Consider the following 55,506-nt stretch of genomic DNA (forward strand, 5'->3'; position numbering starts at 1 on the left):
GCACCTAGGTAGCTCAAGGCACGATTGCCTTCGATCTGACCATCCCACGCTTCATCGACCTCTCTCGCTCCAGAGAAAAGAGACAACGCCAGGTTTCATGTCTTCCCCGCCCTCCATCGTTCCTGACCTTGCACTGGCCACCCTGGGCGGACAGACCATGGGCACGACCTGGTCGGTCAAGCTCAGCACCGCACCGCAAACGGACCTGCATCGGCTGCACGCCGGCATCCAGGCACAGCTGGATGAGGTGGTCGCGCAGATGAGCACCTGGCGGGAGGATTCGCATCTCTCGCGCTACAACGAGGCCGCCGCCGGCAGCTGGCATGCGCTACCGGCGCAGTTTCAGACCGTGCTGGGATGCGCGCTGGAGATCGCGCAGGCCAGCGATGGCGCCTTCGACCCCACGCTGGGCGGGCTGGTGGCCGCATGGGGGTTTGGCGCGCACGGCCGCGGCTTTGCCGTGCCTGGCCAGGACACCCTCACCCAGGCACTGCAGCGCGCGGGCTGGCGGCGGCTGCAGTGGCGGGGCCAGGCGCCACGTGAACTGCTGCAACCCGGTGGCGTGCAGCTGGATCTGTCGGCCATCGCCAAGGGCTTCGGCGTGGATCAGGTCGCGCGCTGGCTACGCTCGCGCGGCGTGCTGGGCGGCCTGGTGGAAGTGGGCGGGGAACTGTTCGGCTGGGGCCTGCGCCCCGATGGCGCGCGCTGGCGCGTGCTGGTGGAAACCGCCAGCGAACTCGACGCCGACACCGCGCCGTGCGTGCTGGCGCTGGACGGTGACGCGGTGGCGACCTCGGGCGACCGCTGGCATCGCTTCGAGGCGGGCGGCACGCGCTACGCGCACACGCTGGATGCGCGCAGCGGCCAGCCAGTCACCCAGGCCGCGGCGGCGGTGACCGTACTGGCGCACAGCGCGATGGAAGCCGATGCCTGGGCCACGGCGCTCACGGTCATGGGGCCCACCCAAGGCCTGGCATTTGCCGAGCAGCGTGGCATGGCGGCGCGTTTCGTCGCCCACGGCGCGCAGGGCCCCGTCATCCAAGCGACCCGCGCATTCCAGGCGAGGACGGTCGCATGCGGGTGACGGCCGCGCCGGCCTGGCGCGCACGGCTGGGCAACGCCCTTGCGCTGGTCGGGCTGCTGGCCTGCGTGCTGGCACTCGCCAGCCTGCATCGCTTCGAGCCGCCCGATGCGCGGCCGCTGCGGGCCTGGACAGCGGCCCTGCTTGCAACTGGCTACCTCGCCTGGATCGCGATGATCTGCTGGCGCGGACGGGCGCCATCGGGCCAGGTCGACCCGGACGGCTCGACATGGATCGTGGCCTATGCAAGCCAGACCGGATACGCCCTGGCATTGGCCGAGCGCAGCTGCGATGCCTTGAGGCAGGGCGGTGCGCAGGCCCAGCTGCTACCGGTGGAGGCCCTGACGGTGAGTCAACTACGGCAGGCGCGCGTGCTGTTCGTGGTCAGCACCACCGGCGAAGGCGATGCACCGGACCACGCCCTGGGCATGTTGCCGATGCTCGCCGGCGACGGGCTGGACCTGGCCTGCCTGCGTTACGCGGTGCTGGCCTTGGGCGATCGCGCCTACTCGCAGTTCTGCGCTTTCGGCCGCGCGCTGGATGCGCGTCTGCAGCAGCTGAGGGCCAAGCCGCTGTTCGATCGGGTGGAGGTGGACAACGCCGACGATGCCGCCCTGCGCCACTGGCAGCATCACCTGAGCGTGTTGACCGGCGACACCGCGCAGGCGGACTGGAGCTCGCCCGATTACCAGGCCTGGCCGCTGCTGGCCCGCCGACAGCTCAACCCCGGCAGCCCCGGGGCCGGGGCGTGGCTGATCGAGTTGGCGCCATCGCCGCAGGCGCACTGGCAGGCCGGCGATATCGCCGAGATCGGCCCACGCCATGACCCGACGCAGGTCGAGGCCTGGCTGGCGCGGCACCGCCTGTCGGAGCAGGCCACGCCCGCGCTGCGCCAAGCCCTGGCCGGCAAGCAACTGCCCGAGGCCTGCGAGGACGGCCACCTGGCATCGCTCACCGACAGCCTGCCGCCCCTGCCGCATCGCGAGTACTCCATCGCCTCGCTTCCCGCCGACGGCTGCCTGCAGCTGCTGGTGCGCCGCATGCAGCAGGCCGATGGCCGGCTGGGGCTAGGCAGCGGCTGGCTGACCGCGCACGCGGCGATCGGACAGGACATCGCCGTGCGCCTGCGTCGCAACCCGGGCTTCCATGTGCCTGACGATGCACGCCCCCTGATCCTGATCGGCAACGGCACCGGCATGGCCGGCCTGCGCGCCCTGCTGCGCGAGCGCGAGGCACGCCGCGCCCATCGCAACTGGCTGCTGTTTGGCGAACGCACCCGCCAGTTCGACTGCTTCTTCGAAGACGAGCTGCTGCGCTGGCAACACGGCGGACACCTGGCGCGGCTGGACCTGGCGTTCTCGCGCGATCCGCCGCAGCGGGTCTACGTGCAGGACAAGCTGCGCCAGGCGGCCGATGAGCTGCGGAACTGGGTGGACGAGGGCGCGGCCATCTACGTCTGCGGCAGCCTGGCCGGCATGGCCCCGGCCGTGGATGCCGAACTACGGGCCATCCTGGGCGATGCTGGCCTGCAGCAGCTGCGCGCGCAGGGCCGGTACCGGCGCGACGTCTACTGAAGCCCCTCCTGGGCCGGGGCCAGCGGCGTCAGGCGCATGGCCAGCAGTTGCCCGCCACCGTCCAGCATGTACCGCGAGCGCGTCTGCCCGCCGACCAGCAGCGCAGTATCGCCCTGCCACAGCGGCGGCAGGCCGGTGCTCCTGTCGAACTGCGCCTGTCCGGACATCAGATGCAGCGCCCAGGTTTCTCCCGGCGCGGTGAAGAACAGCATCGACCCCACCAGCGGACGCACCAGCAACTCGGCGCCGATGCGGTCGCGGCGCCACATCAGGTTGAAGTCGTGGGTCGGCCCATCGATGAGTTCCCCGCGCAGGGCGCGCTCGCCGGCAAAGCGATGGCGCTCGCCGGGCAGGGTCAGCAGCGCCGCTTCCCCGTCATCGAAGGCCAGCCGCACGCCCTGCCCCTGCAGCAGCACCAGTTCGCGGTCCACGCCGTCGAACGTGGAGAACGCGGCGCTGTGTTCGATCTCGGCAATGGACAGGCGCCAGTCCCAGTCCTCGGACGGATGCGAGCGGGCGATCTCGCGGGTCCAGCCCAGGCCGTTCTTCCAGCGCTCGCGGCGGTAGTCGTTGGCGGGAATGACGCGTGAGTCGGACATGGCGGGCATCGACGATGGCAGCGCCACAGTCTAGGGCGCATCGGCCCTGACAGCCGCGCGAGGCGTTGCCGGCGCCAAAAAAGACATCGCCCGCGGCGCATCCTGCGTCGCGGGCGATGGCACGTCCCTGTTGGCGTCCTGCCGGACGATTCCGGCTTCCTGCCCGAGATCCGCCAGTCCAAAGCGGTTCGTACATCCGTGTCGGCGCTCCGTGCCTGTCCCCTGGGCTTCCTGCCCTCTTACGATGCGGCCAGTTCCTGTGGCACGCCTCGTGGGTCCCTGCAACCCTCAGCGGCGAACGACCGGCTTCGCTGCCTGGGCCGACGCGGCCGCCTTCTTGGGCGTGGCCACGCTGCGACCCACTTCGATGCGGTCGCGGTTCTTCTCGATGGTCTTCAGTCCGATCCCCTTGACCATCGCCAGTTCTTCGGCGCTCTTGAACGGGCCGTTGGCCTTGCGGTAGGCCACGATGGCCTGCGCCTTGCTCGGCCCGATGTTGACCAGCACGGCATCCAGGGTGCTGGCATCGGCGGTATTGATGTTGACCTTGTCGGCGGCGTAGGCGCTGGTGGCCAGCAGCAGCGACAGAATCAGCGACTTCAGAACAATGGCGAACGATTTCATTGCGACACTCCTTGTGCGATGAGGATGGTTGCTGCCGGTGTCCGGGGTTTCCCTTTGTGCCGGTGAGTCCAGTGTGCGTTCGACGATGGGGCCAAGATATCGCCCGCCTTCCCGCCGGTCTGCAGGATTTGCACCCGGCCGCGCGTAGGAAATTTCCTACCCAGCCGCTAGCGGGCCGCCGGCGGTTCGCCTCCCCCTGTTCAAGGCCCCGCGCCGGCACGCGGTAAAATGGCGGTTTGGCCGGATTGGAGTTGACCTTGGACAGCGCACGCCTAGACCGTTACGTGGCCCGGAAGTGGGATGAGGAAATCGTCCCGCAGCTGGTCGAGTACATCCGCATCCCCAACAAGTCGCCGATGTTCGACGCCGACTGGGTGGCCAACGGCTACATGGCGCAGGCAGTGAAGCTGATGGAGTCCTGGGCCCGCGCCCAGGCCATCGCCGGGATGCAGGTCGAGGTGATCGAGCTGGAAGGCCGCACCCCGCTGATCTTCGTGGAAATCCCCGCCTCGGGCCAGGGCACGGGCGATGACACCATCCTGCTGTACGGCCACCTGGACAAGCAGCCGGAAATGACCGGCTGGGACGAGGACCTGGGCCCGTGGAAGCCGATGCTGAAGGACGACCGCCTGTACGGCCGCGGCGGCGCCGACGATGGCTATGCGATCTACGGTTCGCTGACCGCGGTCATGGCCTTGCAGGAGCAGGGCCTGCCGCATGCGCGCTGCGTGATCCTGATCGAGGCCTGCGAGGAATCGGGCAGCTACGACCTGCCGGCCTACGTGGACCACCTGGCCGCGCGGATCGGCCAGCCCTCGCTGGTGGTGTGCCTGGACTCGGGCTGCGCCAACTACGACCAGCTGTGGTGCACGACCTCGCTGCGCGGCCTGACCGGCGGCAACTTCTCCGTCAAGGTGCTCGAAGAGGGCGTGCATTCCGGCGATGCCTCCGGCGTGGTGCCGTCCAGCTTCCGCCTGCTGCGCCAGCTGCTCTCGCGCATCGAGGACGAGAACACCGGCCGCATCCTGCTGGAAGGCCTGCACGTGGAGATCCCGGCCGAGCGCCTGCAGCAGGCCCAGCGCGCGGCCGAGGTGGTCGATACCGCCATCTACGACAAGTTTCCGCTGGTCGATGGCCTGAAGCCGATGAACCAGGACCTCACCGAGCTGGTGCTCAACCGCACCTGGCGCCCGGCGCTGTCGGTCACCGGCGTGGACGGCATGCCGCCGCTGGCCTCGGCCGGCAACGTGCTGCGCCCGCATACGGCGGTGAAGCTGTCGCTGCGACTGCCGCCCACGGCCGATGGCAAGCGCTGCGGCGAACTGCTCAAGGACGCCTTGCTGCGCGATCCGCCCAATGGCGCGCAGGTCACGCTGGACCTGGAGAAGGCGTCCAGCGGCTGGAATGCGCCGGCCCTGGCGCCGTGGCTGGAAAGCGCCATCGACCAGGCCAGCCAGGCGTTCTTCGGCAAGCCGGCGATGTACATGGGCGAAGGCGGCTCGATCCCCTTCATGGGCATGCTGGGCGAAAAATTCCCCGGCGCGCAGTTCATGATCACCGGCGTGCTGGGGCCTCACTCCAATGCCCATGGCCCCAACGAGTTCCTGCACATCCCCATGGGCAAGCGCGTGACTGCCTGCGTGTCCAAGGTCATCTCCGAGCACCACGCTGCCAGCGTGCGCGGGGAGACCAGCGGCTCGCCGGTGGCCGCAGACAGCGGCACCCGCCATGGCGACCACGGCTGCTGTTGAGCGCGCAGCGCCCGTTCCATCGAGGTGAAGCGAAACGGCCGCACCCGCGGCCGTTTTCACGTCTGCACGTCGGCGGCTTTGCCAGGCTTGCGATCCAATCGCCCCTCGATGTTCCGCAATGGATAATCTGTTCGGTAGCCACAGCTGGCTCTACATCATCCTGGTCGGGTTCGTGGTCGGCCTGCTGGCCCGCTTCATCACCCCGCACAACGCGCGCATCGGCTGCCTGCTGACCATCGTGCTGGGCATCGCCGGTGCCGTGCTGGCCGGCTGGTTTGGGCGCTACATGGGTTGGTACGCGGCTGGCGAGCCGGCCGGCTTCATCGGCGCCCTGATCGGCGCGGTGGTCATCCTGGGGCTGACCAGCCTGTTCTCCCGGCCGCGGCGCTGACGCCTGCGCGGAGATCCATCAGGCCACCATCAGCTGACCAAGCAGATGCGCCGTGCTCGATCGGCAAGCGCCCATCACCCCGCGGCAGCGGCCTGGCACGCCTGACTCCGGGCGAAAGCTTCTTCGCTGAAGTATCGGAAGATGAAGCTTTACCGGTGAAATGTGGCGGGTCGCGCAAAGCAGACTCCGCCAACCAGCCTGGCCCGGGGCCAGCACGCGACCTGATGGACCTGACGTCCTTCGATCCAACGCCAGAAAAGCTGAGGGGAGCGGCAGCATGCCGTAGGGTGGATGACGCTCCTCCATCCACCACGCCGGGAACGCCGAGGAACCGGGCACCTGCAGCAGCGGTACAGCGACCAATCGTCGCGGCCAGCGAGGCAGGAAGCCAAGCGCCTCAAGGCAGCGCAGGAGGCCCTGACCGAGGCAAGACCAGCTACCGGCCAAACAAGCGCTGTCCTCCTGAGGTGGTGAATGCACCGGCGTTGCACCACGCCATTCAAGTCGAGATGGCATCAAGAAAAAGGCCCGCATCGCTGCGGGCCTTGGCTCATCTCGGGCTTGGATCAACGGATGGCGGCGATGACGCGCCGCACCCGGCTACTCAGTTGCTGCGGCCGTAAACGTCCTCGAAGCGCACGATGTCGTCTTCGCCCAGATAGCTGCCGGACTGCACTTCGATCAGCTCCAGCGGCACCTTGCCCGGGTTCTCCAGGCGGTGGGTCACGCCCAGCGGGATGTAGGTGCTCTGGTTCTCCGACAGCAGCAAGGTGTCATCGCCGCGGGTGACCTTGGCCGTGCCGCTGACCACGATCCAGTGCTCGGCACGATGGTGGTGCATCTGCAGGCTCAGCGACGCGCCGGGGTTGACGGTGATGCGCTTGACCTGGAAGCGCGCGCCCATGTCGATGGAGTCGTAGGCACCCCAGGGGCGATACACCTTACGGTGCAGGGCCGCCTGCGAGCGCTGGTCGTGCTTGAGCTGGGCCACGACTTTCTTGACCTCCTGCACGCGGTCCTTCTTGGCGACCAGGATGGCGTCGTCGGTCTCCACAACCACCACGTCCTCCACGCCCACCAGGGCCACCAGGCCTTCGGCGTGGACGTAGTTGTTGCGGCTCTCCACCGAGATCACATCGCCCACGCAGACATTGCCGTTGGCGTCGTGGTCGGCCACGTCGTACAGCGCCGACCAGGAGCCGACATCGTTCCAGCCCACGTCGATCGGCAGCACCTTGGCATCGGCGGTCTTTTCCATCACCGCGTAGTCGATCGAATCGGACGGCGAGGCGGCAAACGCCGCCTTGTCCAGGCGGATGAAATCGCCATCGCGCGTGCCTGCGGACAGCGCCTGCTTGACCGCCTCGACCATCGCCGGCTGGAACTTCTGCAGTTCCTCGATATAGCGGCTGGCCTTGAACAGGAACATGCCGCTGTTCCAGTAATAGCCGCCTTCGGCCAGGTACTGGGCCGCGGTCTGCGCGTCGGGCTTCTCGACGAAGCGCTGCACCGGCACCACGCCATGGCCGGCGCCGGCCTGGATGTAACCGAAGCCGGTTTCCGGGGCGTCGGGCACCACGCCGAAGGTCACCAGCGCGCCCGCCTCGGCGGCGGCGCTGGCCGACTCCACCGCGTTGCGGAAGGCTTCGGCATTGGCGATGACGTGATCCGACGGCAGCACCAGCAGCAGCGGATCGGTGCCGCCTTCCAGCGCGCACAGGGCCGCGGCGGCGATGGCCGGCGCGGTGTTCTTGGCCACCGGCTCCAGCAGGATCTTCGGCGTCGGCGCCTTGATCTGGCGCAGCTGCTCGGCCACCAGGAAACGGTGGTCTTCGTTGGCCACCACGATCGGCGCCAGCGAGGTCAGCGGCTCGACCCGCTTCCAGGTGGTCTGCACCATGGTGTCGTCGCTTCCCAGGGGCAGGAACTGCTTGGGATAGGCCTCGCGCGACAGCGGCCACAGGCGGGTGCCGGAACCACCGGAAAGCAGAACGGGCTGCAGCTCGGACATAGGGGCTCGATCCTGAAATGGGGGCCACGGAGTGTACCCTTAACATTTGCAGCGCCAGATGAAAGCAGTCCTGATGACCGTACCTGTTCATGATCTCCTCGCGCGCCAGAGGCAGCGCCTGGCCTGGGCCCGCGCGGCGCTGCAGGATCCCGACGCCGCACTGACCTCGATCACCCCCGATGCGGGCGCGCGCAGCTATTGGCGCACCCAGGGCCATGGCCCGGACCACATCGTCATGGATGCCCCGCCCGGCCTGGAGGACCTGCTGCCCTGGCTGAAGGTGCGCGACCTGCTGCACGCCCACGGCGTGCGCGTCCCCGAGGTGCGCGCCCGGGACATCGTCCAGGGCTTCCTGCTGCTGGAGGACCTGGGTGCACCGACCCTGGCGCAGACCGCGACCGAGGACAACGCCGATGCCTGGTTCGAGGCGGCGATCGATCAGTTGATCCGCCTGCAGGCGATCCCGGTGCCCGAGGGCTACGGGCAGTTCGGCCAAGCGCTCCTGCAGCGCGATGCCGGCCTGTTCGAGGAATGGTTCCTCGTCCGCCACCTGGGCCTGACCCTGGATTGCGCGCAGGCCGAGGGCCTGCAGCTGGTGCAGCGACGGCTGATGGACAACGTGCTGGCGCAGCCGCAGGTGCTGACCCACCGCGACTACATGCCGCGCAACCTGATGCCGGTGCTGCCTGGGCCGGCGGTGCTGGATTTCCAGGACTGCGTGCGCGGCCCGGTGGCCTACGACCCGGTCAGCATGTTCAAGGACGCCTTTTTGAGCTGGCCGCTGGCGCGGGTCGATGGCTGGCTGGCGGTCTATCACCAGCGCGCCCTGGCCGCCGGCGTCCCGGTGCCGCCCTGGCCCGTGTTCTGGCGCGATGCGGACTGGATGGGGGTGCAGCGCCACCTGAAGATCCTGGGCATCTTCTGCCGCCTGCATTACCGCGATGGCAAGTCGCATTACCTGCCGGACCTGCCGCGTTTCATCGGCTATCTGGATGAGGTGGTGCCGCGCCATCCGGAGCTGGCCCCGTTGGGTGCGCTGCTGGACCAGGTGATCCGCCCGGTCATGGCGGGCAAGGATCCGCTGTGAAAGCGCTGATCTTCGCCGCCGGCCTGGGCGAGCGCATGCGCCCGCTCACCGACCACACCCCCAAGCCCTTGCTCGAGGTGGGCGGCAAACCGCTGATCGCGTGGCACCTGGAGAAGCTGGCGGCCCTGGGCGTGCGCGAGGTGGTGGTCAACACCAGCTGGCTGGCCGAGCGCTTCGAACCGGCGCTGGGCGACGGTGCGCGCTGGGGCCTGCGCCTGCAGTTCCGTTACGAAGGCCCCACCCCGCTGGAAACCGGCGGCGGCATGTTGAACGCCCTGTCCTTGCTGGGCGACGCGCCGTTCCTGGCGATCAACGGCGACATCTGGAGCGACTACGATCTTGCCCGGCTGCCACAGGCACCGGCCGGGCTGGCGCACCTGGTGCTGGTGGACAACCCGGAGCACCACCCGGCAGGCGACTTCCACTTGCGCGCCGATGGCCGCCTCGACACCGCAGGTCAGCCACGCCTGACCTTCGCCGGCATCGGCGTGTACTCGCCGGATCTGCTGCGGGACTGGCAGACCGTGGAAGCCGAGTACCCCGGCGCCCGCCACGACCCGCCGCGCTTCCGCCTGGCGCCCCTGCTGCGGGCGGCGATGCAACATGGCCAGGTCACCGGCGAGCATCACCCGGGCCACTGGACCGATGTCGGCACCCCGCAGCGTCTGCAATCCCTGGACCAGCAGCTCCGCGCCGGCGCCTGAGCGCCATCGCGCGGTCAGGCTTCAGCGTGGCCCCAGCACCTGCCGCAGGAACGGCACCGTGACCCGGCGCTGGGCCGCCAGCGAGGCCCGGTCCAGCTGATCCAGCAGCCGGACCAGGTGCTCCAGCTCGCGCCCGGTGCGGCTGAGCAACCAGTCGATCGCCGCCGGCTCCAGCACCAGCCCGCGACGCTGGGCGCGGTCGCGCAGGACCTCGGCACGGCCGGCATCGTCCAGCACCGGCAGCGCGGCGCGCGCGCACTGCTGCAGGCGCGAGCGCAGGTCCGGCAACACCAGGCCGATCTCGTGCGGCAGGTCCACGGCCGTGTACAGCACGCCGATGCCCGCGGCACGCGCGCGGTTGTGGAAATCGAACAGCGCGATCTCATCGGCGCGCTCGCCGGCAATGGCTTCCAGCCCGTCCAGTGCGACCAGGTCGAAAGACTCCTGCCCTTCCAGCAGCTGCGCCAGGTGTCCCCGCGCGGCCATCAGCGGCACGTAGCTGGCCGCACGCCCGGCCTGCTGCGCGACCGCGCAGGTGGCCAGGGCCAGGTGGGTCTTGCCGGTGCCGTGCGCACCGGCCAGGTACAGCCAGTCGGCCTCCGCCGCCAAGGCCAGGGCGCGCAGCTGCGCCAGCAGCCCTTCCGGCGGCGCGATAAAGGTCTCCAGGCGCTGGTCCGGCGTGGAGCGCAGGGCCAGCGGCAACTGCGGGATGCTCACGCCTGCGGCGGCTCCTGGCCGGGAACGGGCGCCTGCGCGGCTGCGTCCTTGTCCAGATATGGGTCCAGCAGGATGGTCGGATGTCCGCCCGAGTACAGTTGGCTGGCGGTGTAGCGCTGGTGCGCGTAGCGCAGCAGCACGTTCACCACCGCCGCCATCGGCAGCGCCAGCAACATGCCCAGGAAGCCGAACAGCTGGCCGCCGGCAAGCACCGCGAAGATCACCGCCACCGGATGCAGGCCGATGCGGTCGCCCACCAGCTTGGGCGTCAGCCAGTAGCTCTCGATTACCTGGCCGATGCCGAACACCACCAGCACCAGCGCCACGTGCTTGAAATCGCCGTACTGCATCAGCGCGGCCACCACGCCCATCAGCACGCCACTGGCCGGCCCCAGGTACGGCACGAAGGTCAGCAGGCCGGCGATCAGTCCGATCAGGATGCCCAGGTCCAGGCCCACGCCCCACAGGCCCACGCCATACATCACGCCCAGGATCACCATGACCAGGAACTGGCCGCGCAGGAACCCGCCCAGCACATAGCTGGACTCGCTGGCCAGCTGGGTGACCGTGGCCACGTAGGCGCGCGGGATGGCCAGGGACACCCGCCCCACCATCAGGTCCCAGTCGCGCAGGAAGAAGAAGGTGATCACCGGGATCAGCACGATGTTGGCCACCCAGCCGAACAGGGCGAAGCCCGAGCGCGAGATGTAGGCCAGCACCGTGGTCGCCATGCCGCCGGCGCGCTCCCAGTTGCTGCGCACCAGCTCCATGATGTGCGGCAGGTCCAGGTAGTCGGAGATCTTCACCCCGACCCGGCGCTCCACCCAGGGAATGGCCGTGCCCAGCAACCAGTCGCGGTAGCGCGGGGTCTGCTCGACCAGGGTGCGGATCTGCTCCTCGATGGCCGGCACCAGGATCAGCATCAGCACCACCACCAGCACCACCATCAGGATGAACACCAGGATCACGCCGGTATTGCGCGACAGGCCGCGTTCTTCCAGCCGATCGACCAGCGGGTCGCCCATCCAGCCCAGCAGCAGCGACACCGCAAACGGGGTGAGCACCGGCGACAGCAGCCAGACCAGCCACAGCACGCCCAGCGCAATGGCGACCCACTGCAGGCGGCGCAGGAACAGGGCAATTTCCAGCTGCGGATTTTCGATCATGGGGGTCTTCAGTGGAGGGGGTCAGGATCAGCGCAGGTAGAACACCGGAGGCTGGCCCAGCACCGGTTCACCGCCCTCGGCCACGATCGGCCCGTCGCCCAGCAGGCGCTGGAAGCCGGTCAGGCCGCTGAGCAGGTCCAGGTCGGCCTCCAGGGTATCGGGCGTGGCCCGGGCCGGCGCAATGCGGCGGACCACGGTCATGCCCTGCAGCGCGGCCGACAGGCGCAGATAGTCCTGGTTGCTGCGGATGCCGCGGAAGACCACCCGGTACGTGCCGGGGGTGCCGGTCTGGCTGGCCTTGGCGTAACGCTTGACCAGGGCGTCGGCGGCGCCATCGGCACCACTGGCGATGGCCCGGCGCGCGTCCGGGTTCTCCACCGACCACTTGGCCAGCTCACGACCGCTGTCCACGAAGATCCAGTCGGCCTTCCAGCCGCCGGCATTGCGGTAGATCTTGCCCACCAGCTGCATCGGCGGGCTGTAGCGCGAGGACGCCTGCGCCACGGCGGCGCTGTCCTGGCGCCAGATCGCCCCGGCCAGGGCCTGCTCGGCGGCCGTGCCGGTCGGCAGGCCCAGGCGATAGCCGCGCTGGATCGCCTGGTCCAGCAGCGGGCGCACCGCGTTGGACTGCTGCAGGCCGACCAGGCGCGGGCCGCTGCCGTCGTCGATAGCCACCCACACTACCGGCTTGGGCCGCGGGTCGGGCCAGACCGGAAGGCCCAGCACGCCGGCCAGCATATCCACGTCGGAGGGACGGAAGCGCACGATCAAGGTGGTGCGGAAGGTCGGCGCGCCCATCGCCGAAGTGCCCTGATCCTGGCGGTAGTCGTAGCTCTCCACGTACTCGGCGGCCTTGCGCAGTTCGGCGCCCACGCCGGGCCGGCCGGTCACGCTGCGATCGCCGCTGAGCTTGGACAGCACCGCCGCCAGGGCCCGGGCGAAGCCGGTCTGACGCTGGTCATCGCCCTGGCCGCTGACTGCGACCTCGGCCTGGTAGAGCCCCTGCGCACCGGCGCGGTCGCCCTCGGTCCTGGGCTCGTCCTGCGCCCATACCGGCGCGGCGATCAGCAGCAAGAAGGCGGCAGCGATACTGAAAAGGCGATGCATCAGGCAGTCCTGGTCCCATGAACCGGTGGGATTGTCGTCGGGATTGTCCACGGCTGCCAGTTTTCGCCATTCAGGCAAGCGCCCGGCCGGCCGCTTCCCTTAAAATGCGCGGCTTCCCGTTTCTCCGGCGAGCCCTCGTGACCCAGCCTACTTCCCTCACCTACCGTGATGCCGGTGTCGACATCGACGCAGGCAATGCCCTCGTCGAACGCATCAAGCCGCTGGTCAAGCGCAGCTTCCGTCCCGAGGTGATGGGCGGCCTGGGCGGGTTCGGTGCGTTGTTCAACCTGTCGGGCAAGTATCGCGAGCCGGTGCTCGTCTCCGGCACCGACGGCGTGGGCACCAAGCTCAAGCTGGCCCAGCAGCTGGGCCGCCACGACACCATCGGCATCGACCTGGTCGCCATGTGCGTCAACGATGTCCTGGTGCAGGGCGCCGAGCCGCTGTTCTTCCTGGACTACTTCGCCACCGGCAAGCTGGACATCGACATCGCCGCGGCGGTGGTCGGCGGCATCGCCCGCGGCTGCGAGGAGTCGGGCTGCGCGCTGATCGGCGGCGAGACCGCCGAGATGCCGGACATGTATCCGCCGGGTGAGTACGACCTGGCCGGGTTCTGCGTGGCGGGCGTGGAGAAGTCCGAGCTGCTGGACGGCTCGGCCGTGGCCGAGGGCGATGTGCTGATCGGCATCGCCTCCAGCGGCCCGCATTCCAACGGCTACTCGCTGATCCGCAAGATCTATGAGCGCGCCGGCAGCCCGGCCGACCACGAGCTGGGGGGCGGGGTGAAGCTGGTCGACGCGCTGATGGCGCCCACCGCGCTGTACGTCAAGCCGGTGCTGGAGCTGCTGGGCAAGCACCGCCAGGCGATCCACGGCATGGCCCACATCACCGGCGGCGGCCTGACCGAGAACATCATCCGCGTGGTCCCCGAAGGCCTGGGCCTGACCCTGCGCGCCGGCGCCTGGCCGCAGCCGCCGGTGTTCGCCTGGCTGCAGCAGCAGGGCCAGGTGGCCGATGCGGAGATGTGGCGCACCTTCAACTGCGGCATCGGCTTCGTGCTGGTGATCCCGGCCGATGCGGTGCACGCCATCGGCCAGAGCCTGGACGGCCTGGGCCTGGCGCACTGGCAGATCGGTGAGGTGGTCGCCGCCTCCGGCGACGAACGCGTCCACATCGACTGAGTCGGAAAGATCACCCGTGGACGTGATCCCCGCCCCGCCGGCCAGCGCCGAGGACCTGCAGCAGCTGCGGCTGCTGTCGATCTTCCACTACATCCTGGCCGCCATCACCGGTCTGTTCTCGCTGTTTCCGGTGATCCATCTGGTGATCGGCCTGGCCATGGTCAACGGGCACATGCCCGTGCCGCCGGACCAGCCCGGTGCGCCTTCGCCCGAACTGTTTGGCTGGTTTTTCGTGGCCTTCGCCGGGGTCTTCATCGTCTGCGGGCTGACGCTGGCCGGCTTCATCGCCTACGCCGGCCGCTGCCTGGCCCGGCATCGCCGCCATACCCTGTGCCTGGTGGTGGCCGGACTGTCCTGCATGATGATGCCCTTCGGCACGGTGCTGGGGGTGTTCACGCTGATCGTGCTGCTGCGCCCGCAGGTCAGGCAGCTGTTCACCGCCACCCCCGCGGCCGCGGCGTGATCGCCGCCTCCCTGTCACCGAACGGGGCCGACGCATGAGCCTGCGCATCGCCGTGCTGGCCTCCGGACGGGGTAGCAACCTGCGCGCGATCCTCGATGCCATCGCCGATGGCCGCCTGGATGCGCAGGTCGTCGGGGTCTTCAGCGACAAGCCGGCGGCAGCGGCCCTGGAGATGGTCGATGCCGGGCGGCGCTGGGCGATGGACGCCAGGGCGCTGGGCGACCGGGCGGCCTTCGATGCGGCCATGGGCGATGCCGTTGCGGCCAGTGCCCCGGACTGGATCGTCTGCGCCGGCTACATGCGGATCCTCGGGCCGGCCTTCGTCGCGCGCTTCCGTGGCCGGCTGATCAACATCCACCCCTCACTGCTGCCGCGCCACCGCGGCCTGCACACCCATGCCCGCGCGTTGCAGGCCGGCGATGCCGAGCACGGCGCCAGCGTGCATTTCGTCATCCCGGAACTGGATGCCGGCACCGTCATCGCCCAGGTGCGCCTACCGGTCCGCCAGGACGACACCCCGGACACCCTGGCCGAGCGGCTGCTGCCGCTGGAGCACCGCCTGCTCTGCGCGGTGCTGGCGCTGGCCGCTCACGCCGCCTTGTCTGAACAGGATGGTACGGTCCTGCTGGATGGTCAGGCGGTATTTAAGCCGCTGCTCCTAGATTCCTCCTCGGACACCGACTGCCTGCTCACCCAATGAACCGCACCCTCTCCGGCCTGCTGGCGTTCGCAGCCCTGGCAATGCCGGGCGGCGCGGCTTGGGCGCTGGAGCCGTTCAGTGCCACCTACGAGGCCTACTACAAGGGCAGGCTGGCCGGCGATGCCAGCATGCGCGTGAGCGATGCCAACCCGCAGTACTGGCAGATCAACCTGGATCTGCACGGCAATCGCGGGGTGGCGGGCCTGCTGGCGCTGAACATCGACCAGAGCACCGCGTTCTCGGTGGAAGGCGACGGCCATTTCCGGCCGTTGAGCCAGGCCACCACCCAGCGCGCGGTGTTTCGCAGCAAGCGCGCCGTCGGCATGTACGACTGGCGTACCCGCAAGGCGACCTGGACCGGCGACCTGGACGAAAAGCGCCTGGCGCCCATCGACCTGGAGCCGCGCGACCAGAGCGCCCTGCTGATGAACCTGGCGGTGATCCGCGATGCCGAGCCTGGCAAATCGCTCAGCTACCGTGTGGTCGACTTGGGCCGCGTGCGCCAGTACGACTACACCGTGGCCACCGAGCGCGAAATCGTCGAGGTCGACGGCCTGAGCTACAACGCCATGCGCGTGTCGCGCACCAACGGCGGCGACAAGCAAACGGTGTTCTGGATCGCAGAAGGCGTTCCCACCCCCATCCGGATCCTCCAACGCAAGGACGGCCAGGACGACGTCGACCTGCGCCTGATCCAGTACCAAGGAGTGCAATGATGAAATCCAAGCTTTCCCGGCTGTGTACCCCGCTGGCCGCCACCGCGCTGTCGCTGACGCTGGCCGCCCCGGCCATGGCGCTGGAGCCGTTCAACGCCGCCTACCAGGCCTCGGCCATGGGCATGACCGGCGACGGCCAGATGAGCCTGAGCAAGCAGGACGGCGGCCAGTGGCAGTACAAGCTGACCATCCGCAATCAGCTGGTGGATCTGAGCCAGAGCACGGTGTTCGACGAGCAGGGCGGCAGGCTGCGCCCCCTGTCCAGCGATGACAGCTCGCGCATGCTGGTCAAGCAGAAGACGGTCAAGACCAACTTCGACTGGGCCAAGAAGCAGGCGACCTGGAGCGGCGACGTCAAGCCCGACCGCGCCGGACCGGTGCCGCTGCAGGCAGGCGACATGGACGCGCTGCTGGTCAACCTGGCGATCGCCCGCGACGTCAAGGACGGCAAGCCGCTGAACTACCGCATGGTCGAGGGTGGCAAGGTCCGGCCGATGACCTACAAGGTCCTGGGCAAGGAAGAAGTCACCGTCAACGGCAAGGCGCTGCAGGCGACCAAGGTCAGCCGGGTCGATGGCAAGAAGGAGATGGTCGTGTGGGTGGTGCCCAACATGCCGGTGCCGGTGCGCATGCTGCAGCGTGAGAACGGCGCCGATTCGATCGACCTGCGCATCAAGTCGGTGAACTAAGCCAACACATGCGAGATCAAGGTCCGGCAGGCGCCGGACCTCGTTTGACCGGGCGCGCTTTCAGCTCGGATTTCCTTCCGCGATGCGGCCCTCACGGGCTGCATCGCCTTTGTGGGGGTGACTTGAGCCGCGAGGAGGACTTGCCGGTAAAGCCCCTTCGCCGATGAATCGGCTCCCACAAAAAAAGCACAGCGACCGGTCGCTTCATCGTGCGCTGTGGGGGCGGCTTCAGTCGCAAAAGGGATTTACCGGTAAAGCCCCTTAGCCGATGGAATCCACTCCCACAACTGCGGTCGGCAGCCATTCGCTGAACATCTCCAAGCGCAGCCGCCGATGCCGCGAGCGAGCCCCCACCCGATGCGGCCTTACTTGGCCTTGGACTGACCCTCCTCGGGCTTGTCCACCGGCTTGGTCTCAAACGAGGTGCGGCAATCCACGCGGATCTCCTTGCCGTCCTTGCGCCAATAGAAGGTCGAGCACTCGCGCGGCCCTTCCTGGCTCTTGCGCACGCTGACCGCGTAATAGGACTGCAGGATCTCCTCCTGCGTCACCGCGCCGTCGCCGTTCCAGTCCATGTCCTTGGATTCGATGCCGCTCAGGCCCGCGGCCTTGATCCAGGCCATCCAGCCCACCGCGAGCAGGACCAGCACGACGACCACCAACAGGCCGCGGCGGCGGCGCGAGAAGCTGCCCTTCTTCGAGGAGATCAACATCAGGACACCCTGCGGATGACGGCACCCAGGCCGGAGAGCTTTTCTTCGATGTTCTCGTAGCCGCGGTCCAGGTGGTAGATGCGGTCGATGGTGGTCTCACCCTGGGCCACCAGCCCGGCCAGGATCAGCGAAGCCGAGGCGCGCAGGTCGGTGGCCATCACCGGCGCGCCGCTCAGGCCCTGGCTGCCTCGCACGATGGCGGTGTGCCCTTCCACGCGGATGTCCGCGCCCAGGCGCAGCAGCTCGTTGACGTGCATGAAGCGGTTTTCGAAGATCGTCTCGTTGATCACGCCCACGCCATCGGCCACGCAGTTGAGCGCCATGAACTGCGCCTGCATGTCGGTCGGAAACGCCGGGTATGGCGCGGTGGTCAGATCCACCGCCTTGGGCCGCCTGCCCTGCATGTCCAGGGTGATGCTGTCGTCCGTGGTCTCGATGCTGGCGCCGGCTTCCTTGAGCTTTTCCAGCACCGCTTCCAGGGTGTCAGGACGCGCGCGACGCGCAGTGATCTTGCCGCCGGTCATGGCCGCGGCCACCAGGAAGGTGCCGGTCTCGATGCGGTCGGGGACCACGGCGTGGCGGCCGCCGCCCAGGCGCTCCACGCCATGGATGACGATGCGCGAGGTGCCCGCCCCCTCGATGCGCGCACCCAGGGCGTTGAGGCATTCGGCCAGGTCGGTGACTTCCGGCTCCATCGCCGCGTTCTCCAGCACCGTGGTGCCTTCGGCCAGCACGGCGGCGGCCATCACGTTCTCGGTGCCGGTGACGGTGACCATGTCGAACACGAAGCGTGCGCCCTTCAGGCGCGCGGCGCGGGCCTTGATGTAGCCGTTCTCCACCGTGATGTGCGCGCCCAGGGCCTGCAGGCCCTTGATGTGCTGGTCCACCGGACGCGAGCCGATGGCGCAGCCGCCGGGCAGGGACACCACCGCCGCGCCGTGGCGGGCCACCAGCGGGCCCAGCACCAGGATCGAGGCGCGCATGGTGCGCACCAGCTCGTAAGGGGCGACGAAGCGATCCACCGTGGTCGGGTCGATGGTGATGCTGCGGCCCTGGGCCAGGGTGCCCTCGTCGATGCTGACCCCTGCGCCGATCTCGCCCAGCAGCTTCACCGTGGTCGCCACGTCGTGCAGGTTGGGGACGTTGGTGATTTCCACCGGCGCATCGGCCAGCAATGTGGCACACAGGATCGGCAGCACGGCGTTCTTGGCGCCGGAGATGGAGACCTCGCCCTGGAGGGTCTTTCCGCCGGTGACGATGATTTTCTGCATGGGAAGCAAAGGTCCTGGATGGCTTGGATGTTTCGAAAGAAGGACGCGGATCGACCTGGAGGCTGGCGCCGTGTCAGGGCCGCGTGTCGTATTGCGGGGCGTCGTCGTGGATCTCGAACCACGGCGCCTTGGACCCGGTGAAGATGTGCATCATCGCGGCGCCGGCCGGCACCGTGTCCAGCGTGCCGATCCGCACGCGGACCTGATCCGGCTGCGACGGGCGACGGCTGTACAGCGGCGATCCGCAGGTGCGGCAGGACACGCGGAACACGCCGGGAGAGGATTCGAACTCGGACAGCAATGCCTGCCCGGCCTGGAGATGGAACTGTTCGCTCGGCACCGGCGCCACCGCCGCGAACGCCGAGCCGGTGGCCTTGCGGCAGCGCGCGCAGTGGCACAACACGATCTGCGGGATCTCGCCATCGATCCGGTACTGCACGCCGCCGCACAGGCAGCTGCCGCGGTGCGGGTGGCTCATTCGTCGGGGGTGACCGTTTTCAGCTGGAGGGCGTGGATCGCCCCGCCCATCAGCTCGCCCAGGGTGGCGTAGACCATGCGGTGGCGGGCCAGCGGCAGCTTGCCGCGGAAGGCCTCGCTGACCACCGTGGCCTCGAAATGCACCCCGTCATCGCCCTGGACCTGCGCCTTGGCGCCCGGCAGGCCGGCTTCGATGAGTTCACGGATGGTTTCGGCGTCCACGGCGGGTTTCCTCATAAAATACCCGGCCATTCTAAGCCCAGGCGCCGCCGCGCATGACTGCATCCCCAGCCTTGAGGCCTTCCGCGTTCACCGATGCCGAACTGATCGGCAGCGGCCGCCGCGTGGCCGAGATCGAGGCCCAGGCGCTGCAATCGCTGGCCCGGCGCGTGGACGGCAGCTTCGCCGCGGCCTGCCGCCTGATCCTGGCCAGCCACGGCCGCGTGGTCTGCACCGGCATGGGCAAGTCCGGGCACGTGGCGCGCAAGATCGCCGCCACCCTGGCCTCCACCGGCACCCCGGCCTTCTACGTGCACCCGGGCGAAGCCGGCCACGGCGACCTGGGCATGATCACCGACAAGGACGTGGTGCTGGCGCTGTCCTACTCGGGCGAGTCGGACGAGGTGCTGATGCTGCTGCCGGTGTTCAAGCGCCAGGGCAATGCCATCGTCGCCGTGACCGGCCGGGCGCAGTCCACCCTGGCCCGCGAGGCAGACGTGCACCTGGACGTCAGCGTGGAGGTCGAAGCCTGCCCGCTGGATCTGGCGCCCACCAGCAGCACCACCGCCAGCCTGGCCATGGGCGATGCGCTGGCCGTGGCCCTGCTGGAGGCCCGCGGCTTCACCGCCGACGATTTCGCCCGCTCGCACCCGGCCGGCAGCCTGGGCCGGCGCCTGCTGCTGCACATCACCGATGTGATGCATGCCGGCGAGGATGTCCCGCAGGTCTCGGAAGAGGCCACCGTCAGCGAGGCGCTGGTGGAGATGAGCCGCAAGCGGCTGGGCATGACCGCCGTGGTGGATGCGCAAGGGCGGCTCAGCGGTTTGTTCACCGATGGCGACCTGCGCCGCATGCTGGATGACACCGTCCTGGACCTGCGCAATACGCGGATCGGCACGCTGATGACCCGCAACCCCAAGACCATCGACGCGCGCCAGCTGGCCACCGAGGCGGCGCGGTTGATGGAGACGCACAAGATCAGCGGCCTGATCGTGGTGGACGAGGAACGGCGCCCGGTAGGCGCGTTGAACATTCACGACCTGTTGCGCGCACGCGTGGTCTAAGCATCGTCACATGGAATTTCTTTCGTCCCCGCCCGTCTCCCAGGCTCTGCTCGATCGCGCCGCCCGCATCAGGCTGGCCTGTTTCGACGTGGACGGCACTCTGACCGACGGCCGCCTGTACCTGGACGGCCATGGCGTGGAAGCCAAGTCCTTCCATGTGCTCGATGGCCAGGGCCTGGTGCTCCTGCGCCGCCATGGCATCGAGGTGGCGCTGATCACCGCGCGCCAGGGCAAGGTGGTGGAGCACCGCGCCGGCGAGCTGGGCATCGGTGCCTACCAGGGCGTGAAGGACAAGCTCGGCCAGCTGCATCAGCTCTGCCAGGCCCGCGGCATCGGCCTGGACGAGGTGTCCTTCATGGGCGATGACCTGCCGGACCTGGCCTGCCTGCGCAGCGTGGGCCTGGCGGTCGTGCCGGCCAATGCCCATCCCTGGACCGCCGCCGCCGCGCACTGGACCACCACGCTGTCCGGCGGGATGGGCGCGGCGCGCGAGGTCTGCGACCTGCTGCTGCATGCGCAGGGCAAGGTGGCGGCGGTGATCGAGGGTTTTGCCCCGTGAGCTGGCGTGGCATCGCCGCGATCGTGCTGGTGGCCGCCGCGCTCTTCAGCGGCTGGTCGGCCTGGAACAACCGCGACCGCCGCAGCCAGGAGACCGTCGACCCGGACCGCTCCAGCTATGTGCTGCGCGATTTCCAGATGACCGCGCTGGACAAGGACGGCAAGGAGTCGGTGACGCTGCAGGCGCCGTACATGCAGAGCAGCGCCCAGGACAAGAGCTATACGGTGCAGACGCCGCTGTTTCTTGTGCCGGACGAAAACGGCGGCCACTGGGAAACCCGCAGCAAGACCGCCTGGATCAGCGCCGATGGCGACAAGGCCATCCTGCAGGATGACGTGGTGGCCAATAGCGCCCCGGGCGCGCCGGACCGGACCGACTTCAAGACCTCGCGCCTGGACCTGCTGCCCAACGAGAACCGCGCGGTCACCGACCAGCAGGTCACCCTCACCCAGCCCGGTTCTATACTCACCGGCCGCGGTTTCGAGATGAATCTCGACACCCGCCAGTACAAATTCCAATCCCGAGTGAAATCCCGCTATGTCCCGAAATCCGCCCGCTAACCTCGCCCGCCTGGCGCTGGTCGTGCTGCTCTCGGGCCTGTGCGCGGTCCAGGCATCGGCCAAGACCTCCGACCGCAACCAGGCGCTCGAACTGGAGTCGGACAGCCAGGAGGGCTCCATCGACGGCAACGGCACCTCGGTGTGGAGCGGCAACGTGCACCTGGTGCAGGGCACGCTGGACATCCAGGCCGCGCGCGCCGAGGTGATCCGCAAGGATGGCGAGGTGGTCAAGGCGATCTTCACCGGCAACCAGGTGAAGATGCACCAGATCAACGACGACAACACGCCGGTCGATGCGGTTGCCAATCGCATCGAGTACGACATGCAGACGGACATCATCACCCTGACCGGCAACTACACGGTCAAGTCGCCGCGCGGCACCAACAGCGGCGAGAAGATGGTCTACGACACCAAGACCGGCAACATGCAGAGCGGCGGTGGCGGCGGACGCGTCAAGAGCGTGATCCAGCCAAAGGCCAAGACCTCCACGCCGCCGGCCACGCAGGGCAAGCGCTGATGCTCAACGCCCAGGGTCTTCGCAAGAAGTACAAGCAGCGCGAGGTCGTGCGCGAGTTCGGCCTGACCCTGCAGCCTGGCGAGGTGGTGGGCCTGCTCGGCCCCAATGGCGCCGGCAAGACCACCTGCTTCTACATGATCGTCGGCCTGGTCTCGGCCGATGCCGGGCGCATCGAGCTGGACGGCCAGGACATCAGTGCCGAGCCCATGTACCGGCGCGCCAAGCTGGGCGTGGGCTACCTGCCACAGGAGGCCTCGATCTTCCGCAAGCTCACCGTGGCCGACAACGTGCGCCTGGTGCTGGAACTGCGCGACGACCTGGATGGCGAGGACGCACGCGAAGCGGAAATGCGCTCCCTGCTGGACGAACTGCAGCTTTCGCACGTGGCCGAGCAGCTGGGCGCCAGCCTTTCCGGCGGTGAGCGCCGCCGTTGCGAGATCGCCCGCGCCCTGGCCGGCAAGCCGCGGCTGATGCTGCTGGATGAACCCTTCGCCGGCGTCGACCCGATCTCGGTGGGCGAGATCCAGCGCATCGTGACCCACCTGAAGGATCGCGGGATCGGCGTGCTGATCACCGACCACAACGTCCGCGAAACCTTGGGAATCTGTGACCGGGCGTATATCCTGAATGAAGGCAGGGTACTGGCGCAGGGGGCTCCGGACGAACTGCTGGCCAATCCGGACGTGCGCCGTGTCTATCTCGGGGAAACGTTCCGGCTGTGATCCATGCGGATCAGCCCGGCCACGGGCTGCCCGCAGCTTGCGGGTAACGGATGAAGCCACGCCTCCAGACATCGCTGGGCCAGCAACTGGTCATGACGCCGCAGCTGCGTCAGGCGATCCGTCTGTTGCAGATGTCCACGGCCGAGCTGGAGGTGGAGATCGCCGAGGCGATTGAGACCAACCCCCTGCTGGACTGGGCCGAGGAAGGCGCTGGCCAGGATCCCAGCGGCGATGGCCCCGAGGACGGACCGCCCGAGCCGCGCGAGGAACTCCAGGCGGCCGAGCGCGAGCGCGGCGAGGACTGGTCGCCCGAGGACGAGGGCCCCTGGCGCGAGGCGGGCGGCGGCGGTTCCTTCGACGATGACGACCTGGGCAGCGCGGCCGAACGCGTGGCCGAGGGCGAATCGCTGCAGGACCACCTGCTCTGGCAGCTGCACCTGTCCCACCTGTCGCCCCGCGACCGCCTCATCGGCGCGGCCCTGATCGACGCGCTGGACGATGACGGCTACCTGCGCACGCCGCTGGACGACATCGCCCAGACGCTGGCCCCGGACGTGCGCATCTCCCCTGAGGAAATCACCACCGTCCTGCTGCAGCTGCAGCGGTTCGACCCGGTGGGGGTGGCGGCGCGCCACCTCGGGGAGTGTCTGAAGCTGCAGCTGGACGGCTATGCCGCCGATACGCCCGGGCGCGAGGCGGCCCTGCTGATCGCCGCCGGCCCCCTGCTGGAGAAGCTGCCGCGTGCCGGGGTGGCGGGCCTGGCCTCCGAACTGCGCCGCCCGCAGGCCGAGATTGAGCAGGCCATCGCCCTGCTGCGTTCCCTGGACCCCAAGCCGGGCGCTCAGATCGGCGACCTGAGCCAGGACACCTATGTGGTGCCGGACTGCGTGATCTGGCGACAGAACGGCGTCTGGCGCGTGGCCCTGGCGCGCAACCACCTGCCGCGCATCACCATCCACCGTGGCTACGAGCAGATGATCCGCCAGTGCGGCGAGAGCGATGCCGGCTATATGCGTGGCCAGCTGCAGGAGGCGCGCTGGCTGCTCAAGAGCCTGGAAGCCCGCGGCGACACCCTGCTCAAGGTCGCCCGCTGCCTCATCCGCGAGCAGGCCGGTTTCCTGGAATTCGGTGAACAGGCGCTGCGCCCGCTGACCCTGCGCGAGGTCGCCGCCGAGGTCGGCCTGCACGAATCGACCGTCTCGCGCGCGATCGCCCGCAAGTACGTGCGCACGCCGCGCGGCACCTTGCCGCTGCGGGCCTTCTTCGCCTCCGGGGTGAGCACCGATACCGGTGGCGAGGCCTCCAGCACCGCCATCCAGGCCATGATCCGCCGCCTGATCGACGCGGAGAACCCGCGCAAGCCGCTGTCCGACGCCAAGCTGGCCGACCTGCTCAAGGCCTCGGGCGTGCCCGTGGCCCGGCGCACCGTGGCCAAGTATCGCGAGGCGATGGACATCCTGTCCTCGCATGAACGCGTGCGGATGGGCTAGCAGCGCCTCCGATCCCCACCAGCGTCTCCTGACGGGCGCCTGACCTCGCGCTCACGGTGTCCTGCCAGCGCCGGGTGATCCCACCTTTATCGGCCTTTTTCCCTCGCGCTTCAATGGCTTTCGGGCCCCTTAACGCTGAATTCGGACGCGGCTCCCAAACACGAGATTGGGGCTTGCAAGTGCGCACGGACAGGTCTAGCGTCGAACTCAACCCATCACAACGGAGCACGGAACCGGATCGATCTTCAGGTTGTCCCAGACAACGCTGTAACCCGCCACGCAAGTGGCTCTCAACTCGTCAGGAGATATGCGATGCGAATCGAAACCTACGGTCAGCAGCTGGAAGTCACCCCCGCCATGCGGGAGTACGTCGAAACCAAGCTCCAGCGTCTGGAACGACATTTCGACAGGCCGCTCGAGGTTCGAACCCAGCTGTGCGTTCGCAAGCCTGACTACGTTGCCGAAGCCACGGTCATGATGGCGGGGAAGACGGTCCATGCCGATGCGGGCGCGCCCACCATGTACGCCGCCATCGACGTGCTGGCCGACAAGCTCGACCGGTTGGTGATGAAGGTCAAGCGCAAGCGCGCCTCCGGACGCCGCATTGCCACGCGCAGTGTCGCGGCCCTGCTGGCGGAGTAAGCACCAGGTCGCTGCCGAATGGTTCGTTCGGCATCACGATGAAATCCAGAGGAGCCGCGCAAGCGGCTCCTTTTCTTCGTCTGGGGCTGGAATCGCGACAGGTGCCGATGTCGCGGAGCGCGTTACCCACGCTGGGGGGCAGCAGTCCGGCGGGCGGCGGCCGCGCTTCCCTCGGTCAGGGCATCCTGCCCTGCCTTAAGGCGCTCGGCCTCCCGCCTCGCTTGCCGCGGCCACCGCCCGCCGGACCGCTGCTGCACGCGTCGTTTTCTCCGCCTTTGGATGAAGAACTCAGATCCATCAGGTGCCGGGCCTGGTCCTGAGTCGGGCATGGCGGAAAGCGGGCCAGGGATGGCCCGCGGCGGCGAGTCAGCCATGGATGGCTGACCGAGCCGAGGAGCCATGCCCGGCTCAGGGCCAGGCTGCTTGGCGAAGTCTGCTTTTTGCGGCCATGCGGATCTCAGCTCCGGATTAACGCACCCGCGACGAACCCGCCATGCATCCTCGCGCTGTCACGCGCCGGTGCCATGCTGGACATGCCGGCGCGCGATGCGACAATCCGGTGCTTCCGTGAGCGACGCGACCAGGCATGATGAATACCCGCATCACCGCACGTGAGCTGTTCGAGCAGCAGAAGGACAAGCTGGGCCTGCGCTGGGTCGCCGGCCAGGAAGGCGGCAAGCGCGAACTGGAGGCCGGCCACACGCAGTCGCGGCGCCCTTCGCTGTGCGGCTACCTCAACATCATTTATCCCAACAAGGTGCAGATTTTGGGCACCGAGGAACTGGGCTGGCTGGACTCGCTGGATTCGCGCCAGCGCTGGGAGACCATCCAGAAGATGATCCACATGCGCCCGCTGGCGCTGGTGGTCAGCAAGAACCAGCCGGTCCCGGAAGATCTGCGCGAGGCTGCCGAGGAAACGCAGACACCGCTGTGGTCCTCGCCCAAGCGCGGGCACGAGTTGCTCAACCACCTGTCCTACCACCTGGCGCGCACGCTGGCGCCGCGGGTGACGCTGCACGGCGTCTTCATGGAGATCTATTCCATCGGCGTGCTGATCACCGGCGAGGCCGGCTCGGGCAAGAGCGAGCTGGCGCTGGAGCTGCTCACGCGCGGGCACCGGCTGGTGGCCGACGACGCTCCCGAGTTCACCCAGATCGCCCCCGACGTGCTGGATGGCACCTGTCCGGAGCTGCTGCAGGATCTGCTGGAAGTGCGCGGGCTGGGCGTGCTCAACGTGCGCGACATGCTGGGCGACACGGCCGTGAAGCGAAACAAATACCTGCGCCTGATCGTGCACCTGACCCGCCCGATGAGCGAGCCGGCCGCGCATGGCTACGAGCGCCTGACCGGCGATTCGGGCACGCGGCATGTGCTGGACCTGGACGTGCCGTTGATCACCCTGCCGGTGATGCCCGGCCGCAACCTGGCGGTGCTGACCGAAGTGGCCACGCGCCTGCACATCCTGCGCACCAAGGGCATCGATCCTGCCGCGATGTTCATCGCCCGCCACAGCAGCATGCTCGAACGCAGCAGCCCATGACCCTCGCCCGCACGCCCTCCCCCTGCGCCGATTCCGCCCCATGACCACGCAAGAAGACGCCGCGCCCCCACGCGCGCATCCGCCCACCGTCCTGATCGTCAGCGGCCTGTCCGGCTCGGGCAAGTCGGTGGCGCTGAAGACGCTGGAGGATCTGGACTACTACTGCGTGGACAACCTGCCCATCGAGCTGCTGCCGGCCTTCGTGCGCAGCCTGATGCGCGAGGACACGCTGCCGCAGAAGGTGGCGGTGGGCATCGACGTGCGCAACCGCCACAGCGACCTGAGCCGCTTGCCGCAATGGCGTGCGGCGGTGGTGGAACTGGGGCTGGACGCGCGGCTGCTGTTCTTCGACTCGGTCGACGACGTGCTGCTGCGGCGCTTCGCCGACACCCGGCGCCGCCATCCGCTCAGCCATGGCGGACTGTCCCTGCCCGAGGCCATCGCCCAGGAGCGCGAGAAGACCCTGCCGCTGCGCGCCGAGGCCGATGTGCTGATCGACACCAGCCAGCTCAACGTGCACCAGCTGCGGCACCGCATCGTGGCCGAGTTCGCTTTCGGGCGCGGCGGGCTGACGCTGCTGTTCGAATCCTTCGCCTACCGCCGCGGGGTGCCGACCGAGGCCGACTTCGTGTTCGACGCGCGCGTGCTGCCCAATCCGCACTGGAACCCGGAACTGCGGCCCTTCACCGGCCGCGACCAGCCGGTGCGCGAGTACCTGGAAGCGCAGCCGCTGGTGATGAAGTACGTCGAGCAGGTCAGCACTTTCCTGGATACCTGGCTGCCGGGCCTGCGCGGGGAGACCCGCAGCTACGTCACCATCGCCTTCGGCTGCACCGGCGGCAAGCACCGCTCGGTGTTCCTGGCCGAGCGCATCGCGCTGCACGCCCGACAGCAGGGCTGGGAGGAAGTGGCGGTGTTTCACCGCGAGCAGGATTGAGGCAGGAACGCGTGGAGAGGAACGAGTGAAGGCGCCGACGCGGCGTCCTCTCAGGCGGGCACAGCCGCCTCCCAGCCATCGGCGCGTGTAACCGGCGAAACTGCAGTCGCTTTTGACCCCACTCGTTCCTCGTTCCTCTCCACTCGTTCCTCTGAAGCCGTTCCTCGATTACCCTGCCCCGATGGCCTGTGGCATTCTCCTGATCACTCATCCCGGCATCGGCACCTCGATCCTGGCGGCGGCGGCCGGCATGTTGCGGCCGATGCCGCTGAAGGCCGAAGCGTTCGAAGTGCCCTTCGATGCGGACCTGGCGGCCCTGCTGCCGCAGGCCTCGGCCGCGATGCGGCGGGTGGACAGTGGCGAGGGCGTGCTGGTGCTGACCGATCTCTATGGGTCCAGCCCCAGCAACCTGGCCGGGCAACTGTCGCGGCTGGGCACGCCGGTGCGGCGCGTGTCGGCGCTGAGCCTGCCCATGCTGCTGCGGGTCATGAACTATCCAGAACAACTACTGTCCGAGCTGCCGGCCACCGCCGCGGCCGGCACCCGAAACGGAGCGATTGTCGACGATGCTTGAGCGCGAACTGGTGGTGTCCAACAAGCTGGGCCTGCATGCGCGTGCCACTGCCAAGCTCGTGCAGATCCTCGCGCCGTTCCGCTGCAACGTGACCATCGCCGCCAAGGGCCGCGAGGTGAACGCCAAGAGCATCATGGGCGTGATGCTGCTGGCCGCCGCCCAGGGCACGCCGGTCACCGTGCGCATCCACGGCGAGGACGAAGTGGCGGCGATGGAGGCCGTGGCCGGGCTGTTCGAGCGACGTTTCGACGAGGAAAGCTGATGCGGCGCCGGCTGCTGGGCCATGCGGCGTCCCGCGGCAGTGCGATGGGCCGTGCGCGGGTGCGCCTGCCGCACATCCTGGACGTGGAGGAGCAGCGCATCACCGCGGCCGAGGTCGACGCCGAGTTGGACCGCCTGCACGACGCCATCCACGCCACCCGCAAGGAGATGCAGGACCTGCGCCAGCGCCTGCATGGCGCACTGTCGCAGGAAGTGGGCGAATTCCTGGACCTGCACGCGCTGCTGCTGGACGACCCGGAGTTGCTGCAGGGCCTGGACGAGCTGATCCGGGTCAAGCGCTACGCCGCCGGCTTCGCCCTGCGCAAGCAGCGCGACCGCCTGGCCAAGGTGTTCCAGGCCATGGACGATCCCTACCTGCGGGCGCGCATGGACGACCTGGACCATGTGATCGGCCGCATCCATGCCCACCTCAACGACAAGGTGGCCGATCCGGAAGGGCTGGCGGGCGAGATCCTGGTCAGCGACAACGTCGCGCCCTCCGAGCTGGCCCAGCTGCAGACGCAGGGCGTGGTGGCCATCGTCACTGCCGCCGGCAGCCCGCTCTCGCACAGCGCCATCCTGGCCCGCAGCCTGCACATGCCGCTGGTGGTGGGCGCCGCGCACGTGCTGCAGAAGATCAACGATGGCGATGCGCTGATCGTCGATGGCGACAGCGGCCAGGTCGTGATCGACCCGGACGCCAAGGACCTGCTGGAGTTTCGCCAGCGCCTGAAGGATGCCGCGCGCGAGCAGCGCGAGCTGGGCCGCCTGCGCAGCAAGCCCAGCCGCACCGTCGATGGCGTGGACATCACCCTGTACGCCAACGCCGAGTCGCGCGAGGACATCGCCCGCGCCCATGCGCTGGGCGCGGCCGGCGTGGGCCTGTACCGCACCGAGTTCCTGTTCCTGCGCAGCGATGGCCTGCCGGACGAGGAGACACAGTTCCGCGTCTACCGCGATGCGGTGCTGGGCATGAGCGGCCGCGCGGTCACTTTCCGCACGCTCGACCTGGGCGCGGACAAGGCCGACCGCGCCGGCCTGGCGGTGGCCAACGAGGACAACCCGGCGCTGGGCGTGCGCGGCGTGCGCCTGACCCTGGCCCATGCCGGCGTGTTCGACACCCAGCTGCGCGCGATCCTGCGGGCCTCCGGCTACGGGCCGGTGCGCATCCTGGTGCCGATGGTCAGCAGTCGCGAGGAGCTGATCAGCGTGCGCCGGCGCATCCGCAACGCCACCGTGGCCCTGCGCAAGGCCGGGCACGTGGTCGCTGAGAACATCCCGCTGGGCGCGATGATCGAGGTGCCCGCCGCGGCCATCGCCGTGGCCAGCTTCGCCGACACCGTGGATTTCCTGTCGGTGGGCACCAACGACCTGGTGCAGTACCTGCTGGCGGCCGATCGCAACAACGAGGCGCTGAGCACGCTGTACTCGCCGCTGCATCCGGGCGTGCTGCGTCTGCTGCGGCACGTGGTGCGCAGCGCGGCCGAGGCCGACACGCCGGTCGCGGTCTGCGGGGAGATCGCCGGCGATCCGCTGATGACGCCGCTGCTGCTGGCCCTGGGCATCACCGAGCTGAGCCTGCATCCGGCCACGCTGCTGGAGGTGCGGCGCTGCATCCGCGAGAGCGATCTCTCCGTCCTGGGCGCGCGCCTGGACACGTTGCTCAAGGCCCGGGACCGCGCCGGCATCGAGCGCTGGTTGACCGGGCGCGGCAAAGCCTGAAGGCCGGCTGCGTGGCGCCCTGAAACCCGCCTTCCAGCGTGGCGCGCACGCACGCGGGGGTGGGCAGATGCAGACGGGCGACGGATAATGCGCGCCTGATCTGTCGCAACCCTGGAGCCTGGCGCTCCGCCCGGTGGCGGCGCCCCGCAGCCCGTATCCGGAGCCCGCGCATGGCCGAAGCCGTCCGACTCGACAAGACCGCACGCCAGCTGCGCATGTTGTCCGACGCGCTGGACAGCGGGCGCCTGGGCCCGGTGCGACGCCTGGTCAACACCCTGTCCCCGGCCGAGATCGGAAACCTGCTCGAGTCGCTGCCGCCGGGCAAGCGCGAGGTGGTCTGGGGCCTGGTGGACCCGGAGGACGACGGCGAAGTGCTGGTGCACGTCGGCGAGGAAGTGCGCGAAAGCCTGCTGGCGGACATGGACCCGGACGAGATCGTCGCGGCGGTCGAAGACCTGGACATCGACGACCTGGCCGACCTGGTGGAAGACCTGCCGGCCACGGTGATCGACGAAGTGCTCAAGTCGATGGACCGCGAGAACCGCGAGCGCCTGGAGCAGGTGCTGTCCTATCCGGAAGACAGCGCTGGCCGCCTGATGAACCCCGACGTGGTCACCGTGCGCGGCGACGTCAACGTCGACGTGGTGCTGCGCTACCTGCGCCTGCGCGGCGAGCTGCCCGACCACACCGACTACCTGTTCGTGGTGACCAAGCGCCATCAGTACCTGGGCCGGGTCTCGCTGGCCTCGCTGGTCACGCACGAGGATTCCACGCCAATCAACCGGCTGATCGACGACGAGCAGCCGGCCATCGACGTGGGCGAAGGCGCGCAGGAAGTGGCGCGGCAGTTCTCAGACCACGACTGGATCTCCGCGCCGGTGGTGGACGACAACAACATTCTGCTTGGGCGCATCACCATCGATGACGTGGTGGACATCATCCGCGACCAGGCCGAGCACCAGGCCATGAGTGCGGCCGGCCTGGATGAGGACGAGGACCTGTTCTCGCCGATCCGCCGCGCTTTCCGCCGGCGCATGCTGTGGCTGGGCGTGAACCTGTGCACGGCATTCATCGCCTCCTCGGTGGTCAGCCAGTTCGAAGGCACCATCGCCAAGCTGGTGGCGCTGGCCGCGCTGATGCCCATCGTCGCCGGCATGGGCGGCAACGCCGGCACCCAGGTCCTGGCGCTGATGGTGCGCGGCCTGGCCCTGGGGCAGATCGGCGCGTCCAACGTCTACGTCCTGCTGCGCAAGGAGCTGGGCGTGGCCCTGATCAACGGCCTGGTGCTGGGCACGCTGCTGGGCATCATCGTGCTGGTGTGGTTCCGCCAGCCGGGGCTGTCGCTGGTGATCGGCACGGCGCTGACGCTCAACATGCTCACCGCGGCCGCTGGCGGCGTGGCCGTGCCGCTGGCGCTCAAGCGCATGGGCTTCGACCCGGCCCTGGCCGGCAGCGTGATCCTGACCACGCTGACCGACGTGATGGGCTTCATGAGCTTCCTGGGCCTTGCGACCCTGATCCTGCTGTAGGCAACCAACGAAAGAACGCGGCTGTGACGAACGTGCTCGGCAAAGTGGTGCAGTGGAAGGACGGCAAGGGCTACGGCTTCATCCAGCCGCATGACGGCTCGGCGCGCCTGTTCTTCCATGCGCGCGATTACGACGATGGCGACAACGGCCGCCCGCGCGTGGGCGACTGGGTGCGCTTTGCGCCCGGACAGGATGCCAAGGGCCGCGCCAGCGCGGTGGCGGTGCGGCCAGCGGTGGCCCGGCGCGGGCATACCGCCATGCGCACACGCCGCTCCCGCCGCCTGGTCCACCGCCTGCCGCTGATCGGCTGGGTGGCGCTGCTGGGCTGGCTGGCCGGCTTTGCCTGGCTGCTGCACAGCGGGCGGCTGCCGCAGGCCGCGCTGGCCGTCGTCGTCATCACCAGCCTGCTGGCCTGGATCGTCTATGCGCTGGACAAGCGCGCGGCCGGGCGCCGGCGCCGGCGCGTGCCGGAGAACACCTTGCACCTGCTGGAACTGCTCGGCGGCTGGCCCGGCGCGTTCCTGGCCCAGCGCATGCTGCATCACAAGAGCAGCAAGCGCGGCTACCAGTGGGTGTTCTGGGCGATCGGCGTGCTGCAGGCGGTTTTCGGATGGGTGTGGGCGCAGGGCGCGCTACCCCTTTCCTGAAGCGCCCTTTCGACTTGCGGGCACGGGCTGCGCGCCGCCCCGCCGCGACCGGTCCAGTCCGAAGCGCGCGCCGCGCGCGGGGGCCTGGCCCTGGCGGAGGACACGACGCCTGCGTGGTCTATGCCAACGAAGGCACTGAACCGATCACGCTGCGCCGCGCAGGTCCTGCACGATCTCACCGGTCGCCGCCGCTTCCTGCTCGTGTTCCGGATCGCGCCAGGGCTCCCGCAGCGATGCCGCCTGCCACGCCTGCATGGCCGCAAGCCCCAGCAGGCGCTCCTGATAGGCCTGCGAGGCGGGCGACAGGCTGGTGCCATAGGTCTGGAAGCGGAAGGCCACCGGGCAGAAGAACGCATCCACCGCGCTGAAAGCCTCACCTGCCAGGAACGGACCACCGAAGGCCTCCAGGCCCTGCTGCCAGAGCGCATCGATCCGCGCGATGTCCCGGACCAGCGAAGACGAAGCGGCATGCGGGCGGATGCGCAGGCCCACGTTCATGGGATGCAGGCTGCGCAGCGCCTGGAAGCCGGAATGCATCTCCGCGCTTGCCGAACGCGACCACGCCCGTGCCTTCGCCTCCCCGGACCAGACACCGCTGTGGCGCTCGGCCAGGTATTCGGTGATGGCCAGCGTGTCCCAGACGGTGATGTCGCCATCGACCAGGCACGGCACCTTGCCGGTGGGGGAAAACCGCGCGAAGTCATTGGCCGGGTCGGGGTCGTTGAAGGGGACCAGCGCTTCTTCGAACGCGATGTCCAGGGTCCGCATCAGCACCCAGGGGCGAAGCGACCAGGACGAGTAGTTCTTGTTGGCCAGATACAGGGTGTACATCGTGCGCTCCTTGAAGGTTCGACCATGGCGGCAGCCGCCTCGCAGGGCGTGACGCGGGGGCTGAACCAGTAGTGCACGAGCGCGGGCACCGGTAAAGCCCTGCGCCACGATCGCTGCCGATAAGCCACTAGAATCGCCGCACGTTTTCGTGGACCGCCCCATGCGCCTTTGGATCTTGAGCCTGCCCTTCCTGCTGTTGTTGGCCGGCTGCGCCAGCCAGCGGCTGCCGCCGGGCGCGGGGCATTTCATCGCGCGCAGCGTCAATGTCGGCGGCCAGCCGGTGCGCTATCGGGTGTTCGTGCCGGCCACCGCGGTGCTGGCCGCGGGGCCGCCGCCGATGGTGCTGTTCCTGCACGGTTCGGGCGAACGCGGCAGCAACAACCGCTCGCAGACGCGCGCCGGCCTGGGGCCTTATCTGCGCGAGCATGCGATGACCTTCCCGGCGCTGGTGGTGTTTCCGCAGGTGCCCGACGATGAGGCCTGGACCGGCCGCAACATCGAGGTCGCCCTGGCGGCGCTGGACGCGGCCACCGCCGAGTTCGGCGGCGACCGCACCCGCACCTACGCCACCGGCATGTCCATGGGCGGCTACGGGACCTGGGAAGTGGCGCTGACCCAGCCGCATCGCTTCGCCGCCCTCGTGCCGGTCTGCGGCGCGGTGTACCCGCCTCCGGAAGAATCCCGCGACCTGCGCGTGACCCTGGTCGATGGCCAGGCCGACCCTTACACCAGCATCGCTCAGCGCCTGCGCCATGTGCCGGTGTGGATGTTCCATGGCGCCGAGGACGACGTGGTGCCCCCGCGGGACGACCAGCGCCTGTTCGCCGCCTTCCGCGCCAACGCCGGCACCGCGCGCTACACCGAGTACCCGGACGGCAACCACAACGCCTGGGACGACGCCTACGCCGACCCGCGGCTGTGGAGCTGGCTGTTCCGGCAGCACACGCCCTGAGGCTGTGGCGGGAAGCCAGGAACGAGTGATGAGGAACGAGAAACGAGTGACGGCAGGGCAAGGCGGGTTGCGCCCGCTCTTGAACTGACTCGTTCCTCGTTCCTCTTCACTCGTTCCTGCTCCACCGCCCCGCACAGGGGTGCAAGCCAGGCCGCACTCGCGCACAATCCGCCCAGCGAGGCGGCCCGGGGAACGCCGCCCCGCTCGGACGGCAGGCGCCTTTCGGCGCACACGGATGACGCTGGACACGACACAAGCGTCCTGTAACGGGGAACAACGACATCACCATGCGGCGGATCCTCGCGATGTGGGGCCTGCTCTGCTTCGCCGTCTGTGGCGTTGCCGGCGGCAGGCCCGGGCCTGCACCTGCGGCCATCGATCTGTCCGACCTGGGGGCGCCGAGCTTCACCAGCTTCGGCCCTCGCGATGGGCTGCCGCATGCGGTGCTGCTGGATGTGCTCACCGATCGGGAAGGCTTCGTCTGGGCGGCATCGCCCAACGGCCTGTACCGCTACGACGGCCGCCTGTGGAGCGCGCCCGAGGATCCGGTCATGCGCCGGGCGGTGGACAGCCTGTGGCTGGACCGCGATGGCGTGCTGTGGGCGGCGCTGCGCGATGCCGGCGTGGCCCATCTGCAGGCGGGCCGCTGGCAGGTGGAAGACCTGTCCACGGGGATGCCATCGCAGCAGGTCAGGCGTTTACAGGAGACCCTTGACGCGCAGGGACGCTGGCAGCTGCATGCGCTGACCTGGGACCGGGGCGTGATGACCCGCCGCCAGGGCCGCTGGCAGGCCGACGCGGACAACGCCAGCCTGCCGCCGGGCCCGGTGTTGTCCATGGCGCAGACCCGCCAGCTGGGCGCGCCACTGCGGCAATGGTTGGGCACCGGCAGCGAAGGCCTGTGGTATCGCGACGCCGGCACCACGGGCTGGCAGCGGATGCACATCGAAGGCATCGATGTGGCGCAGATCGAGTTCCTGCATGTGACCGGTGAGGGCGAGCACGAAGCCCTGTGGATCTCGGCCTTCGGCGTGGGCCTGCTGAAGCTGGATGCGCGCGGCCTCCAGCGCTGGCAGGCAGGCCCCGGCGCCCTCCCCACCAACGACCTGTACGACCTGGCCAGCACGCCCTCTACCGACGCCGATCCGGTGTTGTGGGTCTCCACCCGCGCCGGCCTGGTGCGGCTGCACGGCGAGCATCTGGAGGTCTTCGACCGACGCCACGGACTGCCGGCCAATGCCGTGCGCGGGCTGCAGATGTGGACCAGCCCTGCGGGGAATCCGGTGCTGTGGCTGGCGACCGAATCGGGGATCGCCCGCACCGTGCTGGACGCCAGTGCCTGGTCCACCGCCTCGCTGATGGGCGCGCGCTCCACCGGCGTGTTCGCCGCGCTGGTCGAGCCCGATGACCATGGCGGGGAGCGGCTATGGGTCGGGGCCAGCGAGGACGGCCTGGCGCTCTACCAGGGGCACCGCTGGCAGCGCTTCACCGCGCAATCCGGCGCCCTGCCCTTTCCGTCGGTCAGCCTGCTCAAGTTCACCCAGGACGGCGCTGGCCACCGCCAGCGCTGGCTTGGGCTGGGCAACGGCGACCTGCTGCGCATCCACGACGGCCCGCGCCTGGCGCGCGAGGCCACGCCGTGGCCGCGGGTGCCGGGCAACTCGGTCCTGGACGTCCTGGTGAGACAGGCCGAGGGTCAGGAGGAGCGCTGGGTCGGCACCCGCCAGAGCGGGCTGTATCGCTGGCGCAACGGACAGTGGACGCAGATCCAGCTGGAAGGCATCCAGGGGCAGTGGCGCATCGACCAACTGGTGAACCAGCGCGATGCCCAGGGGCACGACTGGCTCTGGGTCACCACCAACCAGGGCCTGTTGCGGTTCGACGGCCAGCACTGGCAGGTGCTGGGTCGCGAATCCGGCCTGCCCGACAGCAACCTGCTCGGCGCCACCCTGCTGGACGATGCCGCCGGCAGGCCGGTGCTGTGGCTGGGCAGCACCAGCGTCGGCGCGATCCGCATGGACGTCACCGATCCGGCCCATCCGCACGTCCTGGGCGACCGCCTGCCGCCCGCGCCGGATTCGACCGTCTACAGCGCGCTGCGCGACAGTCGTGGCCGCATCTACCTGTGCACCAACAACGGCGTGCAGCGCCTGACGCCGCAGGGCGCCGGCTACCGCAGCCAGGTGTTCACCCGCCGCGAGGGCATGCTGCACGATGAGTGCAACACCCACGGCCAGAGCATCGATGCACAGGACCGCTACTGGGTGGGCACGCTGGGCGGCCTGACCGTGTACGACCCGCGCCATGAGACCCTGCCCACCGAGCCCAAGCCGCTGCGCCTGACCGCGCGATGGATCGATGGCCAGCGTGTTCCCGGCACCAGCCTGCAGGTGCCGGCCGGCGCGCGCGAGGTGGACGTTGACTACGCGTTGCTGTCCTGGGACCGGGAATCGGAAAGCCGCTTCCGCAGCCAGCTGATCGGCGCGGAAGACCAGCCCGGCCCCTGGACGGCGCAGTCCCGGCGCAGCTTCTCCAACCTGCCGGCCGGCCGCTACCGGCTGCGCGTGGAAGCGCGCGACCACGCCGGCACGCCGAGCACGCCGCTGGAGGTGGACATCCACGTGCAAGGGCACTGGTGGCAGCACCCCTGGGTATGGGGCATGGCGGCCGTGGGCCTGGTGCTGGCCGGCTACGGGCTCTCCCTGCTGCGCACGCGACATCTGCGCGCGCGCCAGGCCGAGCTGGAGGCGCATGTGATCGAGCGCACCACCGCCCTGGCCGCGGCCAACCAACGCCTGGTGGAACTGTCCTACGTCGATTCGCTGACCGGCCTGGCCAATCGCCGCCAGCTCATGGAGCTGCTGGAAGCTCAGTCACGCCAGTCCTCGCCGCGGTCGCTGGCGCTGATCCTGATGGATGTGGATCACTTCAAGGCGCTCAACGACGCGCACGGCCACCTTGCCGGCGACCAGGCGCTGCGCCGCCTGGCTGCCACCCTGCGCCACTGCGCCGACGATCAGGCCCTGGTGGCGCGCTACGGTGGCGAGGAGTTCGCCTGCGTGCTGCAGGACGCCAACCTCGGGCAGGCCCTGGCGATGGCCGAACGCATCCGTGCCGGGGTCGCCGCCAGTCGTGTCGCGATCCCGGGCGAAACCCCGCCGGTTTGCGTGACCATCAGCGCGGGCGTGGCCGTCGCCGTGCTCGCGCGACAGGAGGACGTGGACGCCCTGCTGCGCTGCGCCGATGAGGCGCTGTACCGGGCCAAGCACGAGGGCCGCAACCGGGTGCGCGCGCAGGTCATGCCCGCAGCGGCAGCGGCAGCGAGCCCCGGGCCCGTCGCCACAGCGCCTGAGCCGGATGGCCGATAAACGGCGCCCTCCCCCGGGTCAACCCGCTCCCGCCCCAGCCGATACCCCCTGCATGTCAGGGACGTTGCGCGCATGAGCCAGCTCATCCAGACCCGGGTCGCGGAAGTCAGCGGCCGCATCAGCGCGGCCTGGCAGGCCGAGGCCGCCTGGACGCCGCGGTTCAACCAGGTCCTGGCCGCCGCCGCGCGCGAGGCGTGTCGCGACCTGCATGCGATCGATGCGGAAGAAGTCAGCCATCGCCTTGGGCTGGTGCTGCTGGACCTGGGCGCCATCACCCGCGCGCAGCTGCCACGCGTCGGCGCGTTTCTCGGCTGAGCTTGCCGCAACGTGCGCTGCTTCACGGTCAGCTGACACCTGCCATGTCATCACTGCAGGACCAACGCACGAGATGCACATGACGACCCTGCGCAATACCAAAGCCGTGCCGCCCACCACGTTCTACACCAAGCCCCGCGAAGACAAGCGCAGCGCCCAGCAGCAGCTGCAGGACCAGATCGAAGCCTTCGAAGCCTCCGGCGGGCGCATCGAGAAACTCGGCAACACCCCCCTTCGCAAGAACCACTGAAGCACCCGCGCAGCCACCGGCCGGACCCGTCCCCGTTGATCCGACGCCGACGACCTTGTCGGCCCTTTGGCCTTGATCAGTGCCGTCAGCGCGTCCTGACCGACGCGATGCGACGCGGCGTCTGATCGGTGGACGAGGCAGTGGCACGTGCGCGCGCCGTGGCGCCCTTGGACGTGGCCAGGCCGTGCTGCTGGATCATCGCCTCCAGCAGGTGCTCGCGGATCGGCCGACTCAGCAGGAACCCCTGCACCTCCGCGCATTCGTCTTCCACCAGGATGCGCAGCTGGCCGGCGGTCTCCACGCCCTCGGCCGTCACCGACAGGCCCAGCGCCTTGCCCATGGCCAGGATCGCCTTGACGATGTCGCGGCTGCCTTCGCGGTGTTCGATGTCGCTGATGAACTGGCGATCGATCTTGATCACATCGAAAGGGAACTGGCGCAGGTAGCTGAGCGAGGAGTAGCCGGTGCCGAAGTCATCGATGGCCAGCTTGATCCCCAGCGCCTTGAGTTCGGCCAGCGCCTTGGCCGCGCGCGTGGCGTCCTCCATCAGCACGCCTTCGGTAATTTCCACCTCCAGCTGCGCGGGCGAGGCGCCGGTGCGCCGTAGCACCTGGCGGATGCGCTCGATCAGCTTGCCGTCGCGAAACTGCACCGGCGAGACGTTGACCGACACGCCCATGTCCGGCCACCGCGCCGCGGCGCGGCAGGCCTCTTCCAGCACCCAGTCGCCCAGCGCGACGATCATGCCGTTGCGCTCGGCCAGCGGAATGAAGCGGTCCGGCCCCACCCGCCCCAGCTCCGGGTGCTGCCAGCGCACCAGCGCCTCGGCGCAACGGATGGCCTGCGAACTGGCGTCGAAGCGCGGCTGGAACTCCAGGTAGAACTCACCGGCGGCGATGCCGCGACGCATGTCCTGCGTCAGCTGGCGGTTGGCGTGGATGCGCTCGTTGATCTCCGCGCCGAAGAAACGGTAGCCGGCGCCGCCATGGCGCTTGACCTGGTACAGCGCGCTGTCCGCGGCACGCAGCAGGTCATCGGGTGTGGTGCCGTCGGACGGGGACAGCGCCACGCCGATGGACACCCCCACCACCAGGTCTCCCCCATCGTGGTGGATGGGCAGGGCCATCGCCTCCAGCACCTGGATGCAGTGCGCTTCGACCGCTTCCTCTCCCAGGTTCGGCGCGGCGATCACGAACTCATCGCCACTCACGCGCGCGACCATCTGGTCGGCCTTGAGCGTGCGGCGCAGGCGGTCGGCCACCTCGCCCAGCACACGGTCGCCGACATGATGGCCGTAGGTGTCGTTGATCGGCTTGAAGCCGTCCAGGTCCAGGTACATCACCGCCAGGCGCGCGCCAGGGCCCTGCAGCGAGCTGGTCATGAACGAGGCCAGGCGGGTGCGGTTGGGCAGCGAGGTGGCCGAATCGTGCTGGGTCTGGCGCTGGGCATCCTCGAAGGCCTCGGCCATGGCCACATCGGCGGTCACGTCGGTGGCGAACTTGACGATCTTCCACAGCTTGCCCTTGAGGTCGAAGATCGGGTTGTAGGAGGCCTGCAGCCAGACCACGCGCCCGTCCTTGCCGACCCGGCGGTAGCGTCCGGCCAGGAAGTGCCCGGAACGCAAGGTGTCCCAGAATGCGGCGTACGTACCGGACTCGCTCTCGCTGACATCCAGCAGCATGCGGTGATGCCGCCCCTGCAGTTCCTCCTGCGTGTAGCTCACTGCCTTGAGAAAGTTCGTATTGGCATCGAGGATGCGACCGTCGGTGGAGAAGGTCACCACGCACTGCGACTTGTGGATGGCCTCGACCTGGCTTTGCAGGTCGGCCTGTCGCAGCCGCTGTTCGGTGACATCGGTGGCGTGCTTCACCACCCCCGTCGCTCGGCCCGTGGCGTCCAGGATCGGGCTGTAGGTGGCGCGCAGCCAGACCTCGCGCCCATCGCGGCCCAGGCGCCTGTACTCGCCGCTCTGGTGCTCGCAATGCGCCAGGGCTTCCCAGAACGCGGCGTACTCCGGGCTCAGCGCGGTGGGCGGGTCGATGAACATGCTGTGGTGCTTGCCGCGCACATCCGGCAGGCGATAGCCCATCGCGTCGAGAAAGTTGTCGTTGGCGTCGAGGATCGTGCCGTCCAGCGTAAAGGAGATCACGCACTGCGTGGCATGGATCGCCGCCAACCGCCCCTGCTGCTCGGCCTGGCGCCGCTTTTCAGCGGTGACCACAGAGGCGTACTCGACCACCTTGGCCAGGCCACCGGCCAGATCGAAGATGGGGCTGTAGCTGGCCTGCAGCCAGACCTCCCGACCTTGCTTGTCGATGCAGCGGTACTGCCCGGACTGGTCGTGTCCGGCCTCCAGGGCACGCCAGAAGGCGGCGTACTCGGCACTGTGCGCATGGGCGGGCTCGACGAACAGGCGGTGGTGGCGGCCCACCGTCTCCTCCCGCGTATACCCCAGCGCGTCCAGCATCGCTTGGTTGGCATCGAGCACCACGCCGTGGCGGTCGAAGCTCATCACGCAGTGCGAGCGGTGCAGGGCCGCGACATGCCAGTGGTATTCGGCCTGCTGCAGCCGCTCGGCGGTGACATCCATCGCATAGACCACGACCCGCTGCACCTTGCCATCCGCGCCAGCCAGCGGCACATGCAGCGCGCGCAGCCAGACCTCGCGCCCATGCTTGCCGACGCGACGCACTTCACCGCCCAGGCACTGGCCGCTGGCGAGCTGTTGCCAGAAGCTGTCCTGCTCCGGGGCCTGTCTGGCCACTGCATCCAACAGCAGATCGTGATGGCGCCCCCGCAGTTCTTCGGCGGTGTAGCCGAACAGGTCCTGCGCACGAGCGTTGGCGCGCAGCAACGTGCCATCCAGCGCGAACTCGAGCACCACATTGGCTTTGCCAATGGCCTGCAGCTGACGGTGCGCATCGCTGGATCGCAACACGCGGTCGGTGATGTCCAGCGACATCTCCACGACCTGGTGCACCTGGTTGTGCCTGTTGAGCACCGGCGTATAGACGGCGTGGTACCAGCGCCGCTCGCCGGCGGCGTTGCCGCGCAGGAGCTCGGCAGTGAGGGACTGACCGCCGGCCAAGGTCTCCAGCACGGTCTGGAACGGGCGTTGGCCGCCTTCGCCGGCCAGCGTCCCCAGGTCCGGCAGGTGCCGGCCGATGACTTCATCCGGGCTCGCCCCGTGCGCGCGCAGGAACAGGGGATTGCAGCGGATCACCCGGCCCTGCAGATCCAGCACCAGGACGTTGAAGCTGCGGTTGAGGGCGAGGTGTTCCGGCACTGGCTCGGGCTGGCTGGTCGTTCCCAGCAAATCGGAGATGTAGGCATCGCCCTCGCCATGCGGATCGACAACGTGCAGCGATGGGGGCGGCAAGCTCATGCGGGGGATGACTCGGCAGCGGACAAAAGTGAGACACGGACTCACCCGTCAGCCAAGCCTTGGCCGCAGCATGTGATCCGTCCCCCTGTTCATCGGCCACGGCCCGGCGTTCTTGAGCCCGGGCATGACATTCAAACGTTACCGAACCTCACGATCCGTCACGCGCGGCGGTGCGGCGGCGCACTGGATTCGCCCGGTCCGCGGGGGAAGCGCGCCTGTGCGGCACGTGGATGCGATGCGCGCCTTGGCCCGATATTGCTGGCCCATGACTTCGCCGCCATGGTCACGCGCTGGGCGCCGCCGCAATGGCCTTAGCGGCATGGAACGCAGTGAATGCGCTGGTTGGCAAGCAAGGGTTCGGCGCGCTCGACCCAGTCCACAGGGCCCAGGATGTCGGCCAGGACCACCAAGGCTGGGTCGCGTTTTTCCACCGCCAACCGACCCAATTGCACGTCGACCCCGCGCTCGGCCAGGGTCTCGACCAGGGTGGCCACACGTCCGATCAGTTCGGCGACCGTCGGCCGCAGTCCCTGGCCGGTATAGCTGAAGACGTAGCGATTCATCCCTCGCTCCACCGTTGCAATGGGCGCACACACTAGTGAGCGCAGATGCAAGACAGGTGACAGCCAAGGCATCGGCACGTGGAGGGTTCAGCGCCGTGAAATCGCGCTTCGGTTGCGCATCGCGATCTGGTCGCAGCGATCCGGCCCACACAATCGCGCGGCTGCGTACGGCTTGGACCAAAGCCCGGTCCCATCGTCCGGACGCGGCGGTTAAGCTGCCCGGCCGCCTTGCGCAAGGCGTCAGTAAACGCGAAGGAGACGCCAGATGATGGCTTGGAACCCCTATCCCGGTGTCGCATTGGCTGCACTGCTCTCGACCCTGGCCGGCTGCGCCACGCCCGCAGCTTCCCCGACACCACGGCAACCGCAGCTCACGCTGGAGATCACCGCACGCGAGGATGTGCCCGGCCAATGGGGCCAGGTAGGCCAGTACGAGCGCATCAGCGGCGTGGTGCATGGCGAGGTGGATCCCAAGGACCCGCGCAATGCGCTGATCCAGGATCTGGCGCTGGCCGACACCAACGCCCGTGGCATGGTCGCCTACGCTTCCGAGTTCTCCATGCTCAAGCCCAAGGACATGTCCAGGGCCAGCGGCACGCTGCGCGTGGACGCGCCCAATCGCGGCAACATCCTCACCACCATCGACCCCAGCTATGCGCCGGGCGATGCGGAATACCTGGAACGCGGCTGGGTGATGCTGTACCCGGCCTGGCAGGGCGACGTGCCCAAGAGCTCGCCGCGTCGGCTCACCCTGCAGGTGCCGCTGGCACATAACGCCGATGGCAGCAGCATCACCGGCGCCTATCGCGCCGAACTGGTGCCCGAGCGACCGACGCCGGCCATGGTCCTGCCCGGGGGCACCTTCAACAACGGCATGCTGCCGTATGCGCCGGTGAGCCTGGACACCCGTCAGCCGGGCAACACCCTGACCCGGCGACGCAATGAGGCTGACGCGCGCGAGCCGATCCCGGCAGGCGATTGGGCCTTCGCGCAGTGCTCCGAGCGCCAGCCCTTTCCCGGCACGCCGGATCCGGCCAGCCTCTGCCTGCGCGGCGGTTTCGACCCGGCCTATCTGTACGAGGTGGTCTACCAGGCCAAGGATCCGAAGGTGATGGGCGTTGGGCTGGCCGCCTTCCGCGACGTGGTGGATTTCTTTCATCATGCCGAGCGCGACAGCCGCGGTGCGGCCAACCCGCTGGCCGGGCGCATGCGGCACGTGCTGGGCGAAGGCACTTCGCAGTCCGGCAACTTCCTCAAGACCTTCATGCACCTGGGGTTCAACCAGTCCCTGCGCGGTGGTCGCGTGTTCGATGGCATGTACGCGCAGGTGGCCGCGCGCCTGACCGGGATCAACACGCGCTTTGCCGTGGTCGGCAGCGGCGGCGGCCTGCGCACGGATCACACCGCTTTCGGCCACATGGCGCCGCGCGCGTTCGCGCCGGATTACGTCGATGGCCTGACCGGGCGCAAGGGCGGGTTGATGACGCGCTGCACCGCCACGCGGACCTGTCCCAAGTTCTTCCTGGGCCTGTCGGGCACCGAGTTCTGGCAGCTGCAGGGGGGACCCGTCCTGAGCAACAGCGATGGCACGCAGGACCTGCCCCAGCCCGATGCGCTGCGCATCTACTACTACAGCAGCACCCAACACGGCGGTCCCGGTGGCACCGAACACGTGGGCTATCAACCGCAGCAGGATGTGTACCCGGGCGGCACGGTGGTGCAGTTCAACGACAGCTTCCGCGCCTTGTTCATCGCACTGGAAGACTGGGTGGTCCACGACCGCGCCCCGCCGGACAGCCGCATCCCGCGCATTGCCAATGGCACCCTGGTCGCGCCCGAGCAGATGACCTGGCCGGTCATGCGCGGGCTGCAGTGGCCGGTGCAGGGCGTGGCCACGCCGATCCCCGCCTTCGAAAACCGCGGCTGGATCAACCGCATGTCGGTGCTGGACTTCGGCGCGCGTTTCCAGCCCCAGGACGAATCGGGCATCGCCGACCTGCTGCCGCCCCGCGACACCGGCCGCGGCTTTGCCATGCGCGTGCCGCAGGTGGATGCCCGGACCGGCCTGACGCTGGCGGGCGTGCACAGCGTGGAGCGGCGCGTGCCGCTGGGCACCAGCATCGAGTTCAACTACGTCGCGCGGCCGGGCATCGTCGACCTGTCCAACCTGCGCGGCAGCTTCATTCCTTTCCACGCCACCGAGGCCGCGCGCAAGGCCGCCGGCGACACGCGGCCCTCGCTGGAATCGCTGTACGGCAACCAACAGGGCTACGTCGACGCGGTACGCAAGGCAGCCAACGACCTGGTCGCCGAGCGCTTCCTGTTGCCACGCGATGCGCAGCGGCTGATCGAGCAGGCACAGGCGCGGAGGATCTTTTCAGCGCAGCAGTCGTCCGACTCGCACTGACCCCGCGCAGGCGTGAATGCGGGATTCAGCGCCGCGGCGGCAAGGTCGGGCCTTCGTTCAGTGGAGGCCCGCATGACTTCGACGACCCGACGTTTAGTTCTCACCTCGGCTCTCGCCCTGGCGCTTGCCGCCTGCGCCCGGCAGGAATCGCCAGCGCCGGCGGACGCTGCCGCGCCGCCGCCGGGCGCGGCCGCCGAAGCGGCACCCGCGGTCCAGGACAGCGACCCGGCGGCGACGCCTCCTCCCACGCAAGCCGGTGCCGCCACGCCCCTGGAACTGGAAGGACTGGGCGACCTGCGCATCGGTCAGGCGCCGCCGGCCGGCTGGGCCGCGCGCGGTGCGCAGGAGAGCCCGGCGTGCAGCACGCTGTCCTCTGAGCAGCATCCCGGGGTCTACGCGATGGTGCTGGACGGCAAGGTTCAGCGCATCACGGTCGGCCAGCGCTCGCAGGTCAAGCTCATCGAGGGCATCGGCGTGGGCGCAAGCGAGGCCGACGTGGGCAAATGGTTCGCCGGCTTCCGCGAAACACCGCATGCCTACGAGGCAGCACCGGCGAAGTACCTCACCGCACCCAATGCCGATTCGGGCGGTCCCGCGCTGCGTTTCGAGATCGGGCAGGACGGCAAGGTCAGCGCCATGCATGTTGGCACCATGCCCGCGCTGGGATATGTCGAAGGCTGCAGCTGAAGACGACGGTGCCGGCCGCGACGGGCCGGCACCGCGCTTTGGATCAGGGACAGAGCGCGACCGCCTGGGCGCGCTGATCGACCAGCACGACGGCCTGTTGCAGCGCATGGGCGCCGACCAGTAGCTCCGGATACTTGTCCGAGACCCGTACCTCCACATCGGACAGACGCAGGTCACCAACCTTGAATGGCCCTGCTACAGGGGCACGCTGCAGATCGAGCGTGCCGTTGGACAGCCCGCCCTGCCCCGCCGCCTCTAACGGCCGGTCCGCCACGCGGTCGTACAGCGCGCGCGGCAGCACGAAGCTCACATTGGCGCCTGTATCCAGGTTGCCCACAGCCTGCACCGCACCGATGGACACCGGCACGCGGAAGGCGCGTTGGTAAGGCAAGGCGCCGGACGCATCGCTGGACAGCATGCTGGCGCGGCTGAAGGACAGCCGTTTCCTTGGGAAATCGATGACCAGCAGCCCGTCGGCGAAGAACTCGCGGCCGAGGATGCCGGAAAACTTCGCATGCGCCGCGCTGCGGCTGGCGTAGTCGCGGGTGATGACCTCCATGTCGGTACGCACCAGCCCGCCCAACTGGATCGAGGCCAGCTGCACCGTCGTGGCGGTGGCGGTGCTGACGCCATCGGAATTGTCTGCCTTCCCCAGCACCGGCAAAGCCAGCGCCTGGACCAGGCTGCTGTCGGCGCGTCCCATCCCGCTGGCACCGGTATCCACCGCGAACCGAAACGGGCCCTGCCCGTTGACGCGCACGGGCACGTAGATCCGACCGTCTACGGTGTCGAACGAAACGTGCACCAGCGGGTCTTGCAGGTCCTTGACGAGCGCACAGGCGGGCGACGGTGCCCGCGCGTTGGCGCCGCTTGCCACGGTGGCCAGGAACAGGAGCCCAAGGCCCGCAGCGGCTTGCGCCCATCGGCGGTCGCGACTGCGCCGCGTGCCCACCCAAGGTGACAGTGTGCTTTTCCAGACCATCGAACGCTCCCTTTGATGATAACCAAGCCGCACCGCGCGGCACGCCAATCTACGGGCGCGGGCATCGGCAGCGGGGCTCGGTCCGACCGAAGCGCGCTTGGGGCGACGGAACCGCTGGAATGCGAGGCGAGTCGGGGTGACGGCCCAGGCGCCCGCACTTTCCCGGCGTTTGTGCGGGCTCCCGATACCAGCCAAAGAACATGGCGGGAGACCCCTGTCGGCGCCGTTGCCTCTCACCCAGTGGCGCCGATAGAAATCTCGAACAGCTTCGAAAGCATCCTGTGGGAGCGGCTCTGCGTGGCCCCGGGCCATCAGCCGCGAAAGGGCCTTCCCGATAAAGCCCCTTCGCGGCTGATGACCTGAGGCCAGTTAGAACCGCTCCCACGGCGCAATGCGAATGGCTCGATTGTGTACAAAGAAGATGAGTCGAAGTTCCCTTTGCCCTGAGCCGGCGTTGCGATCGTCCTGGTCGGTGTGAGGGCAGCATCTTCGAGTGCGCCACCCGCGCAACCGCGTAGTCGGAAACCTCAAGTTTCGATGCCTATCCCCGCGTCATTCCAAAGCACAGCGCGCCGCGGACACCGCACCACCCCGACCTACGCGCACCGCAGGCAACATCTCTGCGGACATGCGGCGCTCATCCGGGACGAACGCTGTGGGTCTACAATCCGCGCCCCATTCCATGGCCGGCATGTCACCGCGACAGGCCGGCCGCCAGTTCCGAATTCCCCGATGAAGTTGCTTGCCCAGTGTGTGGTGCTCTATGCGCGTTGCCTCTGCGAAGTGCAGCCGCTGTTGGCCCCAGTGCGTGTGGCGACCAACCTCGAAGCCGCACCGCAGCTGATCCGGTTCCAACGCTGCGCGGCCGATGCGGACCTGCATCTGGCGAGCCTGGACTGCGCCATCGCGGCCCTGCCCGAGCTGCAGCGCGGACTGCTGCGGCAGGCGATCCGCCAGGCCTGGCGCCCGACCCTGGCCGGCAGCGCGGCGGCCGATCGGGTCGGCGAGTGCCTGCTGTCCGGCGCTGCGCTCTCGCTCATGCCTGCAGGCGAGGGCGACGCACCGCCCTGGCAGGACAGCACCCTGGCCGCAATCGCCCTGCGCAGCCTGCGCTACGTGCTGCAGATGACCGAGACGCTGCCTGACATCAGCGCGGGTGCCGCGCTGCCCGGGTTCTCCAGCCAGCAGCATGCGGCGGCCTGGGGCCTGACGACGCTGCTGGAGGAACAGCAGGCCGCGCTCTGGGACGCGATGGAGAAGATCACCCCCGCCGATGCCGCGCTGCTGGCTCAAGCCGCGCAGGCGCAACTGGCCCAGGCGGTGGCCGGCAGTCAGGATGCGGAGATGCTGGCCTACTTCGCCAGCGGCGTGTTCGCCGAGCGCGTCCACGCCTGAGGCTCGCGCGCCGCCGCCGGCGCGCCGCTTATGCCGTGGTGTCCTGCGGCATCACGTACAGGCCCTGCTGGTGACGCTTGGCGTGGCGCTTGGCGCTGGCCGCCAGCGAGGCGATCTGCTCGGCGCCGGTGAATCGGCCCACGCCAGCGCACACGACCCCGATGGCCAGGGTGGTCAACGCGAAGGTGGTGAAACGGCCGGCGCGGTCCTCGCCTTCGAACGCCCCGCGCGCCAGGTCCTGCGGCTCGAACAGCGCCTGGGCCGAGGCATTGAATTCGGCGACGATGCGCTGGCAGCGCGCCTCCCAGTCCTCGCTCTGCAGCAGCACCACGAAATCGTCCCCGCCGACATGGCCGACGAAATCCCACTGCGGATCGGCATGGCGCAGCAGCGTGGAGGCCACCAGCTGGATCATGCGGTCGCCGCGAAAATACCCGTACTGGTCGTTGTAGGGCTTGAAGCTGTTGAGGTCGCAGTAGGCCGCGGCAAAGCGCTGCCGGCCCTCCAGCAGCCGGGTGATGTGCTCGGTGATGGGGATGTTGCCGGGCAGCAGCGTCAGTGGATTGGCGTAACGGGCCGCCTCGATGCGCAGTTCGGTGACCCGCCGCACCAGCGCCTCGGACGCGCCTACGCCGCGGTACCGCCCCTGCTCGGTGATGATGAAGCCATCGGACAGGTAGCGCTGGTCCTCGCCCAGCAGGATCTGCGACATCTCATCGATGCTCTGTCCCACGTCGCACACCACCGGTGAGGCATGCATGTGCAGCACGCAGGGCTTCTTGCCGGTCAGCTCGCGGGCGAACGGCGCGGCCATGCGCTCGTTGAACACACGCCGGTTGAGCAAACCCAGCGGCTTGCCCTGCGCATCGACCACCGGCAGCGCCGGCAACTGCGGGTTGGCGCGGAAGATCTGCTCGGCGTCCAGGTTGGTGGCCAGGCTGGAGATGGAGGGCGCCTCGATCAAAAGATGCGCCGCATTGATGCGGCGAAAGCCCGACGGACGCGTCTCCCGCGGGGGCACCGGCAGGCGCGCGCGACTGGACTGGAACACGCCCTCGGGTACCTCCTGCGCGACGGTGAAGCTGGGCCGTCCCAGCAGGTAGCCCTGCGCGAAGGCGATGCCCAAGTCTTGGACGATGCGCAGGTCCTCAGGGCGCTCCACGCCTTCGGCAATCAGCTCGGTCCCCAGGCTCTCGGCCACCGACACCAGCGCCTTGACGATGCTCAAGCGCCCCTGGCTGTCGGCGATGTGGTGGATCAGGTACTTGTCCAGCTTGACGAACTCCGGCGCCAGCTCGTGCCAGAGCTCGAAGTTGGAATGGCCATTGCCGAAATCGTCCAGCGCGATGCGCACACCGGCCGCGCGCAGGAAGCCCAGCGCGTGGGCCAGCTCGCCGGCGTTCTCGACGATGTCGCGCTCGGTGATCTCGATGACGAAGCGCCCCAGGTCATGACCCGAGCGCTGCAGCGTCTCCAGCACCTGCTGCGGGCGCAGGGTGCTCTGCAGGATGGCGTGCGCCGACAGATTGACCAGCAGGCGCCCACCCGTCGAGAAATCGAACTGGGCCGCTGCCTGACGCGCGGCCAGCACCTCCACTTCGCCCAGGCGCCCATCGCGGCGCGCCTGATCCAGCACAAGTAGCGGCGACGCCCCACCTTGCGGGCGCATCAGCGCCTCGTGCGCGACCACCCGCTGCGTGCTCAGCCGCACAACGGGCTGGAAAGCCATCTGGAACTGCCAGGGCGGGCCCGACGGCATCGCCGGGGCGGATGCCTCCATCGCGACGTGGAGGCCCTGCGTCGACGACGGCTCAGCGGCGGGTCTTGCGTTTGGCATCTTGCATCCGATCAAACGTGGGCGCCGCTTCGATCCACCGCAGGTGCGGGCGAACGCGCACGAAGTACGCGCCTGGAATCTAGGACGGGCGTGGGCGAGTGAACGACCTGATCGGGGGAGGAATCACAGGCTTGGTGGCATCCTGCCTCCACAGCGCCTCCTGGCACCGCGCGATTACAGCGTTGCCGCATGACAGCAGAAAGACACGCAACGCCGACACGCGCCACCTGCTCGGCTCGCCCGGCTTCCAGCGAAAAGTCTGGACACAACGCCCAGGCCGCAGGCCCGGCTCAAGCCCGGATGGAATGACCCCACAGATAGCGCGCACGGAGGTATCAAAACCGGGGTCAGAGTGCAGTTTCCCAGCCGACTCAGGGGCCGGCGCAGCCCCTGCGGAAGCGAAAGTGCACTCTGACCCCGCTTCGGTGATCGGTTCGACACCGCGCGACCCGCACGCGCCGAGAAATAAGCTGAGCGGATGCCCTAGCTATAGCCGGGGTCAGAGTCTAGTTCTTGGCTCACTGCTCGCAGCACATGACGCGGGCGTTCCTGGTGCGAAAAAGTGCACTCTGACCCCGGTTTTGCCTTGACGCTAGCCGCTGACGCCGACGCTGTTGTTGCTGCGATCCGCGTCCGGCAGCTTGTGGTCTGGATCGATGCTGACCTTGAGCAGTTTCTTGGTCGTCGGGAAGGTCAGCTCCGGGGTGCTGCGCTGGATCCAGGTTTCCACCGGCAGGCGGCGGTCCTCATGCGTGCCATCGGCGTAGTCCAGGCGCACGGTGGCTGGCATCACCAGCTTCTGCCTGGCCACCAAGGCCACGGTCACGCCCTTGGCCGGGTCGCCCTCGACGTACCGGGCCGAGGTCACGCCCAGATCAAGCTGCCAGTTGTTGAAGTACCAGCCGCGCCACCACCAGGACAGGTCTTCGCCCGCCTCGCTTTCCATGAAACGGAAGAAGTCCGATGGCGTCGGGTGCCGGTAGGCCCAGGTGGCGATGTACTTGCGGAACGCCGGGTCGAAGCGTTCCGGCCCCAGGATCTGCTCGCGCAGCAGCACCAGGCCCAGGGCGCCCTTGAAGTAGGTCACCGGGTGGCGGTACTTCTCGGCCGTGGCATCGGCGATGTCCATCAGCGTCGGCGCGCTGGCATCGGCCAGGGTGGGCAGGATCTCCTCGACCGGGTTCCCACCCTTGGGGGCGTACTCGCTGTCGCGCTTTGGCGCGTACTCGCCGTGGTTGAACGCGTCGGACGCGTAGACATCGATGAAGGTGTTGAAGCCCTCGTCCATGAACGCGTGCCGGCGCTCGTTGTTGCCCACGATCATCGGAAACCAGGTGTGGCCGATCTCGTGCGCGGTGATCCAGAACAGCACGTCCTTGTCGTCCTCGTAGCCGTCGAACACGATGCCCGGGTATTCCATGCCGGCACCATGCCCGCCCAGGTTCACCGCCGCCGGCCAGGGATAGGGATACCACTGCGAGAAGTGTTCGATGGCGCCCTTCACGTACTCGGTCGAGCGGTTCCACTTGTCCGCGCCCACACCTTCGACCGGATACACCGACATGGCCAGCGAGGTCTTGCCATCGGGCAGGTTGATGCGCGCGGCGTCCCAGACGAAGGCCGGCGATGCGGCAAAGGCGACATCGCGGGTGTGCTCCATGTGGAAGCGCCAGGTCTGGGTGCCGCTGCGCGTGGGCCGGCTGGCCGGGTCGGTGACTTCGGCCGGCGTGCGGATGAGCACGGTGCGGTCGCTGCCGGCGGCCTGCTTCAGCCGCTGCTGCTGGGTGGCGGTCAGCACCTGCGCGCCGTTGACCAACTCGCCCGAACCGGCCACCAGATAGTCCCACGGCACGGTCACCGCGTAATCGAAGCTGCCGTACTCCAGGTAGAACTCCGCGCCCAGGTAGGGCTGGGTATCCCAGCCGCGCAGGTCGTCATAGACCGCCATGCGCGGGTACCACTGCGCGATCTCGTAGATGTCGCCGTGCTTGGTCGGCGTCACCGCGGTGCGCCCGCCCCAGGTGCCGGGCACGGTGTAGCGGTAGTCGACGTGCAGCTCGGCTGCTGGCCCTTGCCTGCCAGCGCCCGCGGCAGGTCCACGCGCATGCGCGTGTCATCGATCAGGTAATTCACTTGCTGCGGCTTGCCGCCGCCTTGCGAGACCGAAACGCGCGCGATCTGGTAACCCTCGGTGGTGTTCTTGCGCCGCCAGGGCATCGCCGCACCGGCGCGCGAGTCGGCGCGGTAGAGGTTCTGGTCCATCTGCAGCCACAGCACGTCCAGCGCATCAGGACTGTTGTTGGTGTAGGTGATGACCTCCTGCCCGTGCAGCGTGTGCGTGGCCGGGTCGATCGTGGCCTGCAGGTCGTAGTCGGCCCGGTTCTGCCAGAACAGCGGGCCGGGCTTGCCGGCGCCACCGCGCACGGCCGTGGCCGGGGTCGGCAACTGCAGCGGGGCGAAGGCCTCCAACGGGTCGAAACCGACAGACGACGCCGGCGGCGAGGCGGCCTGGGCAGCAGGCAGGCAGGCGGTGGCGGCCAGCCACAGCGGGGCAAGAAACAGGCGAGGGACGCGTGCGGACACGGCGCGGCTCCAACGGTGGGGGGGGGCCACCGGTTTAGCATCCTGACAATTCTGAAAGGAGGGCCAGAGGTCACGCCCGGCTCGGGGGCCTGGACGGTGCGCTGGAAAGCCGTTCCACCACCGGACTGCGCAGTAGGGCTTGGCATGGAGCCGCTTCCGCTGACGTATCACTGCCGCAGGCATCGCATCCCCTGGCCAAGGCAATCCCCCACCGCGATCTGCCGTTCCCCATGCAAGATGCGGTCCGTGACGGGGTCGATTGCCGCTGATTCCAGGAGGGCGTATTGTATTTTGCACTACGGGCACACTTTCCATCAGGAGCTACCCCCATGCCCCGCACTGCCGAACGCAAGGACCATCCGCTTTCGATGCGGCTGCCTGAGGCCGACATCGCCATCATTGATCGCGCCGCGGCCCTGCGTGGACGCTCGCGGACCGATTTCGTGCGGGAGGCTGCCGTGCGCGCCGCCGAGGAGGTCATGATGGAAACGCTGCCTGTCCGGATGAGTCAGGAAGGGTTCGACGCATTCATCCAGGCCCTGTCCGGCCCGGCAACTGCGGTGCCCGCGATGGTCGAGGTACTGCGGCGCCCTGCGCCCTGGGAGCAGGGTGGCGGCGACGTCGGAAACTGAGAGGTGAGGCTTTCCGGGCCTGAGCCCCTCACCGCCTCCCACGACCTGGCGGGGTTCTCGTGCGGCAAGCCGGGGTTGGACCGCTGGCTGAGGGCTCGCGCGCTCTCCAACCAGAACGAGGGCTTCACGGCGGTGATGGTAGTCCGCGAGGACAACCGGGTGGTCGGCTACTACGGTCTTGCGCCTACCGCCATCGTGCCCGGGCAGCTGCCGCGCTCGATCCGGACAGGGCAGCCGCCCGATCCCGTGCCCTGCCTGCTGCTGGGACAGCTTGCGACCGATGAACGCTGGAAGGCACGAGGGATCGGCACTGGGCTGCTCAAGCACGCATTGCAGCGCTGCGTGGTGGCGGCCTCGCTGGTCGGCGGCAGGGCGCTGGTGGTCAACGCGGTCGACGCGGAAGCGGCGGCTTTCTGGAGCCGCCGCGGTTTCATCGCGACCAAGGACGACCCGTGGGTCCTGTTCCGCTCGCTCGCCGACATCGCAGCCTCGCTCGATCAGGCCCGACGGTGAAGCCAGCGCAGCGGCCGACGCTTGCCCTGCGATGACAGTGAGGCGGTTGAGGAACGAGTGGAGAGGAACGAGGAACGAGTGAGAGCAACCCACTGGCTGGCACTCGTTCCTCGTTTTCACTTCTCCCGCTGGGTTCTCATTGGAGATGGCGGCCTCAGGCAGTCGAGCACGTCAGAGCGGGCAGCGGTCCCGGCCAACAAGGAACGCGTGAAAAGCGACCACGCCGCTCCCACTCGTTCCTCTCCGCTCGTTCCTCGTTCCTCGTTCCTCGCCCCACTCAGCCCAGCAGCATCTCCAGCACCGCCATCCGGATGGCCACGCCATTGCTGACCTGGCGCAGCACCAGCGACTGCGGGCCGTCGGCGACCTCGTCGGTGATTTCCACGCCACGGTTGATCGGGCCGGGATGCATCACCACCGCATCGGCGGCGGCACGTCGCAGGCGCGCGGCGGTCAGGCCGTAGTGGCGGTGGTAATCCTCCAGCGAGCTGACCAGGCCCTCCTCCATGCGCTCGCGCTGCAGGCGCAGCATCATCACCACGTCGGCGCCCTCGAGCATGGCGTCGAAGTCCTCGCCCACCTGGCAGCCGGCCAGGGTGTCGTCCTCGGGCAGCAGCGAGGCCGGGCCGCAGACACGGATGTCGCCCGCGCCCATGGTGCGCAGCGCGTGCAGGTCCGAGCGCGCCACCCGCGAGTGCTTCACATCGCCGGTGATCAGGATCTTGAGCTTGGAAAAATCCGGCCCCTTGGCCTGGCGGATGGTCAGCACGTCCAGCAAGCCCTGGGTGGGGTGCCCGCTGCGGCCATCGCCGGCGTTGATCACCGAGGTGCCCTCGCCCGCCTCGCCAGCCAGCTGCGCGACCGCACCATCCTCGGCGTGGCGCACGATGAAGCCGCGCACGCCCATGGCCTCCAGGTTGCGCAGCGTGTCGCGCGCGGTCTCGCCCTTGCGGGTGGAGGAAGTGGAGGCATCGAAATTCAGCACGTCCGCGCCCAGGCGTTGGGCGGCGATGTGGAAGGAGCTGCGGGTGCGCGTGGAGGGCTCGAAGAACAGCGTGCACACCGTGCCGCCGTTGAGGTCGGAACGGCGCTGCGTGCGCCCCATCGCGGTGTCGCGGATCTGCCCGGCACGATCCATCAGGCGGCAGAGGATCTCTTTCGGCAACCCGTCCAGGGTCAGCAGGTGGCGCAGGCGTCCGTCGGAATCGAGCTGTTCGGTCATGGTGCGAAAGGTCTGCAGGGAGTCAGGTCAGGGGAGTGGCGTCGTCGGGCGCGGCCAGCCAGCGCTCCACGATCACCGCGGCGGCCACCGCATCCAGCGCGGCCGCATCGCGGCGACGCTTGCGCCCGGCGGCCCGGTCCACGGCGAAACGCTCGGCCGCCTCGATGGAGCTGGCGCGCTCGTCGATCAACACCACCGGCAGCTTGTAGCGCTGCTGCAATTGGCGGGCGAAGGCGTGGGCGCGCTTGCGGTTGGGCTGGTCGCCGCCGTCCAGGGTCATGGGGTCGCCCACCACCAGTCCGTCCGGGCGCCATTCCTCGCGCAGCTTGTCCAGCGCGCTCCAGTCCGGGCCATTGGCATGCACATCGACCACGGCCAGCGCGCGTGCGCCCACGCCGTAGGCGCTGGCCACGGCCACGCCGATGCGCTTGTTGCCCACATCGAACCCCAGCACGGTGCCGTCCACCTTCATGGCTTTACCCCACGCCAGCACCGACAGGTCCGCGCCAGGCCCCCGCCAGCGCCGCCGCGACCGCTTCGCGCGTGCGCGCCTGGCCTCATGCGTGGCCGCTGTAGTCGGTCATCAGGCTCAGGTCCACGCCGATGCGGCCGGCGGCGGCCTGCCAGCGACGCTCCAGCGGCGTGTCGAACAACAGCTCGGCATCGGCCGGGGCGGTCAGCCAGCTGTTCTCGCCCAGCTCGTATTCCAGCTGCCCCGCGCCCCAGCCCGCGCAGCCCAGGGCGACGATGGCATTGGCCGGCCCGTGGCCGGCGGCCATGGCCTCGAGGATGTCGCGCGAGGTGGTCAGGTAGAGGTTCTCGCCGATCTCCAGGGTGGAGTCCCACTGCGTGGGGCCCTCGTGCACCACGAAGCCGCGCTCGGGGTGCACCGGCCCGCCCTGCAGCACGGCACGCGCGCGCAGGACCTCATCGCCGGTATGCAGCTCCATCTGGTCCAGCATCTCGCCCAGGGTGAAATCCGAAGGCCGGTTGATCACCAGGCCCATCGCGCCATCGGCATCGTGCTGGCAGATCAGGGCCACCGAGCGGGCGAAGTTGGGGTCGCTCAGCGCCGGCAAGGCGATGAGGACCTGCTTGGCGAGCGGGGCGGGATCGAGATTCATGTGCCGTATTCTAGAGCGTGTGCTGGATGAGGTGGGTTGGTCGTCGCCTCGAAGTCCAGCACACGCGCTCGCCCTCACCCGTGAAACCCGACGCCATGAGCAGCTACTGCGACTTCGCCCCCGGCCACCCGGTGCACGGTGCCTACCACGACACCGAGTACGGCTTCCCGCAGCGGGAGGAATCGGTGCTGTTCGAGCGCCTGCTGCTGGAGATCAACCAGGCCGGCCTGTCCTGGGAGACCATCCTGAGGAAGCGCGACGGGTTCCGCCGGGCCTATTCGGCATTCGATGTCGATGCCGTCGCCGCCTATGGCCAGGCCGATCGCGACCGGCTCATGGCCGACGCCGGGATCATCCGCAACCGGCTCAAGATCGAGGCGGCCATCCATAACGCCCAGGTCATCCAGGGCCTGCGCGCCTCCCACGGCGGCTTTGCCGCGTGGCTGGACGCCCAC

Annotated in this window: 53 protein-coding genes and 1 pseudogene (1 of these 54 cut by a window edge); 35 read left to right on the forward strand and 19 right to left on the reverse strand. The window is 68.9% G+C overall.

What is annotated here, in order from left to right:
• The first annotated feature begins 97 nt into the window (after nt 1-97).
• Complete coding sequence (locus EPA99_RS01920; RefSeq protein WP_129469492.1) at nt 98-1,084, forward strand: FAD:protein FMN transferase; 987 nt, start codon at nt 98-100, stop codon at nt 1,082-1,084.
• The gene (locus tag EPA99_RS01925) at nt 1,075-2,655 is read left to right on the forward strand and encodes a sulfite reductase subunit alpha (protein WP_129469493.1); all 1,581 of its coding nucleotides are present in this window, start codon (nt 1,075-1,077) and stop codon (nt 2,653-2,655) included. The genes EPA99_RS01920 and EPA99_RS01925 overlap by 10 nt, the downstream gene beginning before the upstream one ends.
• Here EPA99_RS01925 and EPA99_RS01930 read toward each other — a convergent pair.
• Both EPA99_RS01930 and EPA99_RS01935 read right to left on the reverse strand, forming a co-directional pair.
• A complete protein-coding gene (locus EPA99_RS01930; RefSeq protein WP_241688224.1) occupies nt 2,649-3,254 on the reverse strand; it encodes a HutD/Ves family protein in 606 nt (201 codons plus the stop codon). The genes EPA99_RS01925 and EPA99_RS01930 overlap by 7 nt on opposite strands.
• Nucleotides 3,255-3,542: 288 nt before the next feature.
• Nucleotides 3,543-3,878, reverse strand: a complete 336-nt coding sequence (locus EPA99_RS01935) for a ComEA family DNA-binding protein (RefSeq protein WP_129469495.1) — start codon at nt 3,876-3,878, stop codon at nt 3,543-3,545.
• Nucleotides 3,879-4,135: 257 nt separating this feature from the next.
• On the opposite strand from EPA99_RS01935, the gene EPA99_RS01940 reads away from it, so the two are divergent.
• Nucleotides 4,136-5,629: a M20 family metallopeptidase gene (locus EPA99_RS01940; protein ID WP_129469496.1), complete on the forward strand. Its 1,494-nt coding sequence runs from the start codon at nt 4,136-4,138 to the stop codon at nt 5,627-5,629.
• Between the two features lie 118 nt (nt 5,630-5,747).
• Nucleotides 5,748-6,020, forward strand: a complete 273-nt coding sequence (locus EPA99_RS01945) for a GlsB/YeaQ/YmgE family stress response membrane protein (RefSeq protein WP_129469497.1) — start codon at nt 5,748-5,750, stop codon at nt 6,018-6,020.
• A gap of 604 nt (nt 6,021-6,624) precedes the next feature.
• Here the strand turns inward: EPA99_RS01945 and EPA99_RS01950 are convergent.
• Nucleotides 6,625-8,031 (reverse strand): mannose-1-phosphate guanylyltransferase/mannose-6-phosphate isomerase, encoded by a 1,407-nt coding sequence (locus EPA99_RS01950; RefSeq protein WP_129469498.1) that lies wholly within the window; start codon nt 8,029-8,031, stop codon nt 6,625-6,627.
• Between the two features lie 73 nt (nt 8,032-8,104).
• On the opposite strand from EPA99_RS01950, the gene EPA99_RS01955 reads away from it, so the two are divergent.
• Together EPA99_RS01955 and murU are read left to right on the forward strand one after the other, a co-directional pair.
• Nucleotides 8,105-9,118: an aminoglycoside phosphotransferase family protein gene (locus tag EPA99_RS01955; RefSeq protein WP_129469499.1), complete on the forward strand. Its 1,014-nt coding sequence runs from the start codon at nt 8,105-8,107 to the stop codon at nt 9,116-9,118.
• Complete coding sequence (murU, locus tag EPA99_RS01960) at nt 9,115-9,822, forward strand: N-acetylmuramate alpha-1-phosphate uridylyltransferase MurU (protein ID WP_129469500.1); 708 nt, start codon at nt 9,115-9,117, stop codon at nt 9,820-9,822. Before EPA99_RS01955 ends, murU begins: the two co-directional genes overlap by 4 nt.
• A 21-nt stretch (nt 9,823-9,843) precedes the next feature.
• Here murU and hda read toward each other — a convergent pair whose 3' ends face one another.
• The 3 genes from hda to EPA99_RS01975 are packed head-to-tail and all read right to left on the reverse strand — an operon-like array spanning nt 9,844 to nt 12,812.
• Nucleotides 9,844-10,539: a DnaA regulatory inactivator Hda gene (hda, locus tag EPA99_RS01965; RefSeq protein WP_129469501.1), complete on the reverse strand. Its 696-nt coding sequence runs from the start codon at nt 10,537-10,539 to the stop codon at nt 9,844-9,846.
• Nucleotides 10,536-11,705: an AI-2E family transporter gene (locus tag EPA99_RS01970; RefSeq protein WP_129469502.1), complete on the reverse strand. Its 1,170-nt coding sequence runs from the start codon at nt 11,703-11,705 to the stop codon at nt 10,536-10,538. Before EPA99_RS01970 ends, hda begins: the two co-directional genes overlap by 4 nt.
• A 27-nt stretch (nt 11,706-11,732) precedes the next feature.
• A complete protein-coding gene (locus EPA99_RS01975; RefSeq protein ID WP_129469503.1) occupies nt 11,733-12,812 on the reverse strand; it encodes a DUF2066 domain-containing protein in 1,080 nt (359 codons plus the stop codon).
• 104 nt (nt 12,813-12,916) lie between these two features.
• Between EPA99_RS01975 and purM the strand changes: the two genes are divergently transcribed.
• Genes purM through EPA99_RS02000 form a run of 5 tightly spaced genes read left to right on the forward strand, consistent with a single transcriptional unit; the run spans nt 12,917 to nt 16,561 of the window.
• The gene (gene purM / locus EPA99_RS01980) at nt 12,917-13,993 is read left to right on the forward strand and encodes a phosphoribosylformylglycinamidine cyclo-ligase (RefSeq protein ID WP_129469504.1); all 1,077 of its coding nucleotides are present in this window, start codon (nt 12,917-12,919) and stop codon (nt 13,991-13,993) included.
• Between the two features lie 16 nt (nt 13,994-14,009).
• On the forward strand, nt 14,010-14,456 hold the full coding sequence (locus tag EPA99_RS01985; protein ID WP_129469505.1) for a hypothetical protein: 447 nt from the start codon (nt 14,010-14,012) through the stop codon (nt 14,454-14,456).
• Nucleotides 14,457-14,490: 34 nt separating this feature from the next.
• A complete protein-coding gene (gene purN, locus EPA99_RS01990; protein WP_129469506.1) occupies nt 14,491-15,156 on the forward strand; it encodes a phosphoribosylglycinamide formyltransferase in 666 nt (221 codons plus the stop codon).
• Entirely contained in the window at nt 15,153-15,872 is a 720-nt protein-coding gene (locus tag EPA99_RS01995; RefSeq protein ID WP_129469507.1) for a DUF3108 domain-containing protein, read from the forward strand. Before purN ends, EPA99_RS01995 begins: the two co-directional genes overlap by 4 nt.
• Nucleotides 15,872-16,561, forward strand: a complete 690-nt coding sequence (locus EPA99_RS02000; RefSeq protein ID WP_129469508.1) for a DUF3108 domain-containing protein — start codon at nt 15,872-15,874, stop codon at nt 16,559-16,561. Before EPA99_RS01995 ends, EPA99_RS02000 begins: the two co-directional genes overlap by 1 nt.
• A gap of 365 nt (nt 16,562-16,926) precedes the next feature.
• Here EPA99_RS02000 and EPA99_RS02005 read toward each other — a convergent pair whose 3' ends face one another.
• The 4 genes from EPA99_RS02005 to EPA99_RS02020 all read right to left on the reverse strand — a co-directional run bounded on the left by EPA99_RS02005 (nt 16,927) and on the right by EPA99_RS02020 (nt 19,244).
• Entirely contained in the window at nt 16,927-17,274 is a 348-nt protein-coding gene (locus EPA99_RS02005; protein WP_129469509.1) for an EF-hand domain-containing protein, read from the reverse strand.
• Entirely contained in the window at nt 17,274-18,545 is a 1,272-nt protein-coding gene (murA, locus tag EPA99_RS02010; protein WP_129469510.1) for a UDP-N-acetylglucosamine 1-carboxyvinyltransferase, read from the reverse strand. Before murA ends, EPA99_RS02005 begins: the two co-directional genes overlap by 1 nt.
• A gap of 73 nt (nt 18,546-18,618) precedes the next feature.
• On the reverse strand, nt 18,619-19,023 hold the full coding sequence (locus EPA99_RS02015) for a GFA family protein (protein WP_129469511.1): 405 nt from the start codon (nt 19,021-19,023) through the stop codon (nt 18,619-18,621).
• The gene (locus EPA99_RS02020; RefSeq protein WP_129469512.1) at nt 19,020-19,244 is read right to left on the reverse strand and encodes a BolA family protein; all 225 of its coding nucleotides are present in this window, start codon (nt 19,242-19,244) and stop codon (nt 19,020-19,022) included. Before EPA99_RS02020 ends, EPA99_RS02015 begins: the two co-directional genes overlap by 4 nt.
• Before the next feature lie 53 nt (nt 19,245-19,297).
• Between EPA99_RS02020 and EPA99_RS02025 the strand changes: the two genes are divergently transcribed.
• From EPA99_RS02025 to EPA99_RS02090, 14 genes are all read left to right on the forward strand, one after another.
• Nucleotides 19,298-20,305, forward strand: a complete 1,008-nt coding sequence (locus EPA99_RS02025) for a KpsF/GutQ family sugar-phosphate isomerase (protein WP_129469513.1) — start codon at nt 19,298-19,300, stop codon at nt 20,303-20,305.
• Nucleotides 20,306-20,315: 10 nt separating this feature from the next.
• Nucleotides 20,316-20,864 (forward strand): KdsC family phosphatase, encoded by a 549-nt coding sequence (locus EPA99_RS02030; RefSeq protein ID WP_129469514.1) that lies wholly within the window; start codon nt 20,316-20,318, stop codon nt 20,862-20,864.
• Nucleotides 20,861-21,424, forward strand: coding sequence for an LPS export ABC transporter periplasmic protein LptC (gene lptC / locus EPA99_RS02035; protein WP_129469515.1), 564 nt, complete (start codon nt 20,861-20,863; stop codon nt 21,422-21,424). Before EPA99_RS02030 ends, lptC begins: the two co-directional genes overlap by 4 nt.
• Entirely contained in the window at nt 21,402-21,941 is a 540-nt protein-coding gene (gene lptA / locus EPA99_RS02040; RefSeq protein WP_129469516.1) for a lipopolysaccharide transport periplasmic protein LptA, read from the forward strand. Before lptC ends, lptA begins: the two co-directional genes overlap by 23 nt.
• Complete coding sequence (gene lptB, locus EPA99_RS02045; protein ID WP_129469517.1) at nt 21,941-22,663, forward strand: LPS export ABC transporter ATP-binding protein; 723 nt, start codon at nt 21,941-21,943, stop codon at nt 22,661-22,663. Before lptA ends, lptB begins: the two co-directional genes overlap by 1 nt.
• 92 nt (nt 22,664-22,755) lie before the next feature.
• Complete coding sequence (locus tag EPA99_RS02050) at nt 22,756-24,153, forward strand: RNA polymerase factor sigma-54 (RefSeq protein ID WP_241688246.1); 1,398 nt, start codon at nt 22,756-22,758, stop codon at nt 24,151-24,153.
• A 312-nt stretch (nt 24,154-24,465) separates the two neighbouring features.
• Nucleotides 24,466-24,795, forward strand: coding sequence for a ribosome hibernation-promoting factor, HPF/YfiA family (gene hpf / locus EPA99_RS02055; protein WP_129469519.1), 330 nt, complete (start codon nt 24,466-24,468; stop codon nt 24,793-24,795).
• 589 nt (nt 24,796-25,384) lie between these two features.
• Complete coding sequence (gene hprK / locus EPA99_RS02060) at nt 25,385-26,335, forward strand: HPr(Ser) kinase/phosphatase (RefSeq protein ID WP_129469762.1); 951 nt, start codon at nt 25,385-25,387, stop codon at nt 26,333-26,335.
• Between the two features lie 40 nt (nt 26,336-26,375).
• A complete protein-coding gene (gene rapZ, locus EPA99_RS02065; protein WP_129469520.1) occupies nt 26,376-27,272 on the forward strand; it encodes an RNase adapter RapZ in 897 nt (298 codons plus the stop codon).
• Between the two features lie 181 nt (nt 27,273-27,453).
• The gene (locus tag EPA99_RS02070) at nt 27,454-27,846 is read left to right on the forward strand and encodes a PTS sugar transporter subunit IIA (RefSeq protein WP_129469521.1); all 393 of its coding nucleotides are present in this window, start codon (nt 27,454-27,456) and stop codon (nt 27,844-27,846) included.
• Nucleotides 27,839-28,108: an HPr family phosphocarrier protein gene (locus EPA99_RS02075; protein ID WP_129469522.1), complete on the forward strand. Its 270-nt coding sequence runs from the start codon at nt 27,839-27,841 to the stop codon at nt 28,106-28,108. The genes EPA99_RS02070 and EPA99_RS02075 overlap by 8 nt, the downstream gene beginning before the upstream one ends.
• Nucleotides 28,108-29,829, forward strand: a complete 1,722-nt coding sequence (gene ptsP / locus EPA99_RS02080) for a phosphoenolpyruvate--protein phosphotransferase (RefSeq protein WP_129469523.1) — start codon at nt 28,108-28,110, stop codon at nt 29,827-29,829. The genes EPA99_RS02075 and ptsP overlap by 1 nt, the downstream gene beginning before the upstream one ends.
• 170 nt (nt 29,830-29,999) lie before the next feature.
• Complete coding sequence (gene mgtE, locus EPA99_RS02085; protein WP_129469524.1) at nt 30,000-31,358, forward strand: magnesium transporter; 1,359 nt, start codon at nt 30,000-30,002, stop codon at nt 31,356-31,358.
• A 23-nt stretch (nt 31,359-31,381) separates the two neighbouring features.
• Entirely contained in the window at nt 31,382-32,005 is a 624-nt protein-coding gene (locus tag EPA99_RS02090) for a DUF1294 domain-containing protein (RefSeq protein ID WP_129469525.1), read from the forward strand.
• Nucleotides 32,006-32,149: 144 nt separating this feature from the next.
• Here the strand turns inward: EPA99_RS02090 and EPA99_RS02095 are convergent, their stop codons facing one another.
• Complete coding sequence (locus EPA99_RS02095; RefSeq protein WP_129469526.1) at nt 32,150-32,836, reverse strand: glutathione S-transferase family protein; 687 nt, start codon at nt 32,834-32,836, stop codon at nt 32,150-32,152.
• Nucleotides 32,837-32,996: 160 nt separating this feature from the next.
• Here EPA99_RS02095 and EPA99_RS02100 point away from each other — a divergent pair, with 160 nt between their 5' ends.
• The 4 genes from EPA99_RS02100 (at nt 32,997) to EPA99_RS18630 (ending at nt 37,721) form a co-directional block, all read left to right on the forward strand.
• A complete protein-coding gene (locus EPA99_RS02100) occupies nt 32,997-33,788 on the forward strand; it encodes a carboxylesterase family protein (RefSeq protein ID WP_129469527.1) in 792 nt (263 codons plus the stop codon).
• A gap of 287 nt (nt 33,789-34,075) precedes the next feature.
• Nucleotides 34,076-37,156, forward strand: coding sequence for a ligand-binding sensor domain-containing diguanylate cyclase (locus tag EPA99_RS02105; protein WP_129469528.1), 3,081 nt, complete (start codon nt 34,076-34,078; stop codon nt 37,154-37,156).
• 72 nt (nt 37,157-37,228) lie between these two features.
• Nucleotides 37,229-37,471: a hypothetical protein gene (locus EPA99_RS02110; RefSeq protein WP_129469529.1), complete on the forward strand. Its 243-nt coding sequence runs from the start codon at nt 37,229-37,231 to the stop codon at nt 37,469-37,471.
• 79 nt (nt 37,472-37,550) lie between these two features.
• Nucleotides 37,551-37,721, forward strand: a complete 171-nt coding sequence (locus EPA99_RS18630; protein ID WP_164978527.1) for a hypothetical protein — start codon at nt 37,551-37,553, stop codon at nt 37,719-37,721.
• Nucleotides 37,722-37,806: 85 nt separating this feature from the next.
• Here the strand turns inward: EPA99_RS18630 and EPA99_RS02115 are convergent, their stop codons facing one another.
• Together EPA99_RS02115 and EPA99_RS02120 are read right to left on the reverse strand one after the other, a co-directional pair.
• Nucleotides 37,807-41,106: a sensor domain-containing protein gene (locus tag EPA99_RS02115; RefSeq protein ID WP_129469530.1), complete on the reverse strand. Its 3,300-nt coding sequence runs from the start codon at nt 41,104-41,106 to the stop codon at nt 37,807-37,809.
• Nucleotides 41,107-41,417: 311 nt separating this feature from the next.
• Nucleotides 41,418-41,669, reverse strand: coding sequence for a hypothetical protein (locus EPA99_RS02120; RefSeq protein WP_129469531.1), 252 nt, complete (start codon nt 41,667-41,669; stop codon nt 41,418-41,420).
• Nucleotides 41,670-41,934: 265 nt separating this feature from the next.
• Between EPA99_RS02120 and EPA99_RS02125 the strand changes: the two genes are divergently transcribed.
• Together EPA99_RS02125 and EPA99_RS02130 are read left to right on the forward strand one after the other, a co-directional pair.
• Entirely contained in the window at nt 41,935-44,076 is a 2,142-nt protein-coding gene (locus EPA99_RS02125; protein ID WP_206733661.1) for an alpha/beta hydrolase domain-containing protein, read from the forward strand.
• A 72-nt stretch (nt 44,077-44,148) separates the two neighbouring features.
• Nucleotides 44,149-44,763, forward strand: coding sequence for a hypothetical protein (locus tag EPA99_RS02130; protein WP_129469532.1), 615 nt, complete (start codon nt 44,149-44,151; stop codon nt 44,761-44,763).
• 43 nt (nt 44,764-44,806) lie between these two features.
• Here the strand turns inward: EPA99_RS02130 and EPA99_RS02135 are convergent, their stop codons facing one another.
• Entirely contained in the window at nt 44,807-45,715 is a 909-nt protein-coding gene (locus tag EPA99_RS02135) for a retropepsin-like aspartic protease (RefSeq protein ID WP_206733662.1), read from the reverse strand.
• 762 nt (nt 45,716-46,477) lie between these two features.
• Here EPA99_RS02135 and EPA99_RS02140 point away from each other — a divergent pair.
• Nucleotides 46,478-47,140 carry a hypothetical protein gene (locus tag EPA99_RS02140; protein ID WP_129469533.1) on the forward strand — a complete coding sequence of 221 codons (663 nt, stop codon included), beginning with the start codon at nt 46,478-46,480 and terminating at the stop codon, nt 47,138-47,140.
• Between the two features lie 28 nt (nt 47,141-47,168).
• Here the strand turns inward: EPA99_RS02140 and EPA99_RS02145 are convergent, their stop codons facing one another.
• Nucleotides 47,169-48,920 carry a GGDEF domain-containing protein gene (locus EPA99_RS02145; RefSeq protein ID WP_129469534.1) on the reverse strand — a complete coding sequence of 584 codons (1,752 nt, stop codon included), beginning with the start codon at nt 48,918-48,920 and terminating at the stop codon, nt 47,169-47,171.
• Between the two features lie 649 nt (nt 48,921-49,569).
• Nucleotides 49,570-51,601 (reverse strand): annotated as a pseudogene (locus EPA99_RS02150) (M1 family metallopeptidase).
• Between the two features lie 288 nt (nt 51,602-51,889).
• Between EPA99_RS02150 and EPA99_RS02155 the strand changes: the two are divergent.
• Both EPA99_RS02155 and EPA99_RS02160 read left to right on the forward strand, forming a co-directional pair.
• Entirely contained in the window at nt 51,890-52,192 is a 303-nt protein-coding gene (locus EPA99_RS02155) for a type II toxin-antitoxin system TacA family antitoxin (protein WP_129469535.1), read from the forward strand.
• Nucleotides 52,193-52,267: 75 nt separating this feature from the next.
• Nucleotides 52,268-52,705 (forward strand): GNAT family N-acetyltransferase, encoded by a 438-nt coding sequence (locus EPA99_RS02160; protein ID WP_206733663.1) that lies wholly within the window; start codon nt 52,268-52,270, stop codon nt 52,703-52,705.
• A 277-nt stretch (nt 52,706-52,982) separates the two neighbouring features.
• Here the strand turns inward: EPA99_RS02160 and EPA99_RS02165 are convergent, their stop codons facing one another.
• The 3 genes from EPA99_RS02165 to EPA99_RS02175 all read right to left on the reverse strand — a co-directional run bounded on the left by EPA99_RS02165 (nt 52,983) and on the right by EPA99_RS02175 (nt 55,051).
• Entirely contained in the window at nt 52,983-53,927 is a 945-nt protein-coding gene (locus EPA99_RS02165) for an aspartate carbamoyltransferase catalytic subunit (protein ID WP_129469537.1), read from the reverse strand.
• Between the two features lie 22 nt (nt 53,928-53,949).
• Nucleotides 53,950-54,399: a Holliday junction resolvase RuvX gene (ruvX, locus tag EPA99_RS02170; RefSeq protein ID WP_129469538.1), complete on the reverse strand. Its 450-nt coding sequence runs from the start codon at nt 54,397-54,399 to the stop codon at nt 53,950-53,952.
• 85 nt (nt 54,400-54,484) lie between these two features.
• The gene (locus EPA99_RS02175; protein ID WP_129469539.1) at nt 54,485-55,051 is read right to left on the reverse strand and encodes a YqgE/AlgH family protein; all 567 of its coding nucleotides are present in this window, start codon (nt 55,049-55,051) and stop codon (nt 54,485-54,487) included.
• Between the two features lie 95 nt (nt 55,052-55,146).
• Between EPA99_RS02175 and EPA99_RS02180 the strand changes: the two genes are divergently transcribed.
• Nucleotides 55,147-55,506: the 5' portion of a DNA-3-methyladenine glycosylase I gene (locus EPA99_RS02180; protein WP_129469764.1), read on the forward strand. The gene runs 180 nt beyond the window's last position; only the first 360 of its 540 coding nucleotides appear in the window; its start codon is at nt 55,147-55,149; its stop codon lies off the right edge, out of view.

Source organism: Pseudoxanthomonas composti (assembly GCF_004122095.1).
Classification (GTDB): domain Bacteria; phylum Pseudomonadota; class Gammaproteobacteria; order Xanthomonadales; family Xanthomonadaceae; genus Pseudoxanthomonas_A; species Pseudoxanthomonas_A composti.

Bases quoted from the DNA above. Each gene is read 5' to 3' on its own strand.
- EPA99_RS01920 (WP_129469492.1), top strand. From the start codon at position 98: ATGTCTTCCCCGCCCTCCATCGTTCCTGACCTTGCACTGGCCACCCTG.
- EPA99_RS01925 (WP_129469493.1), top strand. From the start codon at position 1,075: ATGCGGGTGACGGCCGCGCCGGCCTGGCGCGCACGGCTGGGCAACGCC.
- EPA99_RS01930 (WP_241688224.1), bottom strand. From the start codon at position 3,254: ATGTCCGACTCACGCGTCATTCCCGCCAACGACTACCGCCGCGAGCGC.
- EPA99_RS01935 (WP_129469495.1), bottom strand. From the start codon at position 3,878: ATGAAATCGTTCGCCATTGTTCTGAAGTCGCTGATTCTGTCGCTGCTG.
- EPA99_RS01945 (WP_129469497.1), top strand. From the start codon at position 5,748: ATGGATAATCTGTTCGGTAGCCACAGCTGGCTCTACATCATCCTGGTC.
- EPA99_RS01950 (WP_129469498.1), bottom strand. From the start codon at position 8,031: ATGTCCGAGCTGCAGCCCGTTCTGCTTTCCGGTGGTTCCGGCACCCGC.
- EPA99_RS01955 (WP_129469499.1), top strand. From the start codon at position 8,105: ATGACCGTACCTGTTCATGATCTCCTCGCGCGCCAGAGGCAGCGCCTG.
- EPA99_RS01970 (WP_129469502.1), bottom strand. From the start codon at position 11,705: ATGATCGAAAATCCGCAGCTGGAAATTGCCCTGTTCCTGCGCCGCCTG.
- EPA99_RS01975 (WP_129469503.1), bottom strand. From the start codon at position 12,812: ATGCATCGCCTTTTCAGTATCGCTGCCGCCTTCTTGCTGCTGATCGCC.
- purM (WP_129469504.1), top strand. From the start codon at position 12,917: ATGCGCGGCTTCCCGTTTCTCCGGCGAGCCCTCGTGACCCAGCCTACT.
- purN (WP_129469506.1), top strand. From the start codon at position 14,491: ATGAGCCTGCGCATCGCCGTGCTGGCCTCCGGACGGGGTAGCAACCTG.
- EPA99_RS01995 (WP_129469507.1), top strand. From the start codon at position 15,153: ATGAACCGCACCCTCTCCGGCCTGCTGGCGTTCGCAGCCCTGGCAATG.
- EPA99_RS02000 (WP_129469508.1), top strand. From the start codon at position 15,872: ATGAAATCCAAGCTTTCCCGGCTGTGTACCCCGCTGGCCGCCACCGCG.
- EPA99_RS02005 (WP_129469509.1), bottom strand. From the start codon at position 17,274: ATGTTGATCTCCTCGAAGAAGGGCAGCTTCTCGCGCCGCCGCCGCGGC.
- murA (WP_129469510.1), bottom strand. From the start codon at position 18,545: ATGCAGAAAATCATCGTCACCGGCGGAAAGACCCTCCAGGGCGAGGTC.
- EPA99_RS02015 (WP_129469511.1), bottom strand. From the start codon at position 19,023: ATGAGCCACCCGCACCGCGGCAGCTGCCTGTGCGGCGGCGTGCAGTAC.
- EPA99_RS02025 (WP_129469513.1), top strand. From the start codon at position 19,298: ATGACTGCATCCCCAGCCTTGAGGCCTTCCGCGTTCACCGATGCCGAA.
- EPA99_RS02030 (WP_129469514.1), top strand. From the start codon at position 20,316: ATGGAATTTCTTTCGTCCCCGCCCGTCTCCCAGGCTCTGCTCGATCGC.
- lptA (WP_129469516.1), top strand. From the start codon at position 21,402: ATGTCCCGAAATCCGCCCGCTAACCTCGCCCGCCTGGCGCTGGTCGTG.
- lptB (WP_129469517.1), top strand. From the start codon at position 21,941: ATGCTCAACGCCCAGGGTCTTCGCAAGAAGTACAAGCAGCGCGAGGTC.
- EPA99_RS02050 (WP_241688246.1), top strand. From the start codon at position 22,756: ATGACGCCGCAGCTGCGTCAGGCGATCCGTCTGTTGCAGATGTCCACG.
- hpf (WP_129469519.1), top strand. From the start codon at position 24,466: ATGCGAATCGAAACCTACGGTCAGCAGCTGGAAGTCACCCCCGCCATG.
- hprK (WP_129469762.1), top strand. From the start codon at position 25,385: ATGAATACCCGCATCACCGCACGTGAGCTGTTCGAGCAGCAGAAGGAC.
- rapZ (WP_129469520.1), top strand. From the start codon at position 26,376: ATGACCACGCAAGAAGACGCCGCGCCCCCACGCGCGCATCCGCCCACC.
- EPA99_RS02070 (WP_129469521.1), top strand. From the start codon at position 27,454: ATGGCCTGTGGCATTCTCCTGATCACTCATCCCGGCATCGGCACCTCG.
- EPA99_RS02075 (WP_129469522.1), top strand. From the start codon at position 27,839: ATGCTTGAGCGCGAACTGGTGGTGTCCAACAAGCTGGGCCTGCATGCG.
- ptsP (WP_129469523.1), top strand. From the start codon at position 28,108: ATGCGGCGCCGGCTGCTGGGCCATGCGGCGTCCCGCGGCAGTGCGATG.
- mgtE (WP_129469524.1), top strand. From the start codon at position 30,000: ATGGCCGAAGCCGTCCGACTCGACAAGACCGCACGCCAGCTGCGCATG.
- EPA99_RS02095 (WP_129469526.1), bottom strand. From the start codon at position 32,836: ATGTACACCCTGTATCTGGCCAACAAGAACTACTCGTCCTGGTCGCTT.
- EPA99_RS02100 (WP_129469527.1), top strand. From the start codon at position 32,997: ATGCGCCTTTGGATCTTGAGCCTGCCCTTCCTGCTGTTGTTGGCCGGC.
- EPA99_RS02105 (WP_129469528.1), top strand. From the start codon at position 34,076: ATGCGGCGGATCCTCGCGATGTGGGGCCTGCTCTGCTTCGCCGTCTGT.
- EPA99_RS02110 (WP_129469529.1), top strand. From the start codon at position 37,229: ATGAGCCAGCTCATCCAGACCCGGGTCGCGGAAGTCAGCGGCCGCATC.
- EPA99_RS18630 (WP_164978527.1), top strand. From the start codon at position 37,551: ATGACGACCCTGCGCAATACCAAAGCCGTGCCGCCCACCACGTTCTAC.
- EPA99_RS02115 (WP_129469530.1), bottom strand. From the start codon at position 41,106: ATGAGCTTGCCGCCCCCATCGCTGCACGTTGTCGATCCGCATGGCGAG.
- EPA99_RS02120 (WP_129469531.1), bottom strand. From the start codon at position 41,669: ATGAATCGCTACGTCTTCAGCTATACCGGCCAGGGACTGCGGCCGACG.
- EPA99_RS02125 (WP_206733661.1), top strand. From the start codon at position 41,935: ATGATGGCTTGGAACCCCTATCCCGGTGTCGCATTGGCTGCACTGCTC.
- EPA99_RS02130 (WP_129469532.1), top strand. From the start codon at position 44,149: ATGACTTCGACGACCCGACGTTTAGTTCTCACCTCGGCTCTCGCCCTG.
- EPA99_RS02140 (WP_129469533.1), top strand. From the start codon at position 46,478: ATGAAGTTGCTTGCCCAGTGTGTGGTGCTCTATGCGCGTTGCCTCTGC.
- EPA99_RS02145 (WP_129469534.1), bottom strand. From the start codon at position 48,920: ATGGAGGCATCCGCCCCGGCGATGCCGTCGGGCCCGCCCTGGCAGTTC.
- EPA99_RS02155 (WP_129469535.1), top strand. From the start codon at position 51,890: ATGCCCCGCACTGCCGAACGCAAGGACCATCCGCTTTCGATGCGGCTG.
- EPA99_RS02165 (WP_129469537.1), bottom strand. From the start codon at position 53,927: ATGACCGAACAGCTCGATTCCGACGGACGCCTGCGCCACCTGCTGACC.
- ruvX (WP_129469538.1), bottom strand. From the start codon at position 54,399: ATGAAGGTGGACGGCACCGTGCTGGGGTTCGATGTGGGCAACAAGCGC.
- EPA99_RS02175 (WP_129469539.1), bottom strand. From the start codon at position 55,051: ATGAATCTCGATCCCGCCCCGCTCGCCAAGCAGGTCCTCATCGCCTTG.